The organism is Lachnospira multipara LB2003 (assembly GCF_000702205.1).
In the GTDB taxonomy this organism is placed as follows: Bacteria; Bacillota; Clostridia; order Lachnospirales; family Lachnospiraceae; genus Lachnospira; species Lachnospira multipara_A.
Window position 1 is genome coordinate 519042 of the sequence record NZ_JNKW01000001.1, and the last position, 47372, is coordinate 566413.

40 protein-coding genes, 1 tRNA gene and 1 rRNA gene are annotated in these 47372 nt (G+C 33.8%); 5 read left to right on the forward strand and 37 right to left on the reverse strand.

Features of this window, described 5'->3' with window-relative positions; translation table 11 throughout:
- The first annotated feature begins 67 nt into the window (after window positions 1–67).
- Window positions 68–152, forward strand: a tRNA-Leu gene (locus T537_RS0102430).
- Between the two features lie 111 nt (window positions 153–263).
- Window positions 264–1235: an AEC family transporter gene (locus T537_RS0102435; protein WP_031556110.1), complete on the forward strand. Its 972-nt coding sequence runs from the start codon at window positions 264–266 to the stop codon at window positions 1233–1235.
- A gap of 211 nt (window positions 1236–1446) precedes the next feature.
- Here the strand turns inward: T537_RS0102435 and T537_RS0102440 are convergent, their stop codons facing one another.
- The 27 genes from T537_RS0102440 to rho form a co-directional block, all read right to left on the reverse strand.
- Entirely contained in the window at window positions 1447–2196 is a 750-nt protein-coding gene (locus T537_RS0102440) for a spermidine synthase (RefSeq protein WP_027438148.1), read from the reverse strand.
- Window positions 2197–2296: 100 nt separating this feature from the next.
- Window positions 2297–2533 (reverse strand): HPr family phosphocarrier protein, encoded by a 237-nt coding sequence (locus T537_RS0102445; protein WP_027438149.1) that lies wholly within the window; start codon window positions 2531–2533, stop codon window positions 2297–2299.
- A gap of 398 nt (window positions 2534–2931) precedes the next feature.
- Window positions 2932–4068 (reverse strand): GGDEF domain-containing protein, encoded by a 1137-nt coding sequence (locus T537_RS12305; protein ID WP_051637137.1) that lies wholly within the window; start codon window positions 4066–4068, stop codon window positions 2932–2934.
- Between the two features lie 205 nt (window positions 4069–4273).
- Window positions 4274–5188, reverse strand: a complete 915-nt coding sequence (locus T537_RS0102455; RefSeq protein WP_027438150.1) for a diacylglycerol/lipid kinase family protein — start codon at window positions 5186–5188, stop codon at window positions 4274–4276.
- Between the two features lie 13 nt (window positions 5189–5201).
- The gene (locus T537_RS0102460) at window positions 5202–6641 is read right to left on the reverse strand and encodes an SGNH/GDSL hydrolase family protein (RefSeq protein ID WP_031556118.1); all 1440 of its coding nucleotides are present in this window, start codon (window positions 6639–6641) and stop codon (window positions 5202–5204) included.
- 103 nt (window positions 6642–6744) lie between these two features.
- The gene (locus T537_RS0102465) at window positions 6745–9366 is read right to left on the reverse strand and encodes a translation factor GTPase family protein (protein ID WP_031556120.1); all 2622 of its coding nucleotides are present in this window, start codon (window positions 9364–9366) and stop codon (window positions 6745–6747) included.
- Window positions 9367–9375: 9 nt separating this feature from the next.
- The gene (gene aguB / locus T537_RS0102470) at window positions 9376–10260 is read right to left on the reverse strand and encodes an N-carbamoylputrescine amidase (RefSeq protein ID WP_031556123.1); all 885 of its coding nucleotides are present in this window, start codon (window positions 10258–10260) and stop codon (window positions 9376–9378) included.
- A 33-nt stretch (window positions 10261–10293) separates the two neighbouring features.
- Window positions 10294–10908, reverse strand: coding sequence for a hypothetical protein (locus T537_RS0102475; protein WP_207640523.1), 615 nt, complete (start codon window positions 10906–10908; stop codon window positions 10294–10296).
- 65 nt (window positions 10909–10973) lie between these two features.
- Complete coding sequence (gene aguA, locus T537_RS0102480; RefSeq protein ID WP_031556130.1) at window positions 10974–12116, reverse strand: agmatine deiminase; 1143 nt, start codon at window positions 12114–12116, stop codon at window positions 10974–10976.
- An 84-nt stretch (window positions 12117–12200) separates the two neighbouring features.
- Window positions 12201–13430, reverse strand: a complete 1230-nt coding sequence (nspC, locus tag T537_RS0102485; protein WP_027438155.1) for a carboxynorspermidine decarboxylase — start codon at window positions 13428–13430, stop codon at window positions 12201–12203.
- A 67-nt stretch (window positions 13431–13497) separates the two neighbouring features.
- On the reverse strand, window positions 13498–14757 hold the full coding sequence (locus T537_RS0102490) for a saccharopine dehydrogenase family protein (RefSeq protein ID WP_027438156.1): 1260 nt from the start codon (window positions 14755–14757) through the stop codon (window positions 13498–13500).
- A 31-nt stretch (window positions 14758–14788) separates the two neighbouring features.
- The gene (gene speE / locus T537_RS0102495; RefSeq protein ID WP_027438157.1) at window positions 14789–15646 is read right to left on the reverse strand and encodes a polyamine aminopropyltransferase; all 858 of its coding nucleotides are present in this window, start codon (window positions 15644–15646) and stop codon (window positions 14789–14791) included.
- 12 nt (window positions 15647–15658) lie between these two features.
- The gene (locus T537_RS0102500; protein WP_031556134.1) at window positions 15659–17101 is read right to left on the reverse strand and encodes an aminotransferase class I/II-fold pyridoxal phosphate-dependent enzyme; all 1443 of its coding nucleotides are present in this window, start codon (window positions 17099–17101) and stop codon (window positions 15659–15661) included.
- 778 nt (window positions 17102–17879) lie between these two features.
- Window positions 17880–19268, reverse strand: coding sequence for a sodium-dependent transporter (locus tag T537_RS0102510; protein WP_031556137.1), 1389 nt, complete (start codon window positions 19266–19268; stop codon window positions 17880–17882).
- 24 nt (window positions 19269–19292) lie between these two features.
- Complete coding sequence (locus T537_RS0102515) at window positions 19293–20030, reverse strand: alpha/beta hydrolase (protein ID WP_031556140.1); 738 nt, start codon at window positions 20028–20030, stop codon at window positions 19293–19295.
- Between the two features lie 114 nt (window positions 20031–20144).
- A complete protein-coding gene (locus T537_RS0102520) occupies window positions 20145–20699 on the reverse strand; it encodes a transcription repressor NadR (protein ID WP_027438161.1) in 555 nt (184 codons plus the stop codon).
- A 113-nt stretch (window positions 20700–20812) separates the two neighbouring features.
- A complete protein-coding gene (nadC, locus tag T537_RS0102525) occupies window positions 20813–21670 on the reverse strand; it encodes a carboxylating nicotinate-nucleotide diphosphorylase (protein ID WP_027438162.1) in 858 nt (285 codons plus the stop codon).
- Window positions 21671–21686: 16 nt separating this feature from the next.
- Window positions 21687–23018, reverse strand: a complete 1332-nt coding sequence (locus tag T537_RS0102530) for an L-aspartate oxidase (RefSeq protein ID WP_031556145.1) — start codon at window positions 23016–23018, stop codon at window positions 21687–21689.
- Between the two features lie 25 nt (window positions 23019–23043).
- Complete coding sequence (gene nadA, locus T537_RS0102535; RefSeq protein ID WP_031556148.1) at window positions 23044–23952, reverse strand: quinolinate synthase NadA; 909 nt, start codon at window positions 23950–23952, stop codon at window positions 23044–23046.
- A gap of 243 nt (window positions 23953–24195) precedes the next feature.
- Entirely contained in the window at window positions 24196–24825 is a 630-nt protein-coding gene (locus T537_RS0102540; protein ID WP_031556151.1) for a ribonuclease H1 domain-containing protein, read from the reverse strand.
- A 21-nt stretch (window positions 24826–24846) separates the two neighbouring features.
- On the reverse strand, window positions 24847–25458 hold the full coding sequence (locus T537_RS0102545) for an HdeD family acid-resistance protein (RefSeq protein ID WP_031556153.1): 612 nt from the start codon (window positions 25456–25458) through the stop codon (window positions 24847–24849).
- An 80-nt stretch (window positions 25459–25538) separates the two neighbouring features.
- Window positions 25539–26615, reverse strand: coding sequence for a DUF5692 family protein (locus T537_RS0102550; protein ID WP_027438167.1), 1077 nt, complete (start codon window positions 26613–26615; stop codon window positions 25539–25541).
- A gap of 312 nt (window positions 26616–26927) precedes the next feature.
- On the reverse strand, window positions 26928–27998 hold the full coding sequence (gene prfA / locus T537_RS0102555; RefSeq protein WP_031556154.1) for a peptide chain release factor 1: 1071 nt from the start codon (window positions 27996–27998) through the stop codon (window positions 26928–26930).
- A 94-nt stretch (window positions 27999–28092) separates the two neighbouring features.
- Complete coding sequence (gene prmC / locus T537_RS0102560; RefSeq protein WP_031556155.1) at window positions 28093–28953, reverse strand: peptide chain release factor N(5)-glutamine methyltransferase; 861 nt, start codon at window positions 28951–28953, stop codon at window positions 28093–28095.
- A 5-nt stretch (window positions 28954–28958) separates the two neighbouring features.
- Entirely contained in the window at window positions 28959–30446 is a 1488-nt protein-coding gene (locus T537_RS12640; RefSeq protein WP_081823233.1) for a DUF1385 domain-containing protein, read from the reverse strand.
- A gap of 151 nt (window positions 30447–30597) precedes the next feature.
- Window positions 30598–30801 (reverse strand): 50S ribosomal protein L31, encoded by a 204-nt coding sequence (rpmE, locus tag T537_RS0102570; protein WP_027438170.1) that lies wholly within the window; start codon window positions 30799–30801, stop codon window positions 30598–30600.
- A gap of 269 nt (window positions 30802–31070) precedes the next feature.
- Window positions 31071–32732 carry a transcription termination factor Rho gene (rho, locus tag T537_RS0102575; protein ID WP_031556159.1) on the reverse strand — a complete coding sequence of 554 codons (1662 nt, stop codon included), beginning with the start codon at window positions 32730–32732 and terminating at the stop codon, window positions 31071–31073.
- Between the two features lie 353 nt (window positions 32733–33085).
- Here rho and T537_RS0102580 point away from each other — a divergent pair, with 353 nt between their 5' ends.
- The 3 genes from T537_RS0102580 to T537_RS0102590 all read left to right on the forward strand — a co-directional run bounded on the left by T537_RS0102580 (window position 33086) and on the right by T537_RS0102590 (window position 35856).
- On the forward strand, window positions 33086–34237 hold the full coding sequence (locus T537_RS0102580; protein ID WP_027438172.1) for an NAD(P)-dependent malic enzyme: 1152 nt from the start codon (window positions 33086–33088) through the stop codon (window positions 34235–34237).
- Entirely contained in the window at window positions 34237–35220 is a 984-nt protein-coding gene (locus tag T537_RS0102585; protein WP_027438173.1) for a tRNA modification radical SAM protein MnmL/YtqA, read from the forward strand. Before T537_RS0102580 ends, T537_RS0102585 begins: the two co-directional genes overlap by 1 nt.
- 120 nt (window positions 35221–35340) lie before the next feature.
- Window positions 35341–35856: a DUF4364 family protein gene (locus tag T537_RS0102590; RefSeq protein WP_027438174.1), complete on the forward strand. Its 516-nt coding sequence runs from the start codon at window positions 35341–35343 to the stop codon at window positions 35854–35856.
- Window positions 35857–35918: 62 nt separating this feature from the next.
- On the opposite strand, the gene yihA is transcribed toward T537_RS0102590, so the two are convergent.
- The 10 genes from yihA to T537_RS0102640 form a co-directional block, all read right to left on the reverse strand.
- Window positions 35919–36569, reverse strand: a complete 651-nt coding sequence (gene yihA, locus T537_RS0102595; protein ID WP_051637138.1) for a ribosome biogenesis GTP-binding protein YihA/YsxC — start codon at window positions 36567–36569, stop codon at window positions 35919–35921.
- A 21-nt stretch (window positions 36570–36590) separates the two neighbouring features.
- On the reverse strand, window positions 36591–38945 hold the full coding sequence (gene lon / locus T537_RS0102600) for an endopeptidase La (protein ID WP_027438176.1): 2355 nt from the start codon (window positions 38943–38945) through the stop codon (window positions 36591–36593).
- A gap of 78 nt (window positions 38946–39023) precedes the next feature.
- Window positions 39024–40295, reverse strand: a complete 1272-nt coding sequence (clpX, locus tag T537_RS0102605) for an ATP-dependent Clp protease ATP-binding subunit ClpX (RefSeq protein ID WP_027438177.1) — start codon at window positions 40293–40295, stop codon at window positions 39024–39026.
- A 24-nt stretch (window positions 40296–40319) separates the two neighbouring features.
- Window positions 40320–40904 carry an ATP-dependent Clp endopeptidase proteolytic subunit ClpP gene (gene clpP, locus T537_RS0102610; protein WP_027438178.1) on the reverse strand — a complete coding sequence of 195 codons (585 nt, stop codon included), beginning with the start codon at window positions 40902–40904 and terminating at the stop codon, window positions 40320–40322.
- A gap of 222 nt (window positions 40905–41126) precedes the next feature.
- Window positions 41127–42416, reverse strand: a complete 1290-nt coding sequence (gene tig, locus T537_RS0102615) for a trigger factor (RefSeq protein WP_031556164.1) — start codon at window positions 42414–42416, stop codon at window positions 41127–41129.
- Window positions 42417–42526: 110 nt separating this feature from the next.
- Entirely contained in the window at window positions 42527–43609 is a 1083-nt protein-coding gene (locus T537_RS0102620) for a D-alanyl-D-alanine carboxypeptidase family protein (protein ID WP_051637139.1), read from the reverse strand.
- Window positions 43610–43613: 4 nt separating this feature from the next.
- Window positions 43614–44165 (reverse strand): DJ-1 family glyoxalase III, encoded by a 552-nt coding sequence (locus tag T537_RS0102625; protein ID WP_031556168.1) that lies wholly within the window; start codon window positions 44163–44165, stop codon window positions 43614–43616.
- Between the two features lie 201 nt (window positions 44166–44366).
- Window positions 44367–45704, reverse strand: coding sequence for a dihydroorotase (locus T537_RS0102630; RefSeq protein ID WP_027438181.1), 1338 nt, complete (start codon window positions 45702–45704; stop codon window positions 44367–44369).
- Window positions 45705–45757: 53 nt separating this feature from the next.
- Window positions 45758–46897 carry a putative bifunctional diguanylate cyclase/phosphodiesterase gene (locus tag T537_RS12310; protein ID WP_051637140.1) on the reverse strand — a complete coding sequence of 380 codons (1140 nt, stop codon included), beginning with the start codon at window positions 46895–46897 and terminating at the stop codon, window positions 45758–45760.
- A gap of 252 nt (window positions 46898–47149) precedes the next feature.
- Window positions 47150–47372, reverse strand: a 23S ribosomal RNA gene (locus T537_RS0102640); the annotation flags it as partial.

Here is a 47372-nt window from a genome sequence, read left to right on the forward strand (position 1 = left end):
TGACAAAAAATAAGGCCAGTGATATTATATACGAGTCGCTGACATACAGCAGACAACAAAAACTTAAGCAGACGTGGCGGAATTGGCATACGCGCTAGACTAAGGATCTAGTCCATATTGCTTGGGTGCGGGTTCAAGTCCCGCCGTCTGCACTAGCTAAGACATCAGGTTTACCTGATGTCTTTTTTGTTTTCCTGTTCTTTCTCTTTACATTTCCCTTTATTTTTTATAATGTTAAATACAAATGAATTAGGAGGATTATTATGGACTCATTTATATTTAGCTTAAACTCTACTATTCCCATTTTTCTTGTTATGATTGTGGGTTATGTTATTAGAAAAATAGGTATTGTTGATGAACACTTTGCAACTGTGGCTAATCGCTATGTTTTCAAAGTTTCTTTACCTGTTCTTTTGTTTAGAGACTTATCCGTTGCCAACTTTAAATCAGATTTTGATTTGAAGTTTGTACTATTTTGCTGTATTGTAACAATTCTAATGTTTAGCATTACATGGATTCTAACTGAGATTTTTATGAAAGATGATTCAATGAAGGGTGCATTTATACAGGCTTCTTGCCGTAGTTCTGCAGCCATCCTTGGAATCGCTTTTATTGAAAATATCTATAAAGACGCTGGAATGGCACCTCTTATGATTGTTGCCGCTGTTCCATTATTTAATATTTTTGCCGTAACTATTCTTACCTTTAAGGCTCATCCTGAACTTCATGGTAAAAATATCAGCTCATCTACTTCTAAAAAAGAAAACATTAAAAAAGCAGCCATTAACATTCTTAAAAACCCTATTATTATCGGTATTGTGATTGGTTTTGTTGCTTCTCTACTTAACATTAAGTTACCAACAATTCTAAATAAAACTGTGGAATCAATCGCCGCAACTGCTACTCCTATTGCATTAATATGTATTGGTGCAAGTTTTGAAGGTTCTAAGGCAATAAAAAAGATAAAGCCTACCCTTGTAGCTACGTTTATCAAACTAATCCTACTTGCTGCAATTTTTATTCCTGTGGCTATTTATATGGGATTTAGAAATCAAGAACTTATCGCTATTCTAATTATGCTTGCCTCTCCTACAACAGTTACCTGCTTTGTAATGGCAAAGGCTATGGATAATGATGAGGTTTTATCCTCAAGCATCGTTGTGCTTACCACTCTTTTATCAAGTATAACCCTTACTGCATGGATATTTCTCTTGCGATCTTGTTCTTTAATATAGTTTTCTATAATTTGCGATCTTGTTCTTTAATATAGTTTTCTATAATTTGCGATTTTGTTCTTTTATATAGTTTTTCTATAATTTGTGATGTTTTGGTTGACATTCAGATATTAGACTATTAGTATAAAGAAAGGGCAATAAAGCCCATAAACACTTAAGTTTTAATAATTATTTGAGGGGATGGAAGTACATATTGTACTTCCATTTTCATTTATAGCAGTTCTAGTGCTGGAATTTCACTGTCTGTGCCAATTAGAATACAATTTTGTTTTTCAAGTGGGCTAGATTCTGGTCTAGTTGTATAGAAGGCTACATTTTTAAAATTGGCATCAAAAACTTGTCTTGCAATTTTTCCATCGTTAGCATAAAAGCCAGAAAGAGCTGTAATAATATTTACAATATAGATACCACCTGTGTTTAAGTGCCTTTTTATATGCGCAACACCCCTATAGGACATAAGCCCGCTATCTAGAACGTTTCCTATATATGCATCATTAATTATGCAGTCATATTTCTTATCCTGCTTTGATAAAAACTTCATTCCATCATCAACATAAATATTTAATGCACCATCTTTATCCCCTTCCATAAATTCATCGATATAAAAATATTTATGCGCAATTTCTACCATCTCAGGATTTATCTCAACTACATCCATCTTACAACCTTGATGATTCTTTATATAATACTTCGGATATGACATTCCAGCGCCGCCAATAAGCAGCGTTTCTTTAATATCCGGCTTAATATTAAAAATATTCTCAAATTGTCTTGTATACTTAAAAAGGAGCTCATGATGATGTCCTTCTTCCCTTAAGCAGGCTGATTCCCTAGCAAAGTTAACCATAAGGATTCTAATTTCTTTACCATCTTCAACCACATCCCTAACCATGATTTTTCCATAACCTCTAGATTTACTTTTATATAGATTTCTCTCATCGTCATTTATTTGTTTTGCCATAATTGCCCCTTATTTCTCTTTTCCTAAAATTATATAATTATGATATCATGATTCCTAAAGAAAAACAAAAACCAGAGCAAATGCTCTGGTTTTATAATATCTAATATTCCATAAATTCATTGATGTCTCTTAATACATCTTCCATTTCGTTATTTCCATCATTAATTGTTAGCTGTAATGGTTTGCTTATATCTAAGCTAAATAAACCTACTAGCGACTTTCCATCAACACAACTAAATCCTGACTCAACATCAAATCCGCAACCATACTTACTAATTACACTTACGAATCTTTGTACCTTCTCCACTGAATCTAAAAGAATTGAAACAGTTAACATATTCAATTTCCTCCCCACTTATAATCCTCTCTACTCGCTTTTTATCTCACCCTAATTAATAAAAAGCTGTTTTTTTGACTTGTTTAACAAGCCTTAACAAATATACTACAGCCAAAAACATTTTGCAACTTTTTGGGGGGGATTTTATTGTTTCAAAGTTTAAATATTTTTGTTTCTTTTTATGATAATTCACTATAAAAAGAAACAAACTGTTGTGCAGTTTGCACAATAGTTTGTTTCAGTAATTATAAAATGTCCATTTTATTCAATTTTTACTAGTTAATTTATTAAGTATTTTTGCCTTTTTCCTAGGACTATAGTCCTATTTAAGCATATCTTAAGTCCTTAGGGGTAGAGAAAATTATTCTAAAAAAACCCCCGAATTCACAAAATCAGGCTTACATAGTAATCACCTGTGCTATCCCATTTTTAATGCGTCCATATAGATTGCCATTATATACTATGCAGTTTCTACCATTATTCTTAGCTGCATATAATGCCTTATCTGCCTCTTCATATAGTTTTTCAAAGCTTTTTCCATAGCCTGGTACAAAGGTAGCTGCGCCAATGCTTATAGTAACATTATTTGAGACTAGCTTATATGCATGTGGAATTGCCTTTGCCTCAAGGTTTCTCCTAATTTTTAGAGCTAACTGAACTATATTTTGCTCGTCTGTATTTTGCACAAATATAATAAATTCTTCTCCACCTGTTCTTGTGACAATATCTGTTTTTCTTTGAGCTGAGTTTTTTAGCACCTCAGCAACCATTTTTAAACACTCATCACCCTTTGGATGTCCAAAAGCATCATTATATTTCTTAAAAAAATCAATATCTATAGCAAGTATTCCCACAGATACCTTATTACGTTCGCAATATGGCCATATAGCACTGGCTTTTTGTTCTAATGCTCTTCTGTTATAAAGTCCTGTTAAAGGATCATGCTCTGACACATCTGTTTTTTTCTTAAGAGTTGATGACATCCTCTCCTTAGTAAAGGATACATTATGCTGATATCTTGATAAGAACACAGTGCCAATCTGTATTACACATACATCCACCACAGTTCTTACATTCATCTTAAAAATAACTACCATTGAAATCATAATAACAGAAATTATAGTTACCATTATTAAGCGTTCTCGCTCTAAAATTACTGGTACAAAAACAAAATACGCACATGCTGCCATATAAATTATTTCACTGTTAAATGCCTTCATATCAAATCCAGATGCAAGCATTAGCATAATAATCGTTATGGTGTAATATGACATATACAAGACAAAATAACTCTCAAACTCATTATTTTTTACTTGAATATAAAGAACAACACAATAAGTCACCTGAATAATTTCAAAAATCAGCAAGCCAAACATAAATATTATCTTTAAAAGATCGTTATCCCAAGCTATAATGCCGTAAATAAGCATTATTATAGGCACGCATAAAGATAATAAAAACGATGACTTAATAGCACGATATATATTGATTTGCTCAATATTTCTTTTGGACTGTTTCTTCATTTTCCTCGTCATTTTTTATCCCCCTATATTAAATTGTCACGGTCTTATTACTATATATAGGTTACATATATTATTAATAATACAACATTATGAAATCTAATACAAGGAAACTTTATATTCTTTATCTTTTACAAGGGCTTGTACCCCCGACTGAGTATAGTTTGTCATAACCCCCACCTACGCTAACGCTTAGAGGTGGGGGATTTCTCCGACTGAGTTAAACTAGGAAGTCTACTGCCCCTTCACTTACCACATAAGTTACATCCTTATGAGCTCCGCCATATTCTCCATCAAAGGTCCAATCCACGTCTTCACTTGATCTAAATCTAATTTTACTAGTCTTTAAATTATAAACCATATTACAATTATCGTAATCCTGTGTAACATATGCCGAAAGAATTTCTTGAGCTTCAAAAATAGTCTTAACTTCCTTTATAAGAAGCACTTCAAAAATTCCATCCTGCAAATCCACTGTATTTCCAATAATTCCCTTCATTCCACCAACTGAGTATGTGTTACTTACCATACCATATAGGAAATTACCTTCTATCTCAAATTCATTACCATTTTCATCAATTCCAGCGACTTGCATATATTGTGGTTTTAGGTTTAATAATTCCTTAGCACCTGATATAACATAAGCTTGATGACCAAGAAGATTTTTTAATTCCTGAGGTGTGTTATAACTTACCTGTGTAAAAGCACCGAAAGCTGCAACATAATTAAAGGATCTAACAACTTCATCATCTTTACAAACAAGTCCTATATCCACAGGATATACATTGCCTTCTGCTATTGACTTAGCTGCCTTAACCATGTTCTTGCTTATATTTAAACTAGCTGCAAAATCATTAGTACTGCCACTTGGAATATATCCAACTTTTGGCTTTTTCTCTAATTTTAAAATAGCACCTACTACTTCGTTTAATGTGCCATCTCCGCCGCTACATACCACAACGTCATATTTTTTACCCACCTTTAATACCTTCTCGTATCCATCGCCTGCACATTTAGTTGGGTAAACAACAACTTCATAATCTGCCTCTGATAAAACCTGTACGATCTTCATTAAATGATTTTTTATTAATCCCTTACCTGAATTAGGATTAAAAACGAATAATAATTTTTTCATATTGCCTCCATTATTATGCAATTGTCAATTTAATGTCTGTAAATGTTACATCAGCGTTTCTACTTGCAAAAAAGCCTAGATATACATGTTCTGGATCAACTGTTGTTAGCTTAAAATCAAATCCACCTGTTATGCAATCTCCATCATCAAAGCATGCACCATATCCATCTTCTGTTGAAAATAGTGTTGCATTAACTACCATCTTCTTATCAATTGCTCTTCTTACCTTACTTCCATAAACCAATTCGCCACTTCTTCTTGCAAAACAATTAATTGCATCGCCTTTTCTTGTTAATAAAAGTGGAGCTGCTGCCACATAATCTCCTAGCACATCAGCTGTATTTTTATCAATATAAACATCATCTCTTACCATTAAACCAAAGGATACCTGATCGTTACTAAAATAGTCATTAACAATTATCTTGGCTGTTAGCTTAAATCTAGTGTTAGCATCAATTTGTTTAAAGGCAAATAAGATTCCATCTGTAACATTACTAATCTTACCCATGTTATTAGCTACCGCAAGTCTAATAGATTCCTTAGAATCAATTATTTCCTTACTTGCCTTAAAATCGACATTATTAGCATCAGTTAGTATATCACCAAAGGCAGTTACTTTGTAATCACCAATGTTTTCAAAAATCTTACTATCTTCAAGATTAGGATTAAATAAAACCGGCTTATAATCCTTATTAGCTTGAAGGTATTTTTCCTTAGCTGGATATGGCATGTAATCAGTAAGATCTATTACCATTTCAGATAAGCCCTTAATTCCTAATTCCTTAATTGTCTTCATAACAAAAAATGCATTAACATAAGCTCCCCACTCATTAGTGTGAGTATTATCAACACTCTTAATATTATTACATGACCAGGCATGAAGATTAGCAGTCTCTTCAACGCCTAATTTTTCATAAAAATCCTTAGTTATACTTGTCATATCAACTAAAGAAATGTGCATATCCCTTGCAAGCCCTCTTACAGCCTCTGGATAATTGCCACCCTTAAATTCACCATTATCCTTAGTTATATGTAATTCCACATCATCCCAACTACTCTTAGTTTTTCTTCTAACAATAGGTGTAGCAAGAATAGGTGTAACACCAGCAGTTCTTGCAGGTTCAATATAATTTACATAAAGGGAATTAGCAAAACTTCCCTTAACTTTATAATCTCCATTAGCACTTGTAAATCTAGCGATTTCTGCCTTCTCATCATTATGTCCAAAGCCTATTAATAAAAAATCGCCAGATTCCATATTATTCATTAGATAGTCATAATTCTCTTCCTTAGTAAAGGATAGAGAACTTCTGCCTGAAAGGGCAATATTTACCACTTCCACCTTATCATTTAAATATTCCTGTAGTTTTGTTCCATATCCATATCTTGGATAATAGTATTTGTCGTCAAAACAACTAAGTGTTGAGTCACCAACCACCCATAATTTACTCATAAATCATTTCTCCTTTTACGGACTTCTCCCAAATTTAAACCCAAATACAATAGTTTTTGCATTACTTAAAATAGATTAATACAATCTAAATTTGATATCAATATTAGAAATGCTTATTTAAGAAATTATTTCGAAGTTGCTCTTCTCTTTTATTAACATCTTCAAGTAATTCCCTTGCAGACATAAGTAAACATCCCTGACCTCTAATAATTACCTGCTCTAGGCCATCTGATGTAGCAACTGTCACATTTCTTTTTCTTCCATTTTCATGAGCAAATTTTTCAATGTAATGATCTGCTGTCTCAGCTTCCTTAGTATAGACCACATGGATATTATTTAAATCAACAAATTCCTCGCCATGTCCCTTAACCTTATATGCGTCAAAAACCACAATTATTTCTGATGAAATAAGGGACTGATAATGCTGCATTATATCAAGAAGTCTTCCCCTTGCACCGTCAAAATTAGTTTTTTGTAATTCATCAAGTTCTGGCCAGGCATGAATAATATTATATCCATCAACTAATAAATAATTTTTTGAATTTTTATCGTTCTTATTAGCATAAAGAGCACTGTCCTTACCTACATATTTTTCTGAATACAAGCTTTCTTTATTAGCTGTTACTCTACGTGCAGATCCATAACTTGGGTCATTTTTCTTCTTTCTTTGCTTTATAGAATCTGACTTGCTATTAGAATAATAGGTCTCAGATAGGATTCTATCTACTTCTTCTGTTCCTATCCATTCATCAGATACTGTTCTTGATGCTGCTTTGGCATTAATAGGTCTTAAAGTGACATCCTTTTTATCCTGTCCATTTTCTTCAATAATTTCACAATGGGCATGTTCTCTTACCTCATACCAAGGCACTGTATAACCTGAACCATGGGCGCAAAATACTGAATCCACAGGATTTCTAGTATCTCTTTCAGGATCATAAGCCCTCTTAGCTATCACTTCTTCACTATTATGACATTCCTTATATCCTGACATTTGAAGACTTATCCTTCCTGTACCCTTAGTGTAGGTGTTAAGCTCTGCCTGATAATTTCCAATGGCTACAACCGGTGCCTCGCCTCTAATAATTGTTTCTTCACCATCATCCTCTAAGTTAGATGTTCCACCAATTCTTTCAATGTCTGTCATTGCCCTTCCAACATATGCTCTATCAATTCTAATTTCATAGGCATAAAAAGGCTCTAAAATCACAGACTCTGCCATCATAAGACCCTGTCTTATTGCCCTATAGGTTGCCTGTCTAAAATCTCCACCTTCTGTATGCTTAGGGTGGGCTCTACCATTAACAACTGTAATAACCATATCTGTAATATCAGCTCTTATTAATACACCCTTATGATTTCTTTCCTGCAAATGGGTCAAAATAAGTCTTTGCCAGTTCTTATCAAGTACATCCTCACTACAATCAGTCTTAAATACAAGACCTGACCCTCTTTCTCCTTCTTCTAGCTTTAAATGTACCTCAGCGTAGTGTCTTAGGGGTTCAAAATGTCCAATTCCATAACTGCTACCCTTAATTGTCTCTTTATAAACCACGCTTCCTGTGCCAAATTCCACATCCACCCCAAATCTTTTCTTTATAAGACCTGTTAGGATTTCTAATTGCACAGCTCCCATAAGACTAACAATTATCTCTCTAAATTCCTCATTCCATCTAATATTAAGAGCTGGCTCCTCCTCTTCTAGTTGTCGTAGTAGAGGTAGCATAACAAGTGGATCCTTATCCTTTGGCAAAATCATTTTGTATTCTAGTACCGGTGCAATCATTGCATTATTTTGTGTATTTTCAAGACCTAATCCTGTTCCTGCAGCAACACTATCTAATCCAATAACTACACATACATCACCTGCATAAACCTCAGGTGTAGCTGTAAATTTATCACCATTATAGACTCTAATTTGATTTACTTTTTCTTCTGCAATTATGTCCTTATTTTTCAATTTTCCTGATGTTAGTTTAAGATGTATTAATCGTTCATTATTCTGTCTTGTTATCTTAATAACCCTTGCACCAAATCCATCTTCTACTCTATTACTATAAACATCCCTACTATATTCATTAATAATATCTAGTAGTTTTTCTACTCCCTCTAATTTTAAAGCCGAACCAAATACAACAGGAAAAATATGTCTTTTGTAAATTTCAGACACTATTGTCTCTTTTGATAGGCTTTCATTTTCTAGATATTCATCAAGAGTATCATCAGAGGCAAAGGAAATTTCTTCCATATCCATTTCATTAAAATCATAACAATTAGTTGATAATCTATTCTGTAATATCTTTAGAACTCTTTCCTTACTTGCGCCCTGCTGGTCCATTTTATTCACAAAAATAAATGTTGGAATTTTTAATTTAGATAATAAATTCCATACTGTTTCTGTATGCCCCATAACACCATCTGCTTGATCTATTACTATTATAGCAATATCTAGGGCCCACAAATTTCTTTCCATTTCGGCACTAAAATCTACGTGTCCTGGGGTGTCTATTAAATTAACTTCTACGTCTTTATAAGTAAACCTGGCCTCTTTAGAATAAATGGTGATACCTCTAGACTTTTCTACTTCATCTGTATCAAGAAAGGCATCACCATTATCTACTCTTCCAAGCTTACGAATAACTCCTGTCTTATAAAGTATTGCCTCTGATAATGTGGTTTTACCAGCATCAACATGGGCAAGCATTCCAATCGTAAGCTTCTTCATTATTTATTCCTACTTTTCTGTAATTATTTTATACATATCAGGGCGTCTATCTCTAAACAATCCCCATGACATTCTGTCCTCTTCTAAACTGTCTAAATCAAAGCTGTGGCAAATTACTCCCTCCACATCTCTTCCAAGTTCTTCTACGATTGCACCTGTATTATCTGTAATAAATGATGAACCATAAAAGTTAAGACTTGAGCTTTGTCCGCCATTAGCCTCGCTTTCATAAACCTCTTCTAAACCAATTCTATTAGCTGCTATTACTGGCATTAAATTAGCTGCTGAATGGCCCTGCATTACTCTTCTCCAATGTGGCATACTATCAACCTCTAAGATTGGTTCGCTTCCAATTGCTGTTGGATAGAATAAAAGCTCAGCCCCAAGAAGTGCCATAGATCTAGCAGTTTCTGGGAACCACTGATCCCAACAAATTCCTACACCTATCTTGGCATACTTTGTATCAAATGCCATAAATCCTGTATCTCCAGGTGTAAAATAGAATTTTTCCTGATAATAATGATCATCTGGTATATGTGTCTTTCTATATGTTCCAAGATTAGTTCCGTCTGCATCAATTACTACTACGCTGTTAAATAATCTAGTAACATCCTTTTCATATACACTTACAATGACAACAACTGATAATTCCTTTGCCAATTCTATAAAGTGCTTAACTGCCTTATTATCATCTATACTTGTTGCAAAGTTATAATAGTCATATCTTCTCTCCTGACAAAAATACTGTCTTTCAAAAAGCTCTGGTAAAAGAATTATATTAGCTCCAGCCTTAGCTGCTTCTCTTACATACTTATCTGCTGTGGCAATATTCTCATCTACATTTCTTGTGCAGGCAAATTGTACTGCTGCCACCTTTACTTCTCTTTTATTCATAAAACTCCTTATGGTAAAAATTAACCATTTTTTCTAATTTACTTTAAGGTTCTTCTTTTTTAGTAAATAAATTAAGATTGCTATAAGCCATGAACCACCAACTATTAATATAAACCATATTACTGACATTAAAATTGACTGTTCATGCACCTTTAAGAAAGCATATGGTCCATCTATAATATATAATGCATTTAAAGTAATTGTTATTATAGCGTAAATTACTGTTGGTATTGCATTAAAGCAAGCATTGGCAAATCTTAAATTTACAACATCCTCAAAAGCTGCAAAGGAAACAAATCCTATTATTGGGCATAGTGTATGATAAAAAAGAGATGAACCTTTAAATAAATACCAACATGTCCAATCAAATCCTGCTATTGGAATTAATACAAAAATTACTACAAGAAATGTTAAACACATACAGCAAACTGCCATAAATCGTAATTTTGAAACAAATTCTACTGTCTTTAGCTTTCCTGCCTTTAAGGAGCTAATACCTGTTATTACAAATAGAATACTAGATAATAATCCTAGGAAATTACTATCCTGTGTGTAATATTTAAACATTACAAACTGATTTTCCTTAAAACTAAAAACTGCTCCTATTATTCCTAAAACTATAAGAATAATGTTTAAACAAAATGCCACCTTAAATTTTCTAAATTTTTTGTCCATATTTTTTTACGTATAACGCGCTTCCTTTCTGTCTTATTTTATTCCGGTATCTGCATTGTTATACAGTGAATATTACCACCGCCAACAATTATGTCTCTTGCGTATATTCCTATAACTTCTCTTTCTAGCATTAATTCCTGCAATAAAGCAATGGCCTTAGCATCATTATCATCCCCAAACTGAGGAACTAAGGCAATACCATTGGCTATATAGAAATTAGCATAACTTGCTGCAAGTCTTTCTCCTAATTCCCTTTCATCTTCCCCTTCTTCAAATTCATAACCTTCTAAATCCTCTTCCTTGATTGTTACAGGATTTTTAGGAATTAAAAGTTTATGCACTTTAATTGGAAGACCATCACAGTCTGTTTCTTTTTCCAATACATCTAAATCAGCCTTAGACATGGCATATTGCGGATCAGTTTCATCATCAGTCCAAGCTAATACCACATTGGCTTCTGAAGTAAATGCACATACATTGTCCACATGTTCATTAGTCTCATCATTATATATTCCATAAGGAATCCAGATTATCTTCTTAATTCCTAATGCATCCTTTAACACGTCTTCAATGTCTTTTTTATTCAATTCAGGATTTCTTCCAGGGCTAAGCAAACAGCTTTCAGTTGCTATTAAAGTTCCCTTTCCATCTGTATGAATTGAGCCTCCCTCAAGTACAAAAGGTGCATAATCAAAATAATCATATCCTAGGCTATCACATAAATTAATAGCTAATTTATCATCCTCTTCCCAGTGGGCATAAAGGCCATCATATTCGCCACCCCATGCATTAAAGGAAAAATTAACGCCTCTTACTTCGCCATTTAGCTTTCCCTTATCATCTAATTTCTTAACAAAAATTGGAGATGTATCCCTTGCCCATGCATCATTAGTATCAGCAATCACCAATTCTATATTAGAATTTATTAACTTATAGTCGGCCTCATTCTCAGCTAAATAAAGCTGCTCTCTTGCTTCCTTCTCATAGTCCTTACTAACTACCATATAAAGGATTTCATGTCTTGCTATATGTCTTGCAATTTCGGTAAACACTTTCTTTGCCATAACACCACCATTTGGCCAAGAGCCTGGTCTAACAGGCCAAATCATAATTGTGCCCTTATGCTTACTAAATTCCGCAGGCATTCTATATAATACTGTTTCCTTTTTATCCTTTTTCATTCTAACCTCAACTTTTTTGCTTTTTATTATTCTTACAAAAAGCATATACTTTATTTTATCATAAAGTGTTTAGTTATGATATTTTTATCCTAATCTATTTTTAAAATCCTCATAACCAAATTCTTTTATTATTCTGCACTTTCCATCCTTAATTGCTGCTATTGATGGAAGTGGGATTCCATTAAAGGTGTTATTCTTAACCATTGAATAAATTGCCATATCTTCAAATATAAGTTTATCCCCTATATTTAATTCTTCCTTAAAACAATAATCACCTATTATATCTCCTGCAAGGCATGTATAGCTTGATAGTCTATAGACATGACTATAGCCTTCCATCATCTTTTTTCCCATGGCCTTACTTGGTGAAATACCATTTTTAAACATCTTCTTAATTGTCCATATATCAAGGTCTGTATCCTCTACCTTTAGGGCATCTTTAAGTGGTGGTACATAAGGCATCTCAATTACATCTGGCATATGGCAAGCTGCTGATGCATCAAGTATTAGAGTCTCAATTCCATTATCCACCTTATCAAGCACTGTTGTTACAAGGTAGCCAGCATTAAGGGCAATTGCCTCCCCCGGTTCAAGGTAGACTTCACAGTTATATCTAGCCTTCACCTGATTTATACATCTAATTAATGTATCAATATCATAATCATCCCTTGTTATATGATGGCCTCCGCCAAAATTTATCCACTTTCTTCCCCTTAATACAAAATCAAACTTCTCTAAAACCACTTCAAGTGTTGATTCTAAGTCATCTGAATTTTGTTCACAAAGTGTATGGAAATGTATTCCATCAACCCCTTTTAATAAATCAGGATTTTTATCTAATTCTTCCTCTAATTTTCTTAATGTTACACCAAATCTTGAGCCTGGTGCACAAGGGTCATAAATTGCATGGTCTCCTTGAGTTGAGTATTCTGGATTAATTCTTAGGCCTACACTTACCCCTGCACTTTCCCACACTGGTCTATGATGCTCTAATTGAGAGATGGAATTAAAAACTATATGATCACATATCTTAATTAATTCCTTCATATCCTCATCTTTAAAGGCTGGCGCAAATACGTGGTTTTCCTTTCCCATCTCTTCTTTACCTAAGCGTGCTTCATAAAGACCACTAGCGGTTGTTCCACTAATATATTTTGCAACTAATGGATACTGGGCAAAGTTTGAAAAAGCCTTTTGTGCAAGTAATATCTTACATCCTGCCTTTTTCTCCACATCTGATAATACTTTTAAATTATCCTCTAACTTATTCTCATCTATTACATAAACTGGAGTCTGTAATTCTCTTATATTCATCCTTATCTCCCTTTAAAAAAACTAGTAACGCAGGTGACGCTACTAGTTTTTTAATTAATATATATATTTATTCCACAGTTGCTGGATTCTCATCAACTACCCATGGTAAGCCCCACTTATTAAGTGCTTCCATGTATGGATCTGGATCAAATTCTTCTACGTTAAATACACCTGTTCCATTCCACTTTCCTGTTACAACCATCATTGCACCAATCATAGCTGGCACACCTGTTGTATAAGAAATAGCCTGTGAGCCAACTTCTTTGTAGCATTCCTGATGGTCACATACATTGTAGATGTATATTGTTCTTTCCTTACCATCCTTCATACCCTTAAAGATACAACCAATGTTTGTCTTACCTACTGTTCTTGGTCCAAGTGTTGCAGGGTCTGGTAATAATTCCTTTAAGAACTGAATTGGAACTATATCTACTCCATTGAATTTAACTGGATCTGTTCTTAACATACCAACATTTTCTAAACACTTCATATGTGTAAGATAGCTCTGACCAAATGTCATAAAGAATCTAATTCTCTTAATCTCAGGATAGTTCTTAGCAAGAGATTCAATTTCTTCATGGTGAAGTAAGTACATATCCTTCATACCAACTTCTGGGAAATCATATTCTCTCTTAATTGACATTGCTGGAATTTCTACCCAATGTCCATCTTCCCAATATGAACCTGGTGCTGATACTTCTCTTAGGTTAATCTCTGGGTTAAAGTTTGTAGCAAATGGATAACCATGATCTCCACCGTTACAATCTAAGATATCTACGCTTTCAATTGTATCAAAGTAGTGCTTTTTAGCATAAGCTGTAAACACTGATGTAACACCTGGGTCAAAACCTGTTCCAAGTAAGCCTAAGATATTAGCATCCTTAAATTTATCCTTATAAGCCCACTGCCATGAGTAGTCGAAGTAAGCTGAGAAACCGGCTTCCTTACATCTCTTCTCATAAATTGCCTTCCACTCTGGATCTTCTGTATCCTCTGGTTCGTAGTTAGCTGTATCAATATAATTAACCTTTGTCTTAAGACATGCATCCATAATTGTTAAATCCTGGTATGGAAGTGCAAGATTAAGTACAGCATCTGGCTTATAGCTTTCAATTAAAGCTACTAATTCATCAACATTATCAGCATCTACCTTTGCTGTTGTAATCTTAGTTGTTGTCTGTGATTCAAGTTTTTCCTTTAAAGCATCACACTTACTTACTGTTCTTGAAGCTATGCAAAGTTCTGTAAACACTTCGCTGTTCTGACAACATTTTGTAATAGCAACCTGCGCTACGCCACCGCAGCCAATAATTAATAAACGACTCATAATAAAAAGTCCTCCTTATAATTTATCCAAATTAATCGCGTTCTTCTTCTTCAAGCATATCCTCTACATATCTTGGTAACATAAATGCGCCCTTATGTAGGTTGGTTGTGTAGTAACGTGTTTTGATTCCAAGTTCTTTCCATTTTGCTGGCTTAAAGTCATTAATTGGATGATATTTTTTAGATGCAAATCCAAATAACCAATAACCAGATGGACATGTTGGAATATGTGCCTGATAAACTCTACTTATTGGGAAGGCTTTATAGGCTTTTCTATGCATTTTTACGCATTCTTCCTTATCTTCATCATAAAATGGGCTACCATGCTGATATACCATTATACCGTCTTCCTTAAGGGCTTTATAGCAGTTACCATAAAACTCCTTAGTAAAGAGTCCTTCTGTATATCCAAAAGGATCTGTTGCATCATTTATAATTAAGTCATATTCATCTGACTTGCTTCTTAAAAATCTGAGCGCATCTTGAATATAGACATTAACTCTACTATCATCTAGTCCACATGCCAATTCTGGAAAATGTTCTCTACATACTTCCACAAACATTTCATCTGGCTCTACTACATCTATTTGTTCTATCTGACTATATTGTGTTAATTCCTTTGCAACACCGCCATCGCCACCACCAATGATTAATACCTTTTTTACATTAGGGTGCACTGACATTGGCACATGTGTTACCATTTCATCATAAATAAATTCATCTTTTTCTGAGAATAATATTTCACCATCTAGAGCTAAAAATTTGCCAAATTCATCAGAAACTAATACATCTATTCTTTGACAGTCTGATACTCCGGAAAATAGCTGTTTTTCAATTCTCATTGATAACTTCACATTTGATGTATGAAGTTCTGAAAACCACATTTCCATTTTGTTACCTCTCTAAACTAAAACCATTAAATTGTTAACTTCTGGGTCTTCTGTTCCCTGCATTGAACATCCCTTCTCTTTAACATATTCAATATACTCAATAATTTCCTCTGTTATCTCTTCACCTGGTGCAAGGATTGGAATTCCTGGTGGATAACACATTACGTTCTCCCCTGAAATTCTTCCCTTTGTTTCTCTAAGTGGAAGAGATACTTTTTTAGCATAAAACGCTTCCTGTGGAGACTTTGCTACTACTGGATTTATAAATTCTCCTGTTAGCATTCCTGTCTTGTCCTTCTTATAAATTCTTGCTATATCAGCTAGTGCTCCAACTAATCTTTCTATATCCTGTAGTCTATCACCTATTGAAATATAAGCTAAGATATTACTTGCATCTCCAAATTCTATCTGAATATCATACTCATCTCTAAGTAAATCATACACTTCTATACCTGCAAGTCCAATACCTAATGTATGAATTGATAACTTAGTTACATCATAATCATAAACGCTTGTGCCATTTACCAATTCCTTGCCGTAGGCATAATATCCACCAATACTGTTAATTTCACGTCTAGCATATTCTGCCATCTGCATTACCTTAGCAAATGATTCTTCTCCTCTAAGTGCTAGATTTCTTCTTGAAATATCTAAACTTGATAATAAAAGGTAAGATGCTGATGTTGACTGTGTTAAATTAATAATCTGTCTTACATATTCTGCATTTACTCCTTTATTAGTAAGCAAAATCGAGCTTTGTGTTAAGCTTCCTCCTGATTTATGCATTGATATTGCTGCCATATCTGCACCTGCTGCCATTCCAGAAATTGGTAGTTCTGGCTGAAAATAAAGATGTGTTCCATGTGCTTCATCTGCTAATACCTTCATGCCTGCATCATGAGCTAACTTTACAATTGATTTAATATCCGAACATATTCCATAATATGTTGGATTATTTACAAGTACTGCTACTGCATCAGGATTTTCCTTAATTGCAGCTTCTACGCTTGAAACTTCCATTCCTAATGAAATTCCTAATTCCTTATTAACTTCTGGGTTAACATATACTGGAATTGCGCCACATAGTACTAATGCGTTAATTGCACTCTTATGTACGTTTCTTGGTAAGATAATCTTATCGCCTCTTTTACAGACTGAAAGTATCATTGCCTGTACAGCTGATGTTGTTCCACCTACCATTAAAAATGCATGTTCTGCACCAAATGCACTTGCTGTTAGTTCTTCTGCATCTTTAATTACTGATACTGGGTGACTTAAATTATCTAGTGGTTTCATAGAATTTACATCTATTCCTACACAACGTTCTCCAAGTAATTCCACGAGTTCCTTATTTCCTCTACCTCTTTTGTGGCCTGGAACATCAAATGGTACTACTCTTTGACGTCTTAATCTTTCTAATGCTTCATATATAGGAGCTCTTGTCTGATCTAGCATTGTACTTGCCTCCAAATTTATTTTAATCGAAGTTTTTAAGTTGATTAGAGGGGGTGAGAGCGGCAATTTGCTTCGCTCTTGCCGCTTTTTGTTGCGGTTTAATGCGCAGCATTGGCTTCGCCTCGCTGCTTCCTTTGCTGCAGTTTGTGCAGCATTGGCTCCGCCTCGCTGCTTATCCTTTGTTGCAGTTTAATACGCAGCATTGGCTCCGCCTCGCTGCTTCCTTTATTGCATCCTCTAATTTCTTTATTAGCTTCCTTCTGCAAATGTTCTAGTTTTTTTAGTGACTAACGCATCAATCCGTGCTTCGCACTCTCTTGATGCTTTAGAAATTCGCAATCCGACGCCTTGCGTCTACTTGCTCATTTCTGTTTGACTGTGCAATAGTTAGGCTTTCGCATGCTAGCATGCAAAGCCTACTGCTGCACAGTCTTAGTCACTAAAAAAGCAGGGATTGTGCTAGCACAATCACCTGCGTAATCAGTCTATTATTAATATAGAGAATTACTATAGCATTACATGCAAATACGCGTTACTCTTTATTGACCGTTTTACAAGATGACGTGCTATTTAGCACCGATTATAAAGTAATCAACTTAAAAAACAGAGCTATTAACTCAATCAATAACGTGGGTTTACCACACCGGCAACCGACCCGCCTGTCCGTTAGGCTTACCTTTATAAATCATAAAGTGGTCATATTTGCATGAAAAGTTATACTTCTCATACGCGCAATATTGTAACAAATTTTAAAATCAGTGTCAATTAAAAGACCTAATTAAAATATACCTAAAGACATAAGTAATAAAACAAATAAACACACTGGTGCTATATACTTTATCATCACTGTAAATAGTCTCTTTCTACCCATTTTATCGCCACTTTTTTCTACTTCATCTATAATTACCTTTGGCTTAATTACCCATCCAACTAAGATACAAGTAGCTATTGCTCCTATTGGCATTAAGATACTATTACTTACATAATCCATTACGTCTAAAATCTGGCCTACTGCGCCATTTGGTAACTTTAATTCGAAATATAAATCGTTATATCCAAAGCAAACTAAACAAGCTAATGCTAATGATACAATAAATTCAATAATAACTGCTTTTCCTCTTGAGAATCGCTTATCACTGTCTATCATTCCTGATACTATTGCCTCTAATACTGACATTGCGCTTGTTATAGCTGCAAATAATACCATTGCAAAGAATATAATTCCTACTATTGTTCCTGCCTTACCCATGCTTGCAAAAATCTTAGGTAATGCTACAAACATTAAAGATGGACCTGATGCCATTCCATCTGTTCCTGAGAATACGTAAACTGCTGGTATAATCATTACACCTGCAAGAAATGCTACTAATGTATCAAAAATTTCAATCTGATTAATTGATCTTGGTAAGTTAGCATCATCCTTTACATATGAGCCGTAGGCTATTAAGATACCCATTGCTACTGATAATGAATAGAACAACTGTCCCATTGCATCCATTACTACGTTAAAAAACTTCTTAACTGTTAATCCATCAAGATTAGGGATTACGTAATATTTAAGGCCCTGTAAACCTGTTCTTGTAACTCCCGCATCATCTGTCTTAGTTATTGTTAGTGAAAAAATTGCAATTCCCACTACTAATACTAATAATACCGGCATAATCACCTTAGAAAATGATTCAATACCCTTATTTACGCCTAAGTAAATTACTACTGTTACTGCAAATAAGAATATAAACATCATGATTAATGGTTCGCCCTTACTTGTTATAAAATCTGTAAAATACCCTTCTTTGGCTGCATCGATTCCATGTCCTGTTAAAAAAGCAATTAAATACTTTAATACCCATCCACCTATTACACAGTAATATGGCAAAATTATAAATGGTACTATACTTGAAATCCATCCAAGCCATGTCCAATTTTTGTTAAGTTTTCCATAGGCTGTTAGTGGACTTTGCTTTGTCTTTCTACCAATTGCAATTTCTGCTGTAACCAATGTAAAACCAAAAGTTAAAGCCAATATGATATAAATTACAAGAAATAGTCCTCCACCATCTCTTGCTGCTAAATAAGGGAAACGCCAAATATTACCTAATCCTACTGCGCTTCCGGCTGCCGCCAATACAAATCCAAGGGATCCACCAAAAGTTTTTCTCTTTTCCATTAATTAAAAATTCCTTCCTGTAAATTAATCAAATACAAATTCAGTTATGGCATCTACTGTTGAATTGATTTGATCTTCGTTTGTAATGGTAGGCTCTCCATCTCCCTTTTGAAGGCCATAGCTTCCAAAGTAAGAATGAATTCCTCCTTCAATGACTACTTCTTTCGCGTCTTCTGGTAAATTCTTTTTATTGTCATTATAAGAATCCATTTTCATCACGCCATCGTTTGAGCCATAGATACATAATACATCAAGATTGGAATTTTTCAAATCTTTATTTGAATATGCGGCCAATAAAATTAATCCTTTATAATCGTTTCCATTTTTAGCCAAATACATTGAAGCACAAGCTCCCCCTAGAGAATGACCTGATAAATACCAGTTTTCTACCTCTGGAAAATCTTCTTTTATTCCATTTGCTGCATTAGTATCAAGTATTGCTAAATTAGCTGGCATTTTAACTAATACACATAACACACCTCTGCTTGCTAATTCATGTAGGAGTGGTGCATATGCACTATATTCTACCTTTCCACCAGGATAAAAAATTATACCTGTATTAGTTTCATTAGTTGGTTTAAATACATAAGTTTCATCATCTAACTTTTCTACATTAACCTCTTCATCTGATACTAGTGACGAATTAGCTAAATCACTAGCTCTATAATAGTCTTTTGTATAAGCAAAAAAAGCTATAGCAAGTACTGCTACTACAGCTACTATTCCTATTAGTACTCTCTTTAAAATCTTCTTTTTCTTCATCTGTTACCTCACCTTTATCTGGAAAATAAAAAAACTAGGAAACCCCTATATTGTAGTTAGTTTCCTAGTGATTTTATCACAAACTCATCCTTAATTCAGGCTGTTTATTAAACTTTAATTATCTTCCTTATTCCAAAAATCCACTGGTTCATAGTCTTGTAGCTTGGCTATAAATCCTAATTTTTGAAGTTCATCCCATATATATTCTAAAGTTTTTTCATCAGAAGCTGCTATGGTATGGTAGTGATATCCTGAAGTAATGGTCATAAGCAAGGTACTTTTTCCGCTATGAATTTCCTCCATATATTCCTTTATATCTCGTCTTGAACGTATATTCATCTCAGCCTTTAAAACTCCATAAACCCTATGATATACAAATACGTCCTTAACCCATCCACCTGCATCAACTATGGCATTAAGCTCATTTTGTGCATCTTCTTCTGTATGATATACCTTAAAAACTCGTGTATATTCATTCTCTTTTGAACTTATAACATATCCTCTATTAGTTGAGTATATATCTATATCCTTGGCTCTAATCAATGCTATATCCTGAACAATTACCTGTCTACTTACATCAAATTTCTTTGCTAGGCTTTCACCAGAAACTGCTTTATCAGATTTCTTTAAAACATCAATTATAGCTTTTCTTCTATCTTCACCATTCATATGGCATCCCTTTCCTTTATCGTAAATATTTATCTTATTAACTATTTAGCATTTTTTTCTTAACATATTATATATTATATTCCGTAATAGTCTAGATATTTACTTAGCAAAAATTATTCAATAGGATGCAAATTCTTTAAAGATAAATCCATTATTGGTGCTGAATGCGTCAATGCTCCACTTGAAACAAAATCAACTCCTAAATCTGTAATCTTAGCAATATTTTCCTTATTTACATTTCCAGAAACCTCTACCTGAGCCTTATGATTAATAATTTCCATTGCCTTTTGCATATCTTCATGGCTCATGTTATCTAGCATAATAATGTCAGCCCCTGCATCAATTGCTTCTCTTACCATATCAAGGTTTTCTACCTCAACTTCAATTTTTCTTACAAATGGTGCATATTCCTTAGCTGCCTTAATAGCATTAGCAACACCACCTGCTGCCCCAATATGATTATCCTTTAATAAAACTCCATCTGTTAAGTTATATCTGTGGTTGTTACCTCCACCGACTCTTACTGAATATTTTTCAAAAATTCTATTGTTAGGACTTGTCTTTCTTGTGTCAAGAAGCTTAGTATTAGTTCCCTTTAAAAGACTAGCAACGCTATTAGTATATGTGGCAATTCCACTCATTCTCTGCAAGTAATTAAGAGCTGTTCTCTCTCCACAAAGTAATACTCTAATATCCCCTATTACCTTAGCTAATTTGTCTCCCTTCTTTACCTTATCACCATCAGTCACATTAAAGATAACCTCTGTCTTAGGATCAAGAAGTGTAAATGTTCTCTCAAAAATTTGTAAACCGCAAATTATACCATCTTCCTTAGCAATTAAATCAACTTCACCCTTCTTAGGATTTGGCATAACGCTGTTAGTTGTTACATCTTCACTTGTTATATCTTCTTTTAATGCTCCAAGTATTAATGGATCCACATTAAGTCTTAGTGTTACTTCATCAAACATAAATTATTCTCCTTTTTTAGGCTCTAATCGCCTTATAAATTTTATTTTCTTCTTCTATCTTGTTCTGGATTAAATCCTTGTATTCCCTATTTAACTCATCCTCATTAGCGTATCGTTTAATATCCACATTGCCTATAATATTGTCAGCATTTTCCTTTATTAGGGATGCTTTATTATTAAGCTTTGTCTCTACTATATCCTTAGCTGCTCTCTTAGCAAAAACCAAACTTTCAAGTAATGAATTACTTGCTAATCTGTTTCTACCATGTACTCCATTACAAGCTGTTTCTCCCACTGCATATAGACTTTCTATATTAGTCTTAGATTCGTAGTTTACCTTAATTCCTCCCATAAAATAATGCTGTGCTGGAACTACTGGTATTGGCTCACTAAAGCAATCATATCCCTCTTCCTTACAATGTTCTATAATGTTAGGGAAATGCTCTATTAACTCTTTTTTAGGAATTGTTCTTAAATCTTCTAAGACATATTCTGTCTTATCCTTAGCCATTTGCTTTTTAATTTCCTCTGTTAATAAATCTCTTGGTAATAATTCATTAACAAATCTCTTACCATTCTTATCGTAAAGAAGTGCTCCCTCTCCTCTTACTGACTCTGAAATTAGGAAACTTCTTCCCTTTTTCTTCTTAGAATAAAGAGTTGTTGGATGGATTTGCACATAATTTACATTCTTTAAGTCAATTCCATGCTTTAGGGCTATTGCTATTGAATCTCCTGTTAAATGTGGGAAATTAGTTGAATGTTCGTAAATTCCTCCAATTCCACCTGTTGCAAGAATTACTGTATCTGCTTTAATGCACTGAATTTGTCCTGAACTATCTTTAACTACAGCACCTACACAAACCTTATCCTTCTCAATAATATCAAGCATTCTTGTATTCTCATAAAATGTTACATTCTTAAGCTCCTTTACCTTCTTTAATAAAGTGCTTGTAATTTCCTTACCTGTAACATCTTTATGGTAAATAATTCTATTAGTTGAATGAGCGCCTTCCTTTGTATATGCTAAATTTCCATTCTCATCCTTATTAAAATCTGCACCGTAAGATAATAAATCCTTTACCACATCTGGTGATGACTTAATCATTATCTCAACTGATTTTTTATCATTCTCATAATGTCCAGCCTTAAGTGTATCTTCAAAAAAAGATGCATAGTCTGATTTTTCCTTTAGCATACACATTCCGCCTTGAGCTAAAAAGGAATCTGAACTTTCTAAATCTGATTTTGTAATTATTGTTATCTTTTTATTAGCTGGTAAATTAAGGGCTGCATAAAGTCCTGAACATCCACATCCTACTATTAAAATATCTGTATCGTTCTCCATAAATACCCCTTTCTTTAGCTTTCGCTTATTTAGCTGCAAGCTCTAACATTTTTTCTAATGGTTTTAATGCTTTTAATCTTGTATCTTCATCTACAAAGACTTCATTAACATCTTCCTCTAAACAATCAAGAATCTTTGATAAAGTTACCTTCTTCATGTTTACACATACCTGATCTGGCTTTAAAGTAAATAGTTTCTTATCCGGTGCTTTCTTATGAATTTCTGCAAAAACACCATCTACTGTTCCAATTAAGTATTCCTTAAAATCTGTGTTAACTACATAATCTATTATTCCTGATGTTGCTCCAATATAATCTGCTAAATCAAGAACATCTTGTGTACATTCTGGATGTGCTGCAAGTACAGCTTCTGGATGTGCTTTCTTAGCCTGTAATACATGGTCTTTAGTAATTGCCACATGTCTTGGACAAAATCCCTTATTTAAAATCACATTCTTTTCTGGAACCTGATTTGCAACAAATCTTCCAAGATTGCAATCTGGAATAAAGAAAATGTTCTTATTAGGCAAATTCTTAACTATCTTTACAGCATTAGAACTTGTTACACATACATCAGCATATGTCTTTAGTTGTGCTGTTGAATTTATATAACAGACAACTGCCACATCCTCATATTCTTCCTTAACCTTTAAAATCTCTTCCTTAGTTGCCATATGAGCCATTGGGCAATCAGCGCTTGCATCTGGCATAAATACTCTCTTACTTGGATTAAGAATCTTAGCGCTTTCACCCATAAACTCAACGCCTGCAAAAATAATTCTATCCTCTGAAATCTTAGTTGCTACCTTGCTTAAGTAGAATGAATCTCCTACGTAGTCTGCAATTTCTTGTACTTCATCATCAACATAGTAATGTGCAAGAATAACTGCGTTCTTTTCCTTTTTTAGCTTAATAATATCATCTACTATTGACATAACCTTCTCCTATTTTTTATTAACCTATAAGATACAGTTATTAAGTAGGTTTCTTAATAACTATACCTTTAAGGCCCCGTCTATTTGCTAACATCTTTTTGGATGTTGGTAAGAGTATACTACTAATCTTTACAACTGACAAGACAGTTGATTAGAAAAATAAAGCGTATCTGTAAAGTTTTTCTTTACAAATACGCTTATTATTAGTTAATTCATAATTTAATTTTGTAAATTCAGTCTTAATTAGATAATTCCAACAGCCTTTTTAGCCAGTCTATCAGCCTCTTCGTTACCATCCACTCCTGAATGACCTTTTACCTTTACAAAATTTATCTTAATTTTATCCTTAACTGACTGTATAAAATCGTAATATTCCATTGTTCCCTTTTTATTTCTCTTCCATTCTCCAAGAGCCCATGCCCTTATTCCCATGTAATCAAAATAAATAGAAATCTCTGATAGGCCCAATTCTATGGCTTTTTCTATGGCAGCTCTGCTTCCAAGTATCTCTCCTGAAACATTTCTCATAGATACCATTTCCTTGTCATTGCCACTTCCCATTAGCTCATATTTATTTCCAGCTGCTATTAAAAAGCCTCCAAAGCCATATACTCCTGTAGCAATATTAAAAGAACCATCAACAAAGGCATAATTATCATCTAAACTAACTTTTTTGCCAGAAGTTAACGTATCTTTACTATCTTCCTTTATAGACAAGCTATTAGTTTCTAAATAATCCTTTGCTTCCTGTAATGTGGTAAAACTCTTATATTCTGCTCCTTTAAAGCCTGTAACATTACTTTTGCATTCATCCCAGCTCTCAAAAATTCCTGTTTTTCTTCCCTGTCTTACTGCATAATATTTTTTTGCCATATTAAATCCTTAAGGTTTTGGCTACTTTCTAGAATTCACAACAGATTTTGCCTTATCAACCATATCCTTTACTTCATTTTCTACCTGCTTTGCAATGGATGCTATTCTAAGTACAGATACCAAATTTACAACGCCACCATAAATTAATACAACGCCCATAAATACCATTAAACTAGCAGATGTTGCAAAAGGATTAACAAGGGCAATTACTCCTAGGGTAATCATAAGTAAGCCTGATAAAATCTCAATCCACCATTCCTTTGATCCTAATCTTCTAAGTTCGATTGCATATTGTAACATTAGAATTCCATTTATCAAAACAACTATAGAAAGCATTATACCAAAAATCCCTGCTATATCCACAGGATCTAGCAAAAAAAACAAACCAAAAAACATTAATGTTAAGCCTTGTACCAAACCAAAGGAAGAAAAAATAGTATTTCTATTGGACTTAAAATAAGCAATAAATCTTAATGCACCCCAAATTATAAGTAGTGCCCCAAATATTCTACATACCACAATTTGTGCACCAACTGGCTCTATTATCAAATAAACACCAACAACAATTAATGCAATAGAAACTAATATTAATTCATTTACTACTGTTTTAATCTTATTTAATATACTATCCATCTCTATCTCCTTTTTAAAAACTATACAAAACATGCCTGAGAATAAATCTCAGGCATGTTTATTTTTAGTAAAACAAGCTTTTAATCCACATTAGCCCTCTCTAATGCTTCTTCAAAATCCTTAGTTCCAACAAATACGTTGTCCTTGTATGGATTAATTGATAACTTTCTAGCTCTCTTTATAATAACAGCTAAACAAATTACATTAAATGCAATTGCAAGGATTGCCACAACGCCCTGTGGAATTGGATTTGCTGTAACACCTGCATTTACCAATTCTTCAACTGTATTAATCTTAGTCATATCAAATGCTGTGACTCCTGCAGCTGTTGCCCCCTTATATAAAGAAGGTAATACTGAGAATGGTTCAGTAATTTGGAATAGTGGGAAAATCTGGGCAAACATACACCAAATTGCAAGTGTATTAGCTCTATTCTGAATCCAAGCACCCTTATTCCATAATGCATTAGCAAATGTTGGAGCAAGTAATAATGCAACGCCACAATACCAAGTATGAGTTGGTAAATTAAGGTATGTATATTCAAAGTTCCACAAATCGTAAGCAATAATAAACCAAATTGTCATATCTGGCCAAATCATATCCTTACCATCCTTTGAAGAATATACCTTCCACCATGCTGTCATACATAGGATGTTTAATATACCAGCAATACCATTTACGATATTCCACCATCCGCCGTATAACCATACATCTTCTGTTGACTTCCACCAATGCTCCCCAGATGAGTAGAAGTGCCATGCTGATTCAAAATCTGAACCAACTGCGATTAAGATATTAATAGCTACAATTACGAAAGGCCATGCCCTAAACCATTTTGCCTTTCCAATCCCCCATTTATACTTAATCATCATAAATCCGACACAACCAATATCTGCTGCATAAAGCTTAGCATAATGGAACCAACCATTCATATACTTGTGTGTCTGACTGTCAAGCGCCCAAGCAGCTCCACTGCTTGCAGCAACATTCATTACGATAAAGTATACTGTAAGAGCTATTGGGATAATAACAAAGATTAAAATGCCACCTGCTTTTGTACGACGTCCGATTTCGTTTAACAAAATCAAGCCAACAAAAACAAGTACCCAACCTAATAGCTGATAAAGTGACTTATCGCCATACAATTGAAATAACATATTTATTCCCTCCGTACATTAAATTTTCATAAATATTATACCTTAAATATAGCCCTTGTTCAATTGTTTCACAAATATTTTTATATAAATGGTAATTGAAATTTAAATCTTGCCGGTATTGTGCAATCGAGTAGGCTAACTCCTACTCGATTTCGCACACGAACATTCCGCACTTAGTGCTCCATGTTCTTACGACCGGCAAATGAATTTGTATGCAAGCATCCATTCGCTTGCCGGTCTTGTGCAACAAAAAAGAGACCTTAACTTAAATTAACTTAAATTAAGGTCTCAAATATATTAATGATTCTTAAGTTATTCACCCATCTTAGCAAGTTTAGCTGCCTGATCTGCTGCGATACAAGCATCAATGATTTCCTGGATGTCACCATCCATTATCTTATCAAGTTTATAAAGTGTAAGACCAATTCTATGATCTGTAACTCTACCCTGTGGGAAGTTGTATGTTCTAATCTTCTCAGCTCTATCACCAGTACCAATCTGGCTACGTCTAGCATCTGCTTCAGCATCATGAGCCTTCTGTGTCTCTAAGTCATATAACTTAGCACGAAGTAAGGCAAATGCCTTCTCCTTGTTCTGAATCTGAGATTTTTCAGTCTGAGAATAAATTACAATACCTGTAGGATAGTGTGTTAAACGTACAGCTGAATCAGTTGTATTGACACACTGACCACCATTACCTGAAGCACGCATAACATCAATTCTAATATCCTTCTCGTTAATCTGGACATCTACTTCTTCAGCTTCTGGCATACATGCTACTGATGCTGTTGAAGTCTGAATTCTACCATTAGATTCTGTTACTGGAACTCTCTGTACTCTATGAACACCTGATTCATACTTCATAATTGAATATGCACCCTGTCCCTTAACCATAAATTCAATTTCCTTAAGGCCACCGATACCTGTTTCATCACCTGATAAAACTTCTACCTTCCAGCCCTTAGATTCAACATAATGAGTATACATACGGAATAATTCTGCTGCAAAAAGTGCTGCTTCTTCACCACCTGCACCAGCTCTAATTTCCATAATAATATCCTTATCATCATTAGGATCCTTAGGAAGTAATAAAATCTTAAGTTCTTTCTCAAGTTCTGCAATTCTATTCTTAGACTCAGCTAATTCTTCCTTAGCTAAATCCTTTAATTCTTCATCTGACTCTTCGTCAAGAATAGCTAAACTATCTTCAATATTCTGCTTATTAGTCTTATATTCTGTATATGCAGAAATGATTGGAGTAAGATTAGCCTGCTCCTTCATTAATTTTCTAAATTTATCCTGATCATTAACAACATCAGGATTAGCAAGTTCTGCATTTATATCTTCATATCTATTAACTGTATCTTCTAATCTATCAAACATATCCATAAGATTAACCTAACCTTTCAAAACCTAAATTTAACTCACAGAGATTAATTCTATCATTACAAAGAAAAGTATGCAACTTTTATATATGCTAATGTATATACTTTCCTATCACAACTCTATCAAATCCTGATAAATCTTTATAAACTTTAATATCACTAAAACCATTATCTTTCATTATCTTACTTACATCTGCTGCCTGGTCATGGCCTATCTCATAAGCTAAATAACCGCCTTCTTTTAAAAATGGTCTGCAGTCTCTTGTTATTTTTCTATAAAATAAAAGTCCATCTTCCTTTCCATCAAGCGCTATAAAGGGATCATGTAATTTAACTTCCTTATCTAATTCCTCAATAACACTAGTTCTTATGTATGGCGGATTACTTACAATAACATCAAAAAATTTTACGAAATCATCATTTAATTCTTCAAACAAATCACTATTAATAAACTCTATTGCATCAATACCAAGGCGAGCGGCATTATTTTTAGCAACTTCTAGAGCTTCCTTAGAAATATCAACAGCTACAGTATCTCCTGCTTTTTTAGAACATTTACTTTCTAAAAAAAGTGTCTCTATAATGCATCCTGAACCTGTACACATATCTAGAATGCGATCATTTTCTTCTATAAGGTCTAAGAGTTTATAGCACAAATTCTCTGTGTCATATCGCGGTATTAATACATGCTCATTTACAAGGAATTCCCTTCCATAAAAATACGCTATACCTGTAATATGCTGTAATGGTTCATGATTTGCTCTTCTTTTTATGCATTCATCATATTGTGTAGCCGCAAAATCTTCTATTATCTTATTGCTATTTAAAAGCAAATCAGTATTACTAATATTTAGTACATGCATTAATAATTCTTTAGCGTCATATGAAGCATTATCAATGCCCTGTTTTTCTAAAATACTAGTAGCTTCTAATAATTTCTCTTTAATAGTCATATTTACTACTTTCTATTTCTTGACTTAAATGCAGGAATTTCTTCATTCTCATCATCATCAGATTCTTCATCAATATACTCAAAATCTAAGTCTGCATCCTCTGCATTCTCTTCTAAATCTTCAATAACAAAACCATCTACTTCACTAGATTCTTCTACTTCTTCCTTAGCGTCTTTTGCAGAAGAGTCTAATTCATCATCAAATTCAGAAACAGTCTCAGTTTCTAACATCGGCTCTTCAAAAACAATTCCCTCATCTTCTACTTTACTTTCTTCAAGGCTCTCAATTACAAAATCAGCTGTTTCATCCACAGTAGTTGATTCTTCATTCTCAAGCTCTTCAATTGTCTCATAAACCGATTCAAGGCTATTATCTTTCTCGGCTGTTTCGAATTCCTTAGCTGCTTGAATATATTTTTCTTCAGCAGTTAATTCCTTCTCTTCCTTATCTTCTGCTTCTACAGAAATTGAACGAGTCTTCTTTGTTGTCTTGCCCATATGAACCGCTGCAATTGCTAATTCTCTTTCAGAACTCTCAATATCAGCAACAATATCCGTAGAATCCTTATAATAGTCCTCAACTAAGAATTTTTCCCAATCAAAGACCTTCTCAACAGCCTTAATTGCAACTTCTATCATGTCCATATCAGGTTCCCTAGTAGTTAACTTTTGTAACCACATACCTGGCTTACTTAAAAGTCTTGTAAACTTATTATCTACTTTACCAGCAAATCTAATAACTTCGTATGAAACTCCAGCTATTACTGGCATTAATAGAATACGAATAATTAGCTGTGCCACTGTATTATCTATTCTTATAAAGATAAAAAATACAATACTAACAAACATTACTATAAACAAGAAGCTTGTTCCACATCTTTTATGATATCTTGAACTATTCTTAACATTCTCTGGTGTAAGTCTAGCACCATTCTCAATACAATTAATACACTTATGCTCAGCACCATGATACATAAATGTTCTCTTTATATCTCCCATCTGAGATATTAAAGCAAGATATAATACAAAAATTATAAGTCTTATAATGCCCTCAAAGAAATTAAGCAATCCCTTAGATGACACTACAACAGCTAATGCTCTTGATACTAAATAGGGAACAACCATAAATAAAGCAACTGCTAAAAATATAGATAAAATAACAGTCACTGCCATTAAGATTGATTCGAATTTATCCTTAAAAATATTCTTTCCGATTTCGTCAATCTTAGTTTTTTCTCTTTCTGATGGATCTTCATAAAAAGTAGAAGAATAATTAAGTACACTTAATCCTGTAACTAATGAATCAAAAAAGTTGAAAACGCCTCTAATTATAGGATAATTCAACCACTTATATTTCTTAGTTGCTAAAGTGTTCTCTTTAACTATAACTTCTATTTCATTGTCAGGCTTTCTAATAGCCACTGAATACTTATCCTGATTACGCATCATGATACCTTCAATTACTGCCTGACCTCCAATACCCGATAATTTCATCTTTAAGTCCTCCAAATTATGTATAAATAACATTACAAGTAATTTTCATAACAAACACTCCTATAATAACATAATTTAACATAATACAAAAGATAAAAATTAGGCATAAAAAAAGATTGAGGCTTTCACCTCAATCTTTAATATTTCATTATTAGTTGTTAACACCATACTTCTTGTTGAACTTATCGATACGTCCACGAGCTGATGTTGCCTTCTGCTGTCCTGTATAGAAAGGATGACACTTAGAACAAATTTCTACATGGATCTCTTCCTTTGTTGAACCTGTTACGAATTCATTACCACAGTTACAAACAACCTTAGCCTGGTAATATTCTGGATGGATACCTTCTCTCATGATTTCACCTCTTTACAATTAAGATTAATTTATCTACTAATTAGTTATCGACTGCTAGCATGTTGCCATGCGATAACTTGCATCGAATGATAACTGTATACAACGATAACTTCGTATCTATCGATAAACAGCTTTTATATTCTATCATAGGTATATTTGTAATGCAAGTATTTTTTGTATCTATTATATACCATCGATAATCCTTATATACCTTGATTTACAGACATCTCTTAATTTTGTTTCTTAAAAAAAACAAAACGAATAAAATATTAAATATATCTGTCCTTTAAGATTCTATTGACGAATTCACTATTATTTTTTGTTTTATAGAATAAGTCAATAACCCTTTCTGCAGATTCCTCTGCTCTTTGACCATTAAGTCCCTTACGCATAATATTTACTGCTTCTAATTCATCAGCATCAAGAAGTAAATCTTCTCTTCTTGTACTAGACTTAATAACATCAATTGCTGGGAACACTCTTCTTTCAGATAACTTTCTATCAAGTACAAGTTCCATATTACCTGTTCCCTTAAATTCTTCAAATACAACATCGTCCATCTTAGAACCTGTATCTACAAGAGCTGTTGCAAGAATTGTTAAACTTCCGCCTTCTCTCATATTTCTAGCTGCACCAAAGAATTTCTTAGGCATATGAAGTGCTGCTGGATCTAAACCACCTGATAATGTACGACCTGAAGCTTGAACTGTTAAGTTATATGCTCTTGCAAGTCTTGTAATACTATCAAGCAAAATAATAACATCCTGCTGCTGCTCAACTAATCTTTTTGCTCTTTCAATTACCATTTCAGATACTCTTCTATGATTATCTGGTTGTTCATCAAATGTTGAGTAAATAACTTCTACATTATCACCCTTAATTGATTCCTTCATATCTGTTACTTCTTCTGGTCTTTCATCAATAAGAAGAATAATTAAATGCATTTCTGGATTATTATTAACAACTGCCTTAGCAACCTGCTTTAAAAGAGTTGTTTTACCTGATTTAGGCTGAGATACAATCATACCTCTTTGTCCCTTACCAATAGGACTTATTAAATCCACCATTCTCATTGCCACTGTATTAGAACCTGGCTCAAGATGTATTCTTTCATTTGGAAAAATTGGTGTTAACTTTTCAAAAGCTGGTCTTTCAATGGCATAACTTGGATCTAAACCGTTAATAGAAACAAGATACTGCAATGCTCTAAACTTATCTGTTGAATTTTTTTGCTTAGCTGGACCTGTAAGAATATCACCTGTTTTTAAGTTAAATTTTCTTATCTGTGTTGGAGATACATATACGTCATTATCACCTGGTAAGAAATTTTCACATCTAATGAAACCGTAACCTTCATTTATAACTTCTAAGATACCATCAGCCATAACTTCATCTTCTTCAAGTTTAACATCATAATTTGGTAATGGCTTTGGTGTTATAATAGCCTTTGCTGGCTTTGTATAATTTCTTGGGTTTTTTTCTTCAAATCTAGAATCGTATCTATTATCATTTCGATTATCTGTATTTTTGTCAAAGCGATTAGTTCTATCAAAACGATTGTTTCTATAATTATCTCTATTGTTTTCTCTGTTATTATAGTAAGTTTTGTTGCTTTCTCTTTTATTATCTTTAGCTACATATCTTGTAATATGTTTCTCGTATCTTTCATACTTTTGATCCTGTGTTTCATTTTTAAGACTGTCAGTTGATTGATCATAATTTTCTTTATTCTCTTGCATTTCTTTGCCATCTTCTAGCTCAGTCTTTGACTTGCTACTAGCATCATCAGATATTTTACTTTCAATGCCATCAGCTTCAGTTAAAACATCAATCAATGCGCTTTTCTTTAAAGTAGATACGTTTTTAAGCCCTAATTCTTTTGCTATCTGCTTTAATGCAACTAATGATAATTTTTCTAGCTTTTCTCTCATCGATAACCTCTCTTTCAAATTCAAAAATAAATTAAATTAAAATATAAATAAAACGGCATAAGCCATTAAGCCCTAAAATATCACTGTCTTAAATTAATTCTAGTTTGGGAAAAAAACCGAAATTGATTTGATTTTTATTCAATTCAAAGAAGCGAATTGAATCGTTTCATAAGTATCTTCTTTAACATTATAAAACATATTACAAAAAAATAAAAGCCCTATATTTTTCTTTTCTTTTTTTCAACTTACAAATATGTTATTATTAGACTCGTGCGAAAGCCCATTTTATAAGCTTTTAGCACTAATTTTCTTTAGGAAAAATCATAAGTAATTAAGAAAGGTTGGTATTAATTATGACAAATGCACAGAAAGCTCTACAACTTCACGAAGAATGGAATGGTAAATTTGAGACAACACCTAAGATGAAGATTGCTACAAGAGAGGACTTAAGTTTAGCCTATACTCCTGGTGTGGCTGAACCTTGCAAAATAATCGCAAAAGATAAGGAAGCTGCTTATAAATACACAATTAAATCAAACACTATTGCAGTAGTTTCCGATGGTAGTGCCGTTCTTGGCCTTGGTAATATTGGTGCTCATGCTGCTATGCCTGTTATGGAAGGTAAAGCTGTATTATTCAAGGAATTTGGTGGAGTAAATGCAGTGCCTATTTGTCTTGATACTCAAGATACAGAAGAAATTATAAAGACTGTTGTAAATATTGCTCCTGCTTTTGGCGGAATCAACCTTGAAGATATTGCAGCACCTAGATGTTTCGAAGTTGAAACTCGTCTTAAGGAATTACTTGATATTCCTGTATTCCACGACGATCAGCACGGAACTGCTATTGTTGTATTAGCAGGCGTTATTAACGCATTAAAAGTAACTAAGAAGAATAAAGAAGATGTTAAGGTTGTAGTAAATGGCGCAGGTTCAGCTGGTATTGCTATTACAAAGCTTTTACTTACATACGGCTTTAAAAACGTTACTATGTGCGATAAATCAGGTATCTTAAATAAGGATTCAAAAGACCTTAACTGGATGCAAAAATCCATGATGGAAGTAACAAACCTTGACAATAAATCTGGTAGTTTAGCAGATGCCCTTAAAGGCGCTGACATTTTTGTTGGCGTATCAGCTCCAAATATTGTTACAGCCGAAATGGTTAAGACAATGAATAAGGATTCAATCATTTTTGCAATGGCTAATCCAACTCCAGAAATTATGCCAGATGTTGCAAAGGAAGCTGGCGCAAGAGTTGTGGGAACTGGACGTTCAGATTTCCCTAACCAGGTAAATAACGTAATTGCATTCCCTGGTATCTTTAAGGGTGCTCTTGAAGGTAGAGCAACTCAGATTACTGAAGAAATGAAATTAGCTGCTGCCACAGCAATTGCAAGCCTTGTATCAGATGATGAACTATCAGATGTTAACATTTTACCAGAAGCATTTGATGAAAGAGTTGCTGACGTTGTAGCTAAGGCTGTAAAGGATCATATTAAATAATGCTTCCTTACTACTATTCAGTTAACGAATATTTAAAGGACACTTATGGTTGCAAAATGTATAGACTCTCCCTTGATGGTGGAATGACCTGTCCTAATAGAGATGGGCTTATTGATACAAGAGGATGTATATTTTGCTCCCGCGGTGGTTCTGGTGATTTTGCCACTAAACTCTCTATCGCTACACCGATAGAGAGTGAGGGTAAATCTAGTTCCAACATGACTTTAAGGCAACAACAAATAATAGCTAATCTAGACGCAAATATATCAAAGGCTAAGGAAAGGGTTTCTAATAAATTTAAAGGTGATTCCTACATCGCCTACTTTCAATCCTTTACTAATACCTATGCAAGTCCTTCATATTTGCGTTCTTTATTTTTCCCTGTAATTAACAGAGATGATATTAAGATTTTAGACATTGCTACACGTCCAGATTGCCTTGAAGAACCAATTCTTGAAGTTCTTGATGCTTGCAACAAAATAAAGCCTGTATGGGTTGAATTAGGGCTTCAGACAATACATGAAAAATCAGCTAAATATATAAGGCGAGGATATCCTCTTAAAACCTTTGTAGATGCCGTAGATAAGCTTAACAAACTAAACATTCCAATTATTGTACATGTTATAATTGGCCTTCCAGGTGAAAGCAATAATGACATATACGAAACTATTAAGTTTATATCTAAACTCCCTATTAGTGGGGTTAAACTACAGCTCTTACATGTACTAAAAGACACAGATTTATACCAGGATTATTTAGAAAAAAAATTCCATATTTACTCAATGGAAGAATATTTTGATGTGCTAGGAAACATACTTAAGCTTCTCCCAGCTAACATGGTAATTCACAGATTAACAGGAGATGGACCAAAAAGCCTACTTGTTGAACCTACTTGGACTGCCAATAAAAAATATGTCTTAAATTCCATGAATAAATATTTTAAGGATAACAATATATATCAAGGTTGTAATTTTAAGAAATAATAGAAAATTTTACTTAAAAGTCATCCAAATTGACAAAATTGTATTGTCAATTAGCCAAAGTTAGTATATTATTTATCAGTATGGCATTTTGTGCACTAATAAGAGACGGGGAAAAATTTTATGGAAGGCAATGCGACAACACTTTATAAGTTAATGATTCTTTACATGCTAAGCAAGGTTAATTTTCCATTGACTAACAGTCAAATGTCAACCTTTATGCTAGAGAAGAAATATACTGATTATTTTACTTTTCAGGAAACTATTAATTCTTTAGTTGCAGATTCCTTTATTAAGAAAACTAATTATCAAAATAATACGCAATATCAACTTACTAAAGACGGCGTTGATACTATAGCTTTTTTCTATACAAAGATATCTAGTAGCATTAGAGAGGAAATTGACGAATACCTTATAGCTAACAAGTACAATCTAAAGAATGAATCAGGTACAACTTCTGATTATTACAGAACTACAGATGGAACCTACATGACAGATTGTAAGGTTAAAGAAGGTAACATTAACATCATTGAATTATCTCTTAATGTTCCACTAGAAGAACAGGCTGAAAATATTTGTGCTAAATGGCGCGAGAATAGCCAAGAGATATACGAATTTATTATCAGTAAACTCATGTAAAAAAGACATAATGAAAATTAATTTTACATTTAATTTTCATTATGTCTTTTTTATTATACTATTTAGGCTTTATCAGAGCCTTCTTCGAAGCCTTCATCGATGCCTTCTTCGGAGCCTTCATCAGGGCTTCCAAGAACATATCCATCAACAAGTTCCCAAAGCTGTTCTAGACCCTGCTTTGTTTCTGATGAAAAAGGTATTAAAATATCATCTTTTTGTAAGCCTAAACCATTTCTTATTGCCTTTATATTTTTTTGAACCTGACTTCTTTTTATCTTATCAAGTTTTGTTGCTACTATTACTGGTCTAAAGCCATTATTTACAATCCAGTCATACATCATTTTATCATTAGCTGAAGGGTCATGTCTTATATCCACAAGTAAAAATACCTGTTTTAATTGCTTTGATGTACGCAAATATTTTTCAATCATCTTACCCCATTTAGCCTTAACTGATTCAGATACCTTAGCATATCCATATCCAGGTAAATCCACTAAATACATAATGTCATTAATATTATAAAAATTAATTGTCTGTGTCTTACCAGGCTGTGAAGATATTCTCGCATAAGACTTTCTTCTCATTAATGCATTAATAAGCGATGACTTACCAACATTTGATTTACCTGCAAAAGCTACCTCTGGTAGTGTTGTTTCCGGTATCTTACTTGTCACACCTATTACAATTTCCAAATTAACATTTTTAATTACCATACTAACCTCATCTCTTTATCCTTAGCTATTTATAACAAGGCTATTATCTAGCACTTCTGTCATATTCTTGACATATACAATGTCTAATTTGCTAGTGATTTCTTCGTCAAATTCTTCCACATCACTTTTATTATCAGCCGGAACTAAAACCTTAGTAATTCCAGCAGCCTTAGCAGCAAGAAGTTTTTCCTTTAGTCCACCAATGGCTAAAACCTTACCTCTTAAAGTAATTTCACCTGTCATGGCAAGATTTGATAACACCTTAATATTAGTTACAGCTGATAATATACCCGTTGCAAGGGTTATACCTGCTGAAGGACCATCTTTAGGAATTGCTCCCTCTGGAATGTGAATATGTATATTATGCTTTTCAAAAAAGTCGCTGTCAACTTTATATTTTCCCTTTTCTGTAATTGATCTTACATAGGAAAGGGCTATCATAGCAGACTCTTTCATTACATCACCCATACAACCTGTTAGCTTTAATTCACCTTTACCTGGCATTGTATTAACTTCAATTTCTAGTGTATCACCACCAACACTAGTCCAAGCAAGTCCTCTAACAATTCCAACATCTGGAGCTTTATTTTTTTGATCCTGTCTATACTTTTCCTTACCTAGGAATTCGCTTAAATTCTTATCTGTAACCTTTACTGTATCCTTTATATCCTTGTTTCTTGTACCATCCTCGTTAAAGGCCCCTGACTCATATAAGTTTTTGACTGCTTTTCTACAAAGCTTACTAATCTGTCTTTCCAGATTTCTTACACCAGCCTCCTTAGTATAGCCACTAATAAGCTTATAAATAGCCTTATCACTTATTTTTAAATCCTTTTGCATTAAACCATTTTTCTTAATCTGTTTCTTAATTAAGTGTTCCTTAGCAATATGGAATTTTTCATTCTCAGTGTAGCTATTTAGCTCGATGATTTCCATTCTGTCTAGTAAAGGTCTAGAAATAGTCGACAAATCATTTGCTGTTGCAATAAATAACACGTTAGAAAGGTCAACTGGCATTTCTATATAATGATCTAAAAAATGCGTATTTTGCTCACTATCTAGCACTTCTAAAAGTGCTGCTGATGTATCGCCCTTATAATCTGAACTTATTTTGTCAATTTCATCAAGCAACATTAATGGATTATTGCTTCCTGCACTTACCAATCCATCTATAATTCTACCTGGCATTGCTCCTATATATGTCTTTCTATGGCCTCTAATTTCAGCCTCGTCCTTAACACCACCAAGACAAATTCTTACATAATTCTTATTAAGAGCTTTTGCCACACTTCTTGCTATAGATGTCTTACCTGTTCCTGGAGGTCCCACAAGACATATAATTGGCGCATTACCCTTATCTGTAATATTTCTAACAGCTAGTGTTTCTAACACTCTTTCCTTGATCTCTTTAAGTCCATAATGATCCTCATCTAAGATTTTCTTAGCGTTAAAAATATCCTTATTGTCTTCTGTTTCATTATTCCATGGAAGTTCTAAACAATTCTCAATATATGTTCTTTGCACATTAGCCTCTGATGAACTTCCCTGGATCTCCTTTAATCTTCTTAATTCCTTTAAAAGTTTATCCTTAACATAGTCCTCTGCATTTAATTCCATGATTTTTTGTTTAAAATCGTCAATTTCTGAAATTAAATCACCATATAACTCTTCATTTATTACACCAGCCTGTTCCTTAAGTATGTATTCTCGCTGGTTTTTATCCACTTTTTCCTTAACCTTTATAGCTAATTCTTCTCTAATTGCAAAAGCATTGCACTCCTCTATCATCACTTTTCCAATATATTCATACATTTCTTCCACATCTGTTATTTCTAAGACATGTTGTCTCATTTCATAATCCATTGGAAAATCTATACTTATTGACTCTAACAGCTTATCTATATCATTTATTCCTAACCAATTAGTTAATATATCCCTACTCATCTTAACATTAGCTATACCGTATCTTTTGACTAATTCATGTATCCCCATTACCATTGCCCTATTAGTCACTTCATCTGGCTTAATTAAATGAGACATAAATGGCGAAACTGATGCCATTAAATAATCATCTCTATCCTCTAACTCTAATAAATTGGCCTTTAAATTACCCTCTACCTGAATTCTTAAAATCTTATTAGGTAACTTTACAACCTGCTTAATCTTAGCAATACAACCAACTTCAAATAAATCATCGATTTCTGGAGCTAGATTTTCTGAATCTCTTTGTGATACAAGAAAAATCATTTGATTTTGCTGCATAGCTCTATTAGTCGCCATTATTGATTTTTTTCTGCTAATATCTATCTGTATTACCATTCCTGGTAGTACTGTGATATTTCTTAATGGTATAACTGGTAAGCTTAAATCCTTCATATCATTCTTCCTTTTAGCTCTAATTCATAATTAAAAATAGTGATTGACAGAAATATCCGCCAATCACTATGTATAAAACTATTGTGCTTTTTTAGATACCTTGTCAGTTCTATATTCAAGAAGCGGTTTTGAGATTCCCTCAACAGCTTCCTTAGTTATGATACATTTTGAAATTGTATCATCTGATGGTATTTCATACATTGTCTCATTCATTACAGACTCTAAGATTGAACGAAGACCTCTTGCACCTGTCTTTCTTTCAAAACTCTTATGTGCAATTTCTCTAATAGCGTCATCTCTAAATTCAAGTTCAACCTCATCAAGACTAAATAATGCCTGATACTGCTTAACAATAGCGTTCTTTGGTTCCTTTAAAATTCTTACTAAGGCATCTTCATCTAAGGAATCAAGTGCTACTACAACTGGCACTCTACCTACAAATTCAGGAATAAGACCAAATTTAATGAAGTCCTGAGGAAGTGCCTTATGGAACATCTCACCAACTGTTTCTTTTGACTTTTCATGAAGTTCAGAATTAAATCCAATTGAACTTTGATCCATTCGCGATTCAATAATTTTCTCTAATCCATCAAAAGCACCACCACAAATAAATAAAATATTAGTTGTGTTAATAGGAATAAGCTCCTGCTGTGGATGCTTACGACCACCCTGAGGTGGAACTGATGCATCAGTACCTTCTAAAATCTTTAAAAGTGCCTGCTGAACGCCTTCACCAGATACATCTCTTGTAATAGAGACATTCTCTGATTTCTTTGTAATCTTATCAATTTCATCGATATAAACAATACCATACTGAGCTTTTTCCACGTCATAATCTGCTGCCTGGATAAGCTTAAGTAAGATATTCTCCACATCTTCACCTACGTAACCAGCTTCTGTAAGTGTTGTAGCATCTGCAATTGCAAATGGCACATTAAGAAGTCTAGCTAAGTTTTGTGCAAGGAAAGTCTTACCTGAACCTGTTGGTCCTAACATAAGAATGTTACTCTTTTGTAGTTCAACATCCAAGTCTCTTCCCGATAAAATTCTCTTATAATGATTATAAACAGCTACTGATAAAACTTTCTTAGCTTCATCTTGACCAATTACATAATCATCGAGGAATTCTTTAATTTCCTTTGGCTTAAGTAAGTTAATATTTAAGTCATCAGCTGCATCTAATTCAGCAGTATCAAATTCCTCATCGAGAATATCACTGCAGATACCCACGCACTCATCACAAATATAAGCGCCATTAGGTCCAGCTATAAGCTTTTTTACTTGATCCTGAGATTTATTACAGAATGAGCATCTAAGCTTATTGCCTTCATCTGTTGTTCTTCCTGCCATGTTAACTCTCTCCTATAATTATATTTAGTTTCTCTTTTCAACTACACTATCAATAAGTCCATAAGCAAGAGCTTCCTGAGCTGTCATGTAGTTGTCACGTTCTGTATCTCTAGCTATTTCTTCTACTGATTTACCAGTATTAGCAGCTAAGATTTCATTTAATTTATTACGAGTCTTTAAAATATTCTCTGCAACGATTCTAATTTCAGTTTCCTGACCTCTAGCGCCACCTGATGGCTGATGAATCATAATTTCTGAATTAGGAAGTGCAAGTCTCTTTCCCTTAGTACCGCCTGATAAAAGGAATGCACCCATACTAGCTGCAAGACCAAGACAAATTGTTGAAACATCACACTTAATATATTGCATTGTATCGTAAATAGCAAAACCTGCTGATACAGATCCACCAGGACTGTTAATATAGAAATGAATATCCTTACTTGGATCTTCAGCTTCTAAAAAAAGCATCTGAGCAACAACAAGATTTGCTGAAACATCAGTTACTTCTTCACCTAAAAATACAATTCTATCTTTTAATAATCTAGAGTAGATATCATAAGATCTCTCGCCTCTACTATTTTGTTCAATGACATATGGTACGAAACTCATTATTTCCTCCTTCAAATGCACCTCAATAGAGTGCACTTTCTTATTTTCATATTAACTACTTTTAAATTATACAACAATTAGTGAAAACTATCCATAAATTTTAAATAAAAATAAGCACTAATTTCTATATATTCCATAAAAATTAGTGCTTATTACCTATTAAACTATCTAAAATTATAAATATAACATTTCAAAATTTCAAATCTTGTTAATAATTTATAATTACTTCTCAACTACTGAAGAAACAATTAATTCAACAGCCTTAGTTACTGCTAAATCTTCCTTAATCTGCTTTGTTTCGTTCTCGCCCATGAAGTTCTTAATCTGTTCAACTTCCATACCGTACTGGCTAGCCATCTTCTCTAATTCAGCCTGAACTTCTTCTTCTGAAACTTCGATGTTCTCAGCCTTAACAACAGCTTCAAGAACTAATCTAGACTTAATTCTCTTTAATGCTTCTGGCTTCATTTCGTTAACTAAGCTATCAGCTGTAGTACCTGTATACTTGAAGTACTGATCAAGTGAAAGGCCCTGAGCCTGTAATCTCTGAGCAAAATCCTGAGCCATTCTGTTAACCTGAGTTTCAACCATAGCTTCTGGAATATCCATCTTAGAATCTTCGATTAACTTAGCGATTGCTTCGTCTTCCTTAACTGACTTAGCCTGGTTTTCCTTACGCTCTGCAATCTTCTTCTTTAAATCTTCCTTGTATTCAGCAAGTGTATCAAAATCTGATACATCCTGAGCAAATTCATCATCTAATTCTGGAAGCTGCTTTTCTTTGATTTCGTTAATCTTAACCTTGAATGTAGCAGCCTTACCCTTTAAGTTCTCAGCATGATATTCTTCTGGGAATGTAACGTTGATTTCCTTCTCTTCGCCAATATTCATACCGATAAGCTGTTCTTCAAAGTTATCGATAAATGAATGTGAACCAATTGTAAGAGAATAGTTCTCACCCTTACCACCTTCGAATGCAACGCCATCAACAAAACCTTCGAAATCGATAACAGTCTGATCACCATCAGCAACTGCTCTATCTTCTACAGAAACGATTCTTGAATTCTGATCCTGTACTCTCTTTAATTCTTCTTCAACATCAGCATCTGTAGCAGCAACATCTACCTTAGATACTTCGATACCCTTATATGAACCTAATTCTACTTCTGGCTTAAGAGCTACTGTAGCTGTGAATACAAATGGCTTACCAGCTTCAAGCTGAGTAACTTCAATCTTAGGCTGAGAAACGATCTCTAAACCTGATTCATCAGCTGCATTAGCGTATGCATCAGGAATAATTTCATTAGCAGCATCCTCAAAGAATACTTCCTTACCATACATCTTCTCTATCATTACTCGTGGAGCTTTACCCTTTCTGAAACCAGGAAGGCTAATCTTATTCTTATTCTTATTATAAGCTGTGTTAAGAGCAGCTTCGAATTCTTCAGAAGTTGACTCGATAACAAGCTTTACCATGTTTTTTTCTTCTAAATTTTCAACTGTAAAACTCATTTTAATAAAATCCTCCTTAAATTAGGTCACTTTTAGACCTTAAAAGTGCATACTATGGGATTATATCATATTCCATATAATAATACCAGTAAAATTTATTTTAAATTATACTACGCATTTGGTAAATATCTTTCATAGTATTTAAAACAATCAAAAATTGGTTTATATCTGCCGCTTCCATATGCTGTAACACAAATATAAATATGATCATTTTTAGTGGCATAACTTACAAGACAATTTCTTGCTGTATCTGTATAACCTGTCTTACCACCTAAAATCTTAACCCCAGGAACTTCTGTACCATACATTCTTGTCCACATAGTACTTCTAATATTGTATCCTTGTGGAGTTCTATTAGTTCCTGCTGTTGTATAGTTTTCTGTTGCTAGAATAGTTCTTGCAGTTTCATTTTGTATAGCATATTCCATAATCATTGCCATCTCCTGGCAAGTTGTATAATGATTAGCTTCTGAATTGCCCCATGTGTTCATAAAATGTGTATGAGTTAGACCTAGTTCCTTAGCCTTATCATTCATCATTTCCACAAATTTGTCTGTAGACCCTGCTGTTGCAATTGCAAGACCTTCTGCACAATCAGCTCCAGAATAAAGGATAAGTCCATATAACATATCCTTAATTGTTGCTGTTTCTCCACCTTCATATCCTACTCTTGAGGCCCCTTCTTTAACTAGGGGTGCAATAATTGCATTGTCAAAGGTGTATGTTGTATTCTCGTAATCATCAATATTCTCCAATACAACAATTAATGTCATAACCTTAGTCATAGATGCAGGTTCCATAACTGTATCAGCAAGTCTTCCCGCAATAATCTGGTTATTAGTTACATCAAGAATTGCACCATAAGCACTATCTATATCTTCGTCTGCAACCTCTTTATAGTCACTTGCAATAGTTGCATATGGTATTGTCTTGAATTCCTTTTCTTCTTCTGTCTCAACACTAACCTCGTCTTCTATGGCATCGTTAGTTGAAACACTCACTTCATTACCTTTTCCTCTAATAGCAATAAATCCTATCCCCACCATTATTATTCCAAGTATAAAAAAAAGTAAAAATTTCTGTCTTCTAAGTTGTCTAGCTCTCTTTCTTCTAATGGCTGAGATAACCCTTTCTCGCTTTTCGACTGATAATTTAGCAAGTCTAATTTCCTCTTCTAAATTATACTCGTCCATTTAATTACCCTTCGTATTGAATATTCTTAGCTAAATCCTTAGCTGCCTTATCACTTACTAAAATTCTTACAAGCTCTAATCCTAAATCTATAGAAGTTCCCATACCTCTAGATGTAGTAATATTACCATCTGTTACTGTCTTTACCTTACTTCCAAGACAAATAGCACCTTCTAAAGTATCTTCGTAACCTGGGAAGCATGTTGCCTTTTTTCCCTTTAAAAAACCTAACTTTCCTAAGACACTAGGTGCTGCACAAATTGCAGCAATTCTATTACCATTATCGTTATATTCAGTAAGGAGGTTCATCAAAACCTTTCTATCAAAATAATTCTTAGTTCCAGGGCCACCTGGTAAGAATATCACTTCACTTTTATCAAATTCATAGCTACCAAATAAATGATCAGCGACTACAGTAATTCCCTGTGCACTTACGACTTCTTTCTTACCTGTTATAGAAATAGTGTCTACCTCTATACCAGCTCTTTTAAGAATGTCCACAACTGCAAAGCACTCCACAGTTTCAAAGCCATCTGTTAAAATAGCGCATACCTTCATAAAATCTCCTCCTTGATGCCTTTTTTCGCACCACTATAGAATACCATTTTATCCTTATTTTCTCAACAAATATGCAAAAAGAAACTGCGAAAAATGGCAATTTCGCAGTCTCTTTAACACACATATCAATTATTTAACTTTTTATCATTTTTTATTCAAATATAGTCTTTAAATTACTATCTTTTATTTTCCCTAAAAAGTCTACTCTAACCTTGTTTCATCCTTATCGATAATAAATTCGTTACCATCTTTATTAGAATAAACAATTCTGCCATTTACTATTGTATAGATTACCTTTCCCTTAACTTCTTTACCATTAAATGGTGTATTCTTTCCCTTTGAAGCAAAAAGACTAGAATCTATTACATATTTTTGCTTAGGATCAATAATTGTAATATCAGCAACTTTTCCAACTCCAAGTGTGCCCCTATCAATTCCTATAATTTTACTTGGGCGAAGACTCATTCTATCCACCATCTGCATAGGTGTTAATAAATTCTTAGCAACTAGTTCTGTAATTACAAGACTAACAGCCGATTCAAGCATAGACATTCCAAAAGGTGCATCCACAAAGCCTTCCGCTTTTTCTGAATAATGATGTGGTGAATGGTCTGTGGCTATTGCATCTATTATTCCAAGTCTAAGTCCCTTTATAAGCGCATCCCTGTCCTCTTTTTTCCTTAATGGAGGGGCAATCTTATAATTAGCATCACTACCATCCACATCCATCTCTGTTAGAATTAAATGCTGTGGCGTAACTTCTGCTGTAATATCTAGTCCTGCATCCTTAGCCTGTTTTATAAGGTCAACTGCTGTCTTTGTTGACACATGACAAATATGTAATTTTGCCTTTGTATCCTTAGCAAGCAATATATCTCTTGCAACCATTGTCTCCTCAACCGCATCTAATATTCCATAAAGGCCTAATTCCTTGGCTCTATCTCCGGCATTCATCACGCCTCTTGCCATAAGATTTCTATCTTCGCAATGGGCAAAAACCGGAATATCAACTTCTGCAGCTTGTTTAAGTGCCTGTCTTGCTACTCTAGCATCCATAATAGAATTACCATCCTCACATACAGCCACTGCTCCAGCTCTTTTCATACCATCAAAATCAGTTAAATATTGACCCTCATCACTAGCTGTTATTGCTCCAACCGGTAGTACATTAATGTCTGTAACATCCTTTGCCTTCTCTATGGCCTCACGAACTCTTTCCTCGCTATCAATGGCTGGTTTAGTTTTTGGCATAGTACAAACTGTTGTAAATCCACCTCTTGCAGCAGCTCTTGCTCCAGTTCTAATTGTTTCCTTATGTTCAAATCCTGGTTCTCTAAAATGCACTCTTAAGTCAATTAAACCTGGGCATACATAACATCCATTTGCATCAATAATTAAATCATCTTCCCCTGATGCTTCAGCCTCGCTAATATTGTTAGTTACTTTGCTTATCACGTTTTTGTCGACTAAAATATCAATTTGGTCGTCAATCTTGTTTGCAGGGTCGATAACTCTGCCATTTTTAATAAGAATCTTCAATTTTTGCTCCCCCCTAATGTCTAATTTTTACTTTCCTCTACTATCTCTAACTCTTATAAACAATTATCCTTCTCAAAACTTAATGAATCTACTGGCTTACCAAACAAATAACCCTGAATATAGTCAACTCCAAATTCTTTTAATAGAGCATATTGTTCCTCTCTTTCAACTCCCTCGGCTACTATTTGTGTACCTATTGTTTTAGATAAATCTACAATTAGCTTTATAAATGCTTTAGCATACTCATCTTCAATTAAATCATCTATAAAGGTCTTATCGATTTTAATAATATCTAATGGTAATCTCTTTATATAATTTAATGACGAATAACCTGTTCCAAAATCATCAAGTGCCACTTTAATTCCAAGTTTACGTAAATTATTTAGAATTGTTATAACCCTATTTATATCATTAATTGCAAAAGATTCTGTTACTTCCACAACAATATTCTTTGGATTAACCTTAGTTCTATCTATTATTTCCTTAATGTCCTCTACAAGATCAAACTGCATTAACTGTATTGCAGATAAATTCACACTTACATGAAAATCTGGATGTCCATTATCATTCCATTCCTTACACTGGAGGCAAGCATTTTCAATAACAAATTCTCCAATTGTTGTTATTAAACCTAAATACTCAGCCATAGGAATAAAATCGCTAGGATACATAAAGCCCAAACTCTTCGAATCCCATCTAATTAAAGCTTCAGATCCAACACATTCTTTAGTTACTGTACTAACTATTGGTTGATAGAATAATACAAATTCATCCTTAGAAGTTTCTACTGCTTCTTTAATATATTCTTCATGCTTATTATATTTTCTGTTGGCAAAGCGTTTATTATCAGTTACATCAAGTGCTGTGCCTATTACTGCCGATTTTCCATCAACCCAACACATTTCCTTTAATCTAACTTCATACCAACGACCATATTGAGGATAATATTTGATATTATTGTATTTAAAGCCTTCTGATGGCTTACCTTCATTTACAATAGCTTCATCATAAGTATTTCTTATAACTGTCTCTACTGCAACATCAAGACTCGCCTTTTCATTGGCAAATACAACCTTTCCAGATTCTACTTCTCTAACAATTATTCCAAGTTCTATATTACTTAAGATATAATCAAGAATTCTTTTTGCAGCTAGATTTCCATTGTCCTTATTATTGCTTCCTCTCTCACTCATATATAAACCCCTATTACTTATAATATGGATATTGCTTAAATTTATTATAAACCTAGTTCATTCTTTTGAAAAGATATTTTTATTATCCTAAGTAAGAATTTATATATAAAAAAAATCCAAGCTTTCGCTTGGATTAATCACTTGCTCTTTCAAAACTGCACATTAAATATATTCATCCGTAAGTCATTCTCTAAGAATAACCCTCGTTTATGTTCAGTGATTTCTCACTCTCTATCCAAACCTTAACCTTTATTGGTTAAGCCCTCGACCTATTAGTACAAATCAGCTCCACATGTCACCACGCTTCCACCTTTTGCCTATCAACCTCGTCGTCTTCAAGGGGTCTTACTACATTCGTATGGGATATCTCATCTTGAGGGGGGCTTCACGCTTAGATGCCTTCAGCGTTTATCCCGTCCCGACTTGGCTACTCGGCCATGCACTTGGTAATGCAACCGATACACCAGAGGTCAGT

What these genes read in the sequence shown, in the direction of transcription:
- T537_RS0102435 (WP_031556110.1), top strand. Translation starts at nt 264, where the DNA reads ATGGACTCATTTATATTTAGCTTAAACTCTACTATTCCCATTTTTCTT.
- T537_RS0102440 (WP_027438148.1), bottom strand. Translation starts at nt 2,196, where the DNA reads ATGGCAAAACAAATAAATGACGATGAGAGAAATCTATATAAAAGTAAA.
- T537_RS0102445 (WP_027438149.1), bottom strand. Translation starts at nt 2,533, where the DNA reads ATGTTAACTGTTTCAATTCTTTTAGATTCAGTGGAGAAGGTACAAAGA.
- T537_RS12305 (WP_051637137.1), bottom strand. Translation starts at nt 4,068, where the DNA reads ATGACGAGGAAAATGAAGAAACAGTCCAAAAGAAATATTGAGCAAATC.
- T537_RS0102455 (WP_027438150.1), bottom strand. Translation starts at nt 5,188, where the DNA reads ATGAAAAAATTATTATTCGTTTTTAATCCTAATTCAGGTAAGGGATTA.
- T537_RS0102460 (WP_031556118.1), bottom strand. Translation starts at nt 6,641, where the DNA reads ATGAGTAAATTATGGGTGGTTGGTGACTCAACACTTAGTTGTTTTGAC.
- T537_RS0102465 (WP_031556120.1), bottom strand. Translation starts at nt 9,366, where the DNA reads ATGAAGAAGCTTACGATTGGAATGCTTGCCCATGTTGATGCTGGTAAA.
- aguB (WP_031556123.1), bottom strand. Translation starts at nt 10,260, where the DNA reads ATGAATAAAAGAGAAGTAAAGGTGGCAGCAGTACAATTTGCCTGCACA.
- aguA (WP_031556130.1), bottom strand. Translation starts at nt 12,116, where the DNA reads ATGAAAAAGGATAAAAAGGAAACAGTATTATATAGAATGCCTGCGGAA.
- nspC (WP_027438155.1), bottom strand. Translation starts at nt 13,430, where the DNA reads ATGAATATAAGAGAATTACAGACTCCAGTTTATGTAATAGATGAGAAT.
- T537_RS0102490 (WP_027438156.1), bottom strand. Translation starts at nt 14,757, where the DNA reads ATGAGTCGTTTATTAATTATTGGCTGCGGTGGCGTAGCGCAGGTTGCT.
- speE (WP_027438157.1), bottom strand. Translation starts at nt 15,646, where the DNA reads ATGGAAATGTGGTTTTCAGAACTTCATACATCAAATGTGAAGTTATCA.
- T537_RS0102500 (WP_031556134.1), bottom strand. Translation starts at nt 17,101, where the DNA reads ATGCTAGATCAGACAAGAGCTCCTATATATGAAGCATTAGAAAGATTA.
- T537_RS0102510 (WP_031556137.1), bottom strand. Translation starts at nt 19,268, where the DNA reads ATGGAAAAGAGAAAAACTTTTGGTGGATCCCTTGGATTTGTATTGGCG.
- T537_RS0102515 (WP_031556140.1), bottom strand. Translation starts at nt 20,030, where the DNA reads ATGAAGAAAAAGAAGATTTTAAAGAGAGTACTAATAGGAATAGTAGCT.
- T537_RS0102520 (WP_027438161.1), bottom strand. Translation starts at nt 20,699, where the DNA reads ATGAATGGTGAAGATAGAAGAAAAGCTATAATTGATGTTTTAAAGAAA.
- nadC (WP_027438162.1), bottom strand. Translation starts at nt 21,670, where the DNA reads ATGTTTGATGAAGTAACACTAAGACTTAATGTGGATCCATTAATACTT.
- T537_RS0102530 (WP_031556145.1), bottom strand. Translation starts at nt 23,018, where the DNA reads ATGGAGAACGATACAGATATTTTAATAGTAGGATGTGGATGTTCAGGA.
- nadA (WP_031556148.1), bottom strand. Translation starts at nt 23,952, where the DNA reads ATGTCAATAGTAGATGATATTATTAAGCTAAAAAAGGAAAAGAACGCA.
- T537_RS0102540 (WP_031556151.1), bottom strand. Translation starts at nt 24,825, where the DNA reads ATGGCAAAAAAATATTATGCAGTAAGACAGGGAAGAAAAACAGGAATT.
- T537_RS0102545 (WP_031556153.1), bottom strand. Translation starts at nt 25,458, where the DNA reads ATGGATAGTATATTAAATAAGATTAAAACAGTAGTAAATGAATTAATA.
- T537_RS0102550 (WP_027438167.1), bottom strand. Translation starts at nt 26,615, where the DNA reads ATGTTATTTCAATTGTATGGCGATAAGTCACTTTATCAGCTATTAGGT.
- prfA (WP_031556154.1), bottom strand. Translation starts at nt 27,998, where the DNA reads ATGTTTGATAGATTAGAAGATACAGTTAATAGATATGAAGATATAAAT.
- prmC (WP_031556155.1), bottom strand. Translation starts at nt 28,953, where the DNA reads ATGACTATTAAAGAGAAATTATTAGAAGCTACTAGTATTTTAGAAAAA.
- T537_RS12640 (WP_081823233.1), bottom strand. Translation starts at nt 30,446, where the DNA reads ATGAAATTATCGGGTATTGGAGGTCAGGCAGTAATTGAAGGTATCATG.
- rpmE (WP_027438170.1), bottom strand. Translation starts at nt 30,801, where the DNA reads ATGAGAGAAGGTATCCATCCAGAATATTACCAGGCTAAGGTTGTTTGT.
- rho (WP_031556159.1), bottom strand. Translation starts at nt 32,732, where the DNA reads ATGAGAGAAAAGCTAGAAAAATTATCATTAGTTGCATTAAAGCAGATA.
- T537_RS0102580 (WP_027438172.1), top strand. Translation starts at nt 33,086, where the DNA reads ATGACAAATGCACAGAAAGCTCTACAACTTCACGAAGAATGGAATGGT.
- T537_RS0102585 (WP_027438173.1), top strand. Translation starts at nt 34,237, where the DNA reads ATGCTTCCTTACTACTATTCAGTTAACGAATATTTAAAGGACACTTAT.
- T537_RS0102590 (WP_027438174.1), top strand. Translation starts at nt 35,341, where the DNA reads ATGGAAGGCAATGCGACAACACTTTATAAGTTAATGATTCTTTACATG.
- yihA (WP_051637138.1), bottom strand. Translation starts at nt 36,569, where the DNA reads ATGGTAATTAAAAATGTTAATTTGGAAATTGTAATAGGTGTGACAAGT.
- lon (WP_027438176.1), bottom strand. Translation starts at nt 38,945, where the DNA reads ATGAAGGATTTAAGCTTACCAGTTATACCATTAAGAAATATCACAGTA.
- clpX (WP_027438177.1), bottom strand. Translation starts at nt 40,295, where the DNA reads ATGGCAGGAAGAACAACAGATGAAGGCAATAAGCTTAGATGCTCATTC.
- clpP (WP_027438178.1), bottom strand. Translation starts at nt 40,904, where the DNA reads ATGAGTTTCGTACCATATGTCATTGAACAAAATAGTAGAGGCGAGAGA.
- tig (WP_031556164.1), bottom strand. Translation starts at nt 42,416, where the DNA reads ATGAGTTTTACAGTTGAAAATTTAGAAGAAAAAAACATGGTAAAGCTT.
- T537_RS0102620 (WP_051637139.1), bottom strand. Translation starts at nt 43,609, where the DNA reads ATGGACGAGTATAATTTAGAAGAGGAAATTAGACTTGCTAAATTATCA.
- T537_RS0102625 (WP_031556168.1), bottom strand. Translation starts at nt 44,165, where the DNA reads ATGAAGGTATGCGCTATTTTAACAGATGGCTTTGAAACTGTGGAGTGC.
- T537_RS12310 (WP_051637140.1), bottom strand. Translation starts at nt 46,897, where the DNA reads ATGAGTGAGAGAGGAAGCAATAATAAGGACAATGGAAATCTAGCTGCA.